Origin of the sequence: Thalassospira indica, assembly GCF_003403095.1 — a bacterium.
Taxonomy (GTDB): domain Bacteria; phylum Pseudomonadota; class Alphaproteobacteria; order Rhodospirillales; family Thalassospiraceae; genus Thalassospira; species Thalassospira indica.
Genome location: NZ_CP031555.1, coordinates 2,801,102 through 2,858,772, shown reverse-complemented (window position 1 = coordinate 2,858,772; position 57,671 = coordinate 2,801,102). Strand labels below are relative to the sequence as shown.

Here is a 57,671-nt window from a genome sequence, read left to right as displayed (position 1 = left end):
TACGGCGACCAAGCGCGGGGCGATCAACGCCTTGCCGACGGAAAAAGAAGTCGAAGAGTTTCTTTCGAACCGATAAGATCACAGGCGTAAATGAAAAATCACGCGGCGGCCATAATCTTGCCGCCGCGTGCTGCAAACTGTCCCACACATGGTTTGAAACGCGTGTTAGCCTGTTGGCAACAGCACCGTATTGTTACGAATAAATTTGAATGGGCCGAGGGTGGTATGTCTGCTGATAAAATGACCGCAAGCTGGGATAAACTCGATCAACTGGGCGCGGAAGTTTCCGAAAAGCTCAATCTGCGTCAGGCTTTTGCCAACGATCCTGCGCGCTTTGAACGATACAGTGCGGCCCTCAATGACCTGTTTGTTGATTATTCCAAAAACCTGATCACCGACGATGTGATGGCGGCCCTGGTTGAGCTTGCCAAGGCGGCCAACGTTGAAGGCTGGCGCGACCGGATGTTTAATGGTGATCGGATCAATGTCACCGAAAACCGCGCAGTCCTGCATACGGCGCTGCGCAATCTTGATGGTGGCCCGGTCGAGGTTGACGGCGAAGACGTCATGCCGGCGGTCAAGGAGGTCCTTGGCCGTTTGAAGGACTTCGCGGCACGCGTGCATTCCGGTGAATGGAAGGGCCATACCGGCAAGAAAATCACCGATGTGGTCAATATCGGTATTGGCGGCTCCGACCTTGGCCCGGTCATGGTCAACGAGGCGCTGCGGCCATATCACATCGATGGCATTCGCTGCCATTTCGTGTCCAACGTCGATGGCGCGCATATTGTCGATACGCTGAAATTCCTTGATGCGGAAACGACGCTTTTCATAATCGCGTCCAAGACCTTCACGACGGACGAAACACTGACCAACGCCTATTCGGCGCGTGATTGGCTTGTCGGGATGCTGAAAGACGAAGCCGCCGTCGCCAAGCATTTCGTTGCGGTTTCAACCGCGCTTGATAAGGTCGCGGCATTTGGCATTGATACCGACAATGCATTCGGTTTCTGGGATTGGGTTGGCGGACGTTACAGCCTGTGGTCGGCAATCGGTCTGCCGATCATTCTGGCCGTCGGGTATGACAAGTTCGAAGAACTTCTGCGCGGTGCGCAGGCAATGGACAACCATTTCAAAACAGCCCCGATTGAAACCAACATTCCCATGATCCTTGGTATGATCGGGGTGTGGTATCGCAATGTGCTGGGGGCATCGAGCCAAGCCATCCTGCCTTATGATCAGCACCTGTCACGCCTGCCGGCCTATCTGCAGCAGGCCGATATGGAAAGTAACGGCAAATCAGTCACCCGCGATGGCAAACCGATTGCCTATGAAACTGGCCCGATCATCTGGGGTGAGCCGGGGACAAACGGCCAGCATGCGTTTTATCAACTGATCCATCAGGGTACCGAACTGATCCCGGTTGATTTCATCGTGGCGGCCAATGCGCTGCATCCGTTGGCGAACCATCATGACAAGCTGGTGTCGAACTGCCTTGCACAGGCCGAGGCATTGATGCGCGGCAAGACCGAGGCCGAAGTCCGTGAAGAGCTTTCTGGCAGTGACCTGTCACCGGCCGAGATTGATGTGCTGGCACCGCAAAAGGTGTTTGATGGCAACAAGCCCAGCACCATGATCCTCTATAAGCAACTTGATCCCTTCACCCTTGGCCGACTGGTCGCGATGTATGAACACAAAATCTTTGTTCAGGGCATCATCTGGAACGTCAATTCCTATGATCAGTGGGGCGTTGAGCTTGGCAAGCAGCTTGCCAAGGAACTGCTTCCGATGGTTGAGGGCAAGGAAGATGCCGGATCGCGTGATGCATCGACCGCCGGTCTGATCAAGCGCCTGCATGCCTTGCGTGGCGCATAAGCTGGATTAGTCGTCCTGATCATCGGCGACGATGCGCAATCGATAATGACCCGAAGGGCGGTTTTGGCCATGGCTGATGCCGCCCTTTTCAAATGTCAGGCCGCCCTTTTCAAATGTCAGTTTGCGCTCGGCACACAGTTGTTCTGCCACCTGATGCACGCGCGGAATCAAATCCCGCCAGTAGGAGCCAAAGGTTTTGGCAACTTCGGACGGGCAGATCGTTTTGTCCGGCCCGCGCTCTGTTGCCAGATCAATCACGCGCTGGCGCAGGATGGCATAGGTTGGCTGATCTTCGTCTTTTTGGTCAAACATCATGATAATTGGTCCTGCATGTCGGTTTTTGCAGGTTGTTTTCGCTGGCGTCGGCACCGGTCAGAGCAATATTGAACCTCCTCCCAGCAATCCTTCCATTTGCGCCGCCAGTTAAACGGGCGGGCGCATGTCACGCAGGTTTTCTGCGGCAGGTCTGATTTGCTGTGACTATGTCCATTGGCATTTTGCGGCATGATACTGTGTTCGGATGACGTTTACCGATTATCCGATCAGGGCTTCGACCATGGCATGTGCAGCGGACCGGCCACTGCGCCAGGCCGCCTCGACCCGTGCGCCAAGGCACCAGTCGCCTGCGGCAATCACCCGGCCGTTCATGCCGTTAAGGTGACTTTTGCCAAGTGGCAATTCAGTCCGCGCATAACGCCAACGATGGGCCTGCACCGAATGAAGTTCCGGCAGTTTCACACCACTGACATCACGAAGGGCGGCCAGCAGCTTTTCAATCACGCGGTCCTTGTCTTCTTCAAGGTGCTGACGTGACCATTCCGGGCTGGCGTGCAGGACCCACGGATCGGGTGTGCGACGGTGGAACATGTCATTGTTCTGGCTGCTGCGTGCGGCCCAGCTGATTTCGGGGCTGGGATGCAGCATCGCGTCAAAGCCGGTCGGAAGCGGCGTTTCAAACGCCGCCATCACCGCCCAGCACGGCGCCATGACAACCTCGTCAATCGGGGAATAGCGCGGGGCAAGCGGACGCAAAAGTTCGGCGGTTTGCGGGGCAGGGGCGGTCACGATCACGCCATCAAACGGGCCGAACCTGCCATCGAGATCATCATGCAGCATAAAACTGCGCGGACCAGTCGGTTCGATCCCGACGATGCGATGCTGTTTCTGGATCGGGAAAGTATCGATCAATGGGCCGATCAGTTTGTTCATCTGCGGCGCACCCTGATACCAGGACTCTTCTGCCAGATTGCCGAGATGGCGTGCGATCGGTGACAATGCCACGCCCGATTGGGTCGGGGCCGGAGTCCCGCGATGCAGGTTCGGCGACCAGTTCTGTGCGGCGTTAAATTCTTTGGCTTCTTGCAGGAAGGCATTAAATCCGGGATCGCGGGCTGTCACGTATTGCGCCCCGTGATTAAAATGGCCGAAATCGGTACGCCGAGATGCCAAACGTCCGCCAAGCCCACGGCTTTTTTCAAACACGGTTACATTCATGCCAATGCGATGAAGGGTGCTGGCCGCCTTAAGGCCCGCCATTCCTGCACCAATGATCGCAATATTCAGGTTTGACATCTGCGGCATGTGTGGCTCCTGTCTGGGTCCCGGGGCACGTCCCGAAGGCGTAAATTTATTGATGGTTTCAATACGAAACGACATCGTGATTGGAGCAGTGCGTTTGCGAAGAAATTTATGAAACTGTCATGGCCGGGTCATGAAGCCGTTACAACAAACACGCAGTCTGCCAGACTTGTTTAAGGTTATTCCAAGGGGAAAACATGCGTTCTTCATTGATGGCGACAGCCGCTGTTTCACTGCTTTTGACTGCCTGTGCGGGCACGACACCCAATCACACCATGATGGCTGGTGATGTCATCAATGCAGGTGCACATCCGATCACGATTGTGCCGATGGGCGAATACCGTACCGGCATGCTCGATGAAAGTGCGGCCGAAATCCCGGCCTTCGACCCGGTTACAAAACGCGTCTTTGTCGTAAACGGTGCCGACAAGGTGATCGACATTCTTGATATGTCCAATCCGTCCGAACTTGGCAAAATCGGTTCGATCGACCTGTCCATATGGGGCAAGGGTGCCAACAGTGTTGCCGTGATGAATGGTGTTGTCGCGGTTGCCGTTGAAAACGAAGACAAACAGTCACCGGGTCAGGCTGTTTTCTTTGATACCGAAGGCACCTTTATCTCGGCTGTGACTGTCGGTGCGCTGCCCGACATGATCAAGTTTTCCCCGGATGGCAAATATGTTTTGGTCGCCAACGAGGGCGAACCCAATGATGCCTTCACCATTGATCCGGAAGGCAGTGTTTCGATCATCTCCATGGCCGGTGGTGTAGAAAACCTGTCGGCAGGCGATGTTAGCACGGTTGATTTCAACTTCCTGAATGATGGCAAGCTGCCCTATGGCATGCGGACATCAAACCCGGGTAAATCAAGCGTCGCGCAGGATGTTGAACCGGAATATATCGCCGTCTCCAAGGACAGCAAAACCGCCTATGTATCCCTGCAGGAAAACAATGCTGTCGCGATCATTGATATCGAAACCGCAACCGTTAAACGCGTTGCTGGTCTTGGTTTCAAGGATTATTCGGTTCACGCCTTTGATGCCAGCGACAAGGACGGCAAGATCAATATCCGCACCTGGCCAGTGATGGGCATGTACATGCCTGACACCATTGATGTGATCCATATCGATGGCAAGGACTGGGTACTGATCGCCAACGAGGGTGATTCACGTGATTATGACGGCTATAGCGAGGAAACCCGCGTTGGCAAACTGACCCTTGATCCGGGTGTGTTCCCGACGGCAAGCACTCTGCAAAAGGACGAAAATCTTGGGCGTTTGAAAACCACAACCGCACAGGGCGATATCGACTTTGATGGCGATGTTGATGTGATCTACAGCTATGGTGCACGGTCGTTCTCGGTGCTTGATGCCGCTGGCGAGATGGTTTTTGACAGCGGCGATGCGTTTGAACAGATTTTGGCGGCACGCTATCCGAATGTGTTCAACTCGTCGGATACGGAAAACGGCAGCCGTGACAACCGTTCCGATGACAAAGGACCGGAACCCGAGGGAATTGCCAGTGGCTATGTCAACGGCACGCCCTATGCCTTTATCGGGCTGGAACGTCAGGGTGGCTTCATGGTCTATAATCTGACCAACCCGACCAATCCGCAGTTCGTGACATATCACAGTGATCGCCGTTTCTCGGGCAATCCGGAAAACGATACGGCCGGTGAACTGGCCCCGGAAGGCTTGCAGTTTGTCGCTGCCAAGGACAGCCCAACCGGCAACGCAATGCTGGTGGTGGCATCGGAAGTATCTGGTAGCACCAAGGTTTATGACTTGAAGTAACCCGATTACAGCCCTGATTACTGGATATGGGGAAGCCGGGCATTGCCCGGCTTTTTCCTTTTTAAACGCCAGATGGAAAACGGTTCAAGCCGGTGACGATATCGACTAAACTCCCGCCGCGGTCGGGGACATGGCCGATGAATATCAGGGGAGTTCGGGACACTGACGACGCGACGTGAACCACATATTCTGGTCGTTGATGATGACCAGGAAATCCAGAAGCTTTTGAAGAAGTTCCTGTTGCAACACGGTTTTCGCATTACCACCGTGTCCGACGGCAATGAAATGCATCGTGCACTGCGCGACTGGAAAATCGATCTGGTGATTCTTGATATCATGTTGCCGGGTGAGGACGGCTTTGCGCTGTGCCGGGATGTTCGACGGACCTCCAAGGTGCCGATTGTCATGCTGACCGCGGTGGGCGAGGATACCGACCGTATTCTTGGCCTTGAACTTGGTGCCGATGATTACCTGACCAAGCCGTTTAACCCGCGTGAATTGCTGGCCCGCATCCGTGCTGTGTTCCGGCGCTTTGAAACGGGTGCGGTTGGGCCGTCTGATAACGAAGTCGCCCCGGCGCACAAGATCATTTTCGGCGAATGGACGCTTGATATCGGGTCACGTGAATTGCGCGACGCCGATAACGTTGCCGTGCATCTGTCGACGGGCGAGTTTTCGTTGCTTCTGGCACTGGTCAAGAACAACAAGCGGGCGCTGTCGCGTGAACAGCTTGTCGATATTGTGCGCGGGCAAAGCTCGCTTCCGTTTGATCGCAGCATCGATATCCAGATCAGCCGCCTGCGCCGCAAAATCGAAAAAGACGCCAAGAACCCGAAACTGATCAAGACAGTGCGCGGCATCGGCTATCAGTTCTGCGCCGACACCCAAACGATTTAGGCCGACCCATGGCCGATATGTTCGCAAAATTCAGCAACTATATGCGCCGCTACAAGCCGCGCACGCTGGGCGGGCGTATCTTTCTTCTGATGATGCTGGGCGGACTGATCATTGCAGCCCTCAGTGCCATGGCGTCCTATTACGTGATCGAGCGGGACGAACGCATTGGCCGGGCCTATACGCTGGGCTTTACCATTCGCGAACTGGTACGGATCGCCGAAAACCCCGAATTTGAAGAAAACATCATCGATATCGCTGCGCGCGATGGCATGACAATGCGCATCCTGCCATCCGATGATGTCGGGACCTTGTTGTTGTTTTCCAGACCCGCGCAGCATATCGCCATGCCGGTCCGACTGGCCAATACCGGCTGGCCGACCTCGGTCAAGGTGCATTTCGAACGTGGTCGTTTGAGTGCCGAACAGCGCGCCACCATCGAGGCCACCGAAAATCCCAGCCTGTTCTTTGCCGAACTGTCGCGTGAAATCGCGCGTCTGGGGCTTGAGGCGCAGGTGGAAATCATGATGCCGTCGGGCAAGCGCATTCTGGTGCACCATAACGAACTGTGGGCGAACTATTCATCGCCGTCGCTGGTTTTTCTGATGTTCCTGATGGGGGTGGCCGCGGTTCTTGTCGTGTTTGCCGGGCTTGCCGATTTGTTGGCAGGGCCGTTCAAGCGCCTGACGCGTGCGATCATTGATCACGCCGATGATGTCAGCGGCCCACCGGTCGAGGAACGCGGACCGACCGAGGCCCGGTCAATGGCCGCGGCCTATAACGATTTGCGCGAACGTATTTCACGGATGCTGGGGGACCGCACCCGGATGCTGGCCGCGATTTCGCACGATTTGCGCACACCCAGCACGCGGTTAAGACTACGCGCCGAGTTCATTGAAAATGATGAGCTGCGCGAAACCGTTTTGCGTGATCTTGATGAAATGGACAGTCTTCTCAATGACGCGCTTGATTTCCTTGGTGACTGGATCGCCAAGGAAGAAGAACGCACGGTTGACTTCATTTCCGTGCTTGAGGCCATCTGTGACGATTACGCTGATCTTGGCCGCCCGGTGAGTTTTGCCGGGCCACAGCCGTTGCAGTTCAGTTCGGTCCATACGGTGTTCGGCGGCAATGATGATGCCCATTCCTTTGAGGGCAAACGCAGCATCCGGTTATCCTGCCGTCCGGGCACGTTGAAGCGTGCCTTCACCAACCTGATTGAAAATGCCCTGAAATACGGCCATCGCGCCAATGTCAGTTTGGAAGCCACGGCAGATACCGTGCTGGTCACCATCCGTGACGAAGGGCCCGGTATCCCGGTCGAACATCAGGATAAGGTGTTCCTGCCGTTTTATCGTGTCGAAGGATCTAGGGCGCGCAGCACCGGGGGCAGTGGCCTTGGGCTTTCGATCGTTAAAACCGTGATTGATGCCCATGACGGATGCATCGAGTTGCGCAATATGCCGGGAAAAGGTCTGGAAGTTATCGTGTCCCTGCCGCGCAGGGTTTAGGCAGGTGCCGCACAGGGCAGGGCCCAAAAAGAAGAATGGCGGGTGGCCCCCAGAACCACCCGCCAATCAGATCAGATCCGCAACTCGGTATCCGGGTCAAACAGACTGATCTGAGACATGTCGGCCGAGAACGTCATGCTCTCGCCTGGTTTCGGTTGACGGTCCGGACGGACGCGCGCCACGATTTCCTTACCGGCGATTTCGATCACGGTCATCGTGTCGGCACCGGTCGGTTCGATCACTTCGACCTTGCTGTCGAAATTGACATATTGGCTGCCCGGTTCGTCCGACCCGGTACGTTTGTGGGTCAGGGCTTCCGGGCGAATGCCAAACACGACATCCTTGCCGATATAACCACGATAGCTTTCCGGCGCCTCAAACAGCGGCAGGACGATCGGGTTGCCGTTACGCGGGATGGTAATTGCAAGCTTGCCGTTTTCTTCGCTCAGCGTCGCATCAATGAAGTTCATCGACGGCGATCCGATGAAGCCTGCCACAAACATGTTGTTGGGGCGTTCATAGATGTTTTGTGGCGTATCGAACTGCTGCAGGATCCCATCCTTCATCACCGCGATGCGAGACGCCAGCGTCATGGCTTCGATCTGGTCATGGGTGACATAAACGATGGTCGAGCCAAGACGCTGATGCAGCTTCTTGATTTCGGTCCGCATGTCGACACGCAGTTTCGCATCAAGGTTTGAAAGCGGTTCGTCAAACAGGAAGATATCCGGATCACGGACAAGCGCGCGGCCCATGGCAACACGTTGACGCTGACCACCCGAAAGCTGGGACGGTTTACGATCCAGAAGCGGCTCAATCTGAAGCAGCTTTGCAACATCGGCAACGGCCTTGTCGCGTTCCTGATTGGAAACGCCACGGATTTCGAGGCCAAAGGTGATGTTCTTGCGCACCGTCATGTTCGGGTAAAGCGCATAGGACTGGAACACCATGGCGATGTTACGGTCTTTGGGATGCACGTCGTTGATAACGCGATCCCCGATGCGGATTTCCCCGTCGGTGGCTGTTTCCAGACCTGCAATCAGGTTCAGAAGGGTCGATTTGCCGCAACCGGACGGACCGACAAGGACGAGAAACTCGCCATCGTCAATCGCCAGATTGATTTCCTTGAGAACTTCGACAGGGCCAAAAGCCTTGCGAACTTTATCGAGGGTGAGTGATGCCATTTGCTTATCCCTTCACCGAGCCGGCGGTCAGGCCGCGGACGAAGTATTTGCCAGCGAGAACATAAACCAGCAACGTCGGAAGGCCGGTCAGCAGGGCTGCTGCCATATCAACGTTATACTGTTTCACGCCGGTCGTGGTGTTGACGATATTGTTGAGTGCGACGGTCATCGGTGCGTTTGCGCCAGAGGCAAACGACGCACCGAACAGGAAGTCATTCCAGATCTGGGTAAACTGCCAGATGACCGAAACCACGATAATCGGGGTCGAGATCGGCAGAATAATGCGCCAGAAAATGGTGAAGAACCCGGCACCGTCAATGGTGGCTGCCTTGACCAGTTCGTCCGGGATCGAAACGTAGTAGTTCCGGAAGAACAGGGTGGTGAAGCACAGGCCATAAACGACGTGGACCATAACAAGGCCTGCGGTCGAGCTGGCAAGACCAAGCTTGCCAAGAACCTGCGACATCGGCAGCAGAACGACCTGGAACGGAATGAAGCAACCAAACAGCAGCAGGGCAAAGACGATGTTCGCCCCCTTGAACCGCCACTTGGTCAGCGCATAGCCGTTGATCGCACCAAGGAAGGTCGAAATCAGAACGGCGGGGATCGCCATTTTGACCGAGTTCCAGAAATAGATTTTGATCCCGGTGCATTCGACACCAACGCAGGCTTCGTTCCATGCATAGTTCCATGCATCAAACGTCACCACGCGCGGCAGCGAAATCAGCGACCCTTCACGAATTTCGTCAAGTGATTTCAACGAGGTCGAAATCATGACGATCAGCGGGAAAAGGTAATAGGCCGCAAACAGGATCAGAATAAGATACAGCAACCCGCGCAGAACGGTATGTTTCCAGCCTGCATCGTGGCTATAGGTCTGAATATCAGCCATTTTTCTTGCCTCCGCGCAGTTCGGAATACAGATACGGCACAATGATCGCCATAACGGTCGCCAGCATCATCATCGCACTGGCGGCACCAACACCAAGCTGGTTACGCTGGAAGGCCATCGTGTACATGAAGGTTGCCGGAAGATCGGATGAATAGCCCGGGCCACCACCGGTAAGCGCAATGACAAGGTCAAAGCTTTTGACAGCAAGGTGGGCCAGAACGACGATCGCACTCAGGAAAACCGGGCGGATCGACGGAATGATGATGCCAAAGTAGATCCGGGGCAGGCTGGCACCGTCCATATAGGCTGCGCGAATGATGTCCTGATCGACGCCGCGCAATGCCGCAAGGAACATTGCCATGACAAAGCCCGATGCCTGCCAGACTGCTGCGATCACAACCGTGTAGATCGCCATGTCCGAATTGACCAGCCAGTCGAACTTGAAGCTCGTCCAGCCGAGGTCATGCATCATGCTTTCAAGGCCAAGGCCCGGATTAAGAAGCCATTTCCAGACAGTACCCGTCACGATGAAGGACAGGGCCATCGGATAAAGGAAGATCGTACGAAGCGCACCTTCGGCGCGAATACGCTGATCAAGAAGAACTGCCAGAAGGCACCCGATGATCAGGCTGGTCACAATAAACAGACCGCCAAAGATCAGCAGGTTTTCAATGGCAACATGCCAGCGTTCCATCTGCCACAGACGTTCATATTGCCGAAGCCCTGCCCAATCCCAGACGGGAAGCATGCGCGACTTGGAAAACGCCATATAGCCGGTCCACAGGATGAACCCGTAGACAAAAAACAGGGACGCAGCAAAGGACGGTGCAACAACGATCTTGGACAGATGACGCTGGATGCTGGCCGTCAGGTTGCTTTCGGTGCTTTGAGAAGCCCCCATAACCTTTGCCTCAAAAGTTAAATGAGTGGGAAACAGGCCCCGGAAATTCCGGGGCCTGCAAATTGCTCATATCTCAGATTGTACTGATCAGATGAGATTAGTCTTTGGCCAGTTCAACTGCTTCGACCAGACGCGAGACGGCTTCGTCAGACGACATGTCGGAGTTGAAATGTGCGGTCACGACGTCAACGATCGCACCTGCAAGGTGGCCACGCAGTGCCATGCCATGTGCCATGGACGGAAGGAAGCCACCGGCTTCCTGTGCAGCCTGGAGATCAGCTTCGGACTTCTTGGCGCAATCGTCGAACTTATCAAGCGAAACGCCTGAACGTGCCGGGATCGAACCTTTGAGAAGGTTGAAGGTTTCCTGGAACTTCTCGCCAACAATCAGTTCGGCAAGCAGTTTCTGGCCTTCGACCTTGTCGTCGCCAGAAACGTTGAACATGGCAAAGCTGTCAACGTTGAACAGATAGCCGTTTTCAGACGGGGTTGCTGCGCAGATGAAGTCTTTGCCCGGTACTTTGCCAGCAGCAAGGAATTCGCCTTTTGCCCAGTCACCCATGATCTGCATGGCAGCTTCGCCATTCATGACCATTGCGGTTGCAAGGTTCCAGTCACGCCCCGGGAAGTCGGCATCGACATAACCACGGATTTTGCGCATCTGGTCAAACACCGCTTTCATGGTGTCGGAGTTCAGTGCGTCTTCGTCGAGATCAACCAGAGCACTCTGGAAGAATTCCGGGCCGCCAAGGCCAAGAACGACGGTTTCGAAGACGGTTGCGTCCTGCCACGGCTGACCACCATGGGCAACCGGCGTGATGCCAGCAGCCTGAAGTTTGTCAGCAAGGGCGTTGAATTCGTCCCAGGTGGTCGGTGCGGAATCGGCACCAACTTTTGCCAGAAGGGTCGGGTTTGCCCAGATCCAGTCAACGCGGTGAACGTTTACCGGAACAGCAACATAGTCGCCTTTGTATTTCATAACGTCCTGGATCGCAGCCGGGATCACGTCATCCCAACCTTCAGCAGCGGCAACGTCATTGAGATCAGCAAGGGCTCCCTGTTCGGCCCATTCCTGAATTGCCGGACCTTTAAGCTGAACAGCAGCCGGTGCATCACCCGACAGAACGCGCGAACGCAGAACGGTCATGGCTGCATCGCCAGCACCACCAGCGACCGGGCTATCAACCCAGGTACCGCCATTGGCTTCGAAATCTTCTTTAAGGGATGCGACAGCTTTTGCTTCGCCGCCCGAAGTCCACCAGTGCAGAACTTCAGCGGTCGGCTCGGCATGAGCAAAGCTTGCGGTCGCGAGTGCAGAAAACGCCACACCAGTGGCGAGTATGGTTTTGCGCAGATACATCTAGGTTTCCTCCCTGGCTTTTAACCATTTGCAGCGACAACATGCTGCGAGAAGGGACACAATGCATCCACAAAACTGTAACAGGGCGTTTCCAGATTGCGAACTGAAACACTCTGTTACAAAATTGGCAATATACTTAGCTAATATATTGCAGGGCAGCAAAAACAATTAGGGCGTTTGTCGGCATTAAAGCTGTGACGCACCGGAATAAGTGCATTGAATTTGGTCGTGATTATCATGTGATAACAGGGGAATAGAGGACGGCCATGTGGAATAGTGTACCTGTTATCGACTGGATTGCCAAAGAAGGTCGTCTGATCGAGGATGCAAATGCGTTCCTTGACCAACTGATGACACGGATCAACGCCCAAGGATTTCATATCGCACGCATGTGCTGCTCGATGGAGACACTGCATCCGCAAGTCGCCGTCTGATCGTTTCCTTGGGATCGCGAACACGGGGCCCGTCTGTGGGGGGCGACCCATGGCATTCATGAAAGCGGTTCTTACATCGGAAGTCCGGCCGAAGACGTGAACCTGCATGGGGGCCCGGTGCGCATTCACCTTGCCAGGGTCAATCCGGCCGATCATCACCCGCTTGTCGGCGAGCTGATCGGCATGGGGTTGACCGACTATTATTGTACGCGCATTCGGTTCAGTGGCGGACGCTGGTGCGTTATGACCATCGCAACAGATCAGCCCGACGGTTTTGATGATGACGAAATCGCCTGTTTCGAAGGATTACTGGATCACGTTGGCGGGGTGCTTGAACTGCATGTGACCAAACGGATCGAACATTCGTTGCTTGATACCTATTTGGGCGAACGCACGGGCGCGCGGGTCATGCATGGTCATATTCGTCGCGGCGACGGTGAAACCATTCGTGCTGCCCTTTGGTTCAGTGACGTGCGCGATTTCACGGTGATGACCGAAACCCTGTCGGTCGAACAGCTGCTTGACAGTCTTACTTAATGTCTATTTCGAAACGGTTGAACGTGCCGTGCGCACCCACGGGGGCGAGATTTTGCGTTTTGTCGGCGATGCGATGCTGATTGTCTTTGCCCAGGAAAACAATCAATCGGCCGAAAGTGTCTGTGAAAACGCCATGCGTGCGGCAAAGGCCGCATTGGCCGATCTGGAAAATGTGAACCGGAAACGTTTGGAAGAGGGCTTACCAATCCTTCGCTTTGGCGACGGACTTCATTACGGCGAAGTGGTCTATGGCAATGTCGGCGGCACCCATCGACTGGATTTCACCGTGATGGGCGTGGCGGTAAACCGGACAGCCCGTCTGGAAAGCCTGACCAAACAGATCGGCACACCCTTGTTGATGTCAGATGTTCTGGCAAGCCACATTACCGAGCCGACGGTGTGCTGTGGTGATTTCGCGGTCAAAGGCGTTGCCGCGCCGCTTACCGTCCATGCCCTTCAATCGGCTTTGCCTTTTGCCAAGGTCGCAGAGGGGAACGCCTAGGCAGGGCATGGAGCAGGGTGTTTTGGCCTGAAAATCCGGAGAAAATACTGCGGTGCACCATGTGCGTTCAAGTATATTTCAACTCAAAACATCATACTTAATCGCCGTATCAGTCACGGATTGTTGGTTATGGTTTGTCCATCTGTGTTTATATGTGAATAAACGGCACAGATGATATGCATTTTTTGGTGGTTGAGGATCAAGTGGAATTTCGACATATTGCAACGCGAAGCAAGCTGATGAATGCGCCAGACAGTTGGAGGTCACCTCCAAGGCAGCATTCAAAATTGTAACCCAAGGAGGTTCAACATGTTCCTGTCCAGTATTCTTGTTGCTGTTCGCCGTTGGGCCTATGCACGCTCGGTCGCGAATGAACTTTACGGCCTTGATAAGCGCGATCTTGATGATGTCGGGATTTCCCAGTGGCAGATCAAAGACGTTGCTCGTAAAGCAGCACGTGACGCGATTGCATAACGCTCGCACCATATAGGCACCCGTCAATCGGGATTGCCAATGCTAAAGCCGGACACAAGTCCGGCTTTTTGTGTTTCTGGGCGAGACTCTGGGCCAAACCAATCCGGACAAAGTCACGCAGCGTATGGAAGCAATGTTCTTGTGATCGCGAGTTCCGTTTGCATGCCGCTGTTTTGTTTCCGCATTTTATATAGTCCCTCCAAATTTGATCCAGACGTTGTCGTTGGGTGGTGCTGATGCGCGCACCAATCACAATTGTCTGGTTAAAGCGCGACTTGCGCCTGCATGATCATGCGGCGCTGAATGCGGCAATCGCAGACGGATTTCCTGTTGTGTTGCTTTATGTCGTCGAGCCCGACTATTGGCGGCTGCCAGATACATCGGCACGGCATTGGCAGTTTATCCGCGCGTCGCTTGATGAACTGGCGTCTGATGCCCGCGCGCTCGGTCAATCGCTTACGGTGCGGGTTGGTAACGTTGTTGATGTCTTGGCCGGGCTAGCCGCCAAATTCGATATTCGTGCCATTCATGCACACGAAGAAACCGGTAATCTCTGGACGTTCAAACGTGATCTGGCCGTTTCGGATTGGGCGCGCCGAAATGGCATTGCATTCCACGAACATCGTCAATTTGCCGTCATCCGTGGCAGGCTTGATCGCGATCACTGGCACGAGGCATGGCAAGCGTTTTTTGCCAGCCCACCGACCGGGATGGTGCGGTTTCAAACACCTGCTGTTGATCTTGATCCCGGCACAATTCCCGAAAATCCGGTGGCACATCTTTCCGCAACTTGCAATGACCCGCAGGGTGGTGGACGGCGCGCGGGGATGCGGCTGCTTGACAGTTTCCTTGGCTATCGCGGGCAGCGATATCACCGCGAAATGTCATCGCCCCGAACCGCATTTGAAAGCTGTTCACGGCTAAGCCCGCATATTGCTTATGGCACATTGTCGTTGCGCGAAATCATTCATGCCGTGCGTGAAAGACGGCGCGATATCCATGCCATGCCTGCAACAGATCGGCCCAAAGGATTTCTTTCCGCACTAAAGGTATATGAAAGCCGGCTGCACTGGCATTGTCATTTCGTCCAGAAGCTTGAAACCACACCGGGGATCGAGATTGAAAACCTGCACCCGGCCTATGACGGGTTAAGGCCTGATCATCCCGATGATCAGGGACTTCTGGCGTGGAAAGCAGGCAAAACCGGATTTCCGTTTATTGATGCCTGCATGCGCGCCCTTGATCACACAGGCTGGATCAATTTCAGGATGCGCGCGATGCTTACAGCCTTTGTCAGCTATCAGCTTTGGCAACATTGGCGCGAACCTGCATTGCATCTTGCCCGGCAATTTGTCGATTACGAACCCGGCATTCATTACCCGCAGATCCAGATGCAATCAGGCACGACCGGAATCAACACGCCACGTATCTATAACCCGGTCAAACAATCCAATGATCAGGACCCCGATGGTGCGTTTATCCGCCGTTGGGTGCCGGAACTGCGTGATGTGCCGGACACCTTCATTCACGAACCCTGGCGTCTTGCCCCGATTGAACAGATTGATCTGGGCGTTGAGATCGGAAAACACTATCCAGCCCCGATTGTCGATCACATGGCCGCCGCCCGACATGCGCGTACCAACATCTGGGCCATTCGCAAAAACGATGATTTCCTTGATCAGGCACAGCAAATTGTCGAACAACACGGCAGTCGAACATTTAAACAGAAACGACCACCGGCCGGGCGCGATAAATCCGATCAACAGATCACGTTTGATTTCTAAGCCTCAGAAAAGGCTGCCTTGTTCTGATCCGGTATCAAATTTACCATCATCAAACTTGCCATCATCAAGTTTGCGTAAGAAAGCGTCGGCCTGTGCGATCAGATCGCGCTTTTTGTCGTCCTTCATGCGGGCCCAGTTGCGGTATGGCATGCCAAGGCGCGGATTGTTGCCAAGCTTGTCGGCGTTACGATCCAAAAAATGCCAGTAAAGCGCGTTAAACGGGCAAGCATCCTTGCCGGTATTGTTGCGCGGGTTGTACAGGCAGTCCTTGCAGTAATCCGACATGCGGTCGATATACTTGCCGCTGGCGGCATAGGGCTTTGATGCCATCTTGCCGCCATCGGCATAAAGCGCCATGCCAAAGGTGTTGGGAAGTTCAACCCATTCGAACGCATCGATATAGACCGCCAGATACCAGTCGCAGACTTCTTTGGGATCAAGCCCGGCCAGCAGGGAAAAATTGCCAATCACCATCAAGCGCTGAATGTGATGGGCATAAGCATTTTCAAGCGTTTCCCCAATTGCCTGTTTCAGGCAATTCATTGGCACTTCGCCATCCCAGAAAAATCCGGGCAGGGGGCGTTTGGCATCGAAATGATTGTCGCTGCCGTAATCCGGACCAAGATACCAGTAAAGCCCCCGGACATATTCCCGCCAGCCAAGGATCTGGCGAATAAACCCCTCGACCGCGTTCAGTGGCGCCTTGCCCTCATGATAGGACTTCTCGGCCGCACGGCAGACTTCATCGGGCAATAACAGCCCGGTATTGAGGCATGGACTGATCAGGGAATGATAAAGGGTGGCGCTTTTGACCGTCATCGCATCCTGGTAATCGCCAAACTGCGCCAAGCGATGCTTGATGAAATGATCGAGCGCCTCAAGCGCATCTTTGCGCGTGACCGGCCAACCGAATGACGCAACATCGCCCATCGCATCGGGAAAATCATCGCAAACGCGATCAAGCAAGCCTTGCGTGATCTTGTCGGGCGCAAAGGTCTTTGGTGATGGGGGCGTCACATCATCGGGCAGGCTTTTGCGGTTGTCGTGATCAAAATTCCACTGCCCGCCAACCGGCTTGCCATCGGGTTCCATCAGGATGCCGGTATCGCGCCGCAAACCGCGATAGAAATACTCCATCCTGAGTTCCTTGCGGTCCTTGGCAAAATCCGCAAATGCCGAAAGCGGGGCAAAGAAGCGGTCATCGGCGCGCATTTCAACCGATATATCAAGGTCTTCGGACCATCTATCGATTTCATGTTTGACCCGCCATTCACCGGGCTCGGTGATGATGACTTTTTTGATGCCATGTTCTGAAAGTGCAGCTTTCAGGGCGTCGGTAAAGGACGTTGTCGGGCGTTCCTGATAATCAAAGTACTCAACGTGGAAGCCGCTATCACGCAGTTCGGCTGCGAAATGGCGCATGGCCGACAGGATCATCACGATCTTCTGGCGGTGATGGGGGACATAGGTGGCCTCATGATGCGGCTCTGCCATGACAATCAGATCACGATCCGGATCGGCGTCCTTCAGGCTCGAAAGCGACGGTGTCAGTTGATCGCCAAGGATGAAACGAATGGTTTGAAAGCGAGGCTTCATGTTTTGCTTCAATCAATTGCACGGCAGTTGCGAGTCGTACGAAAACATCCGGGCACAAGATCTTTGCGAAGGGCAATTTCGCCGAACCGATTTTCATTCTCAGGGAAATCCGTGCGAATGATTTTTAGTCATTCACCCCAACTGGCTTATTTCGGAAAAATCGGCTAAATTATTGATAATGGTAATCAAAGGCGCGTTTTTTCCTTGAAACAAGCCGGGTGGATTCCCATTATCTGCATAGCCCAACCATCAGGAGAGCCATGATGAAAGGTGATCCCAAGATCATCACATATCTTAATCGCATTCTGACCAACCAGTTGACTGCGATTAACCAGTATTTCCTGCATGCCAGAATGCTGCGGGACTGGGGCGTGGAAGAAATGGGCGAGTATGAGTACAAGCTCTCGATCAAGGAAATGAAACGCGCTGACGACACGATTGAGCGCATTCTGTTTCTTGAAGGTCTTCCCAACCTCCAGAACCTCAACAAACTGATGATCGGCGAAAATGTCGAAGAAATCATCAGCTGTGACATGAAGTTTGAATTGGCGTCTCTGCCGCTTCTGCGCGAAGCCATCACCGCCTGTGAAAAGGCCGAGGACTTTGTGACGCGCGATCTGCTTGTGAAATTCCTGGAAGAACAGGAAGAGCACGTTGATTGGCTTGAGACCGAAGAATGGCAGCTCGAAAATGTCGGGATTGCAAACTATATCCAGAGCCGTTCAGGCGACGGCGACTAATCAGATCAGGAGTATTACGCCATGAAGGGTAGTAAAAAGGTCCTCGCCGCGCTGAACAAACAGCTCACTGCCGAACTGTCGGCGGCTGACCAGTACAACACACATGCTGAAATGTATGCCGATTGGGGGCTGCATTCGCTCTATGAACGCATGCATCACGAAAAGGATGAGGAACTCGAACACGCAAAGCGTCTGATCGAGCGTATCTTGTTCCTTGAAGGCGTGCCGGACACCGCATCGCGCGAACCGATCAAGATCGGCAAAACCGTGCCCGAGATGATGAAAAACGATCTCGAACACGAATATCACGTGATCAATCTTCTGAAAAAGGCGATCAAGATCGCCGAGGCAGAGGATGATTTCCAGACCCGCCAGATGCTGGTCGCCCTGCTTGATGACAGCGAAGAAGATCACGCCTATTGGCTGGAACAGCAGATCCGCCTGATCGACATGATGGGCCTGCCGAACTACATCCAGTTCCGCGCAGCCGGGGAACCAAGCCCGGAAGGTTGATCATCAACCAGCAAATAATTTTCAGAAGGCCCCGGCAATGTCCGGGGCTTTCTTTTTGGTATCAGAGGCTTAGCCCTGCGTTTTTATATGTCGCTTTTTTATCTTGACCTTCCAGTTGCTGGAAGGTCTATCGTGCCCCATATCTTGTAATAACCCCTTTTTTGAGGTGCGTGATATGGATCGCCGAACAGACGAATATGATACCGCAGCAGGCGGTGGGGCATCCGTGCAGCCGACTGCCAATACCAGCGAAGTGAACCTCGAGATCGAAGGCATGACCTGTGCAAACTGTGCAGGCCGCGTTGAAAAGGCCATTGCTGGTCTCGATGGTGTTTCTGATGTCACCGTGAACTTTGCACTCAACAGCGCAAATGTGCATTTTGACGACAGCAAGCTTGATACATCCAAAATCGCCGAGGCAGTCGCGGATTCAGGCTATAGCGTCGCGACCCAGCAGCTTTCCTTTGATGTCGATGGCATGACATGCGCGAACTGTGCTTTGCGGGTGGAAAAGGCACTTTCGGCCTTGCCGGGCGTCACCGAAGTCAGTGTCAATTTCGCGCTGGAACGTGCCGATATCTCGGCACTGTCGGGCAAGGTCAATGATGCCATCGCGATCAAGGCGATCGAGGATGCCGGCTATCACGCAACGTCACGCAATAAATCCGGATCCGAAGACGGTGACGCAGACGAGGCGGCACGCAACGATAAGAAACAGGACAAATCCCTGATCCTTCTTGCTGTATCGGCATTGCTGACCGCACCACTGGTTTTGCAGATGGTGTGGATGAACCTTGGTGTGTCCTATCATCTGCCGGCATGGGTTGAACTTGTGCTTGCGACCCCGGTTCAGTTCTATATCGGTGCACGCTTCTATCAGGGGGCATATGCAGCCCTGCGCCATCGCAGTGCGAATATGGATGTGCTGGTCGCACTCGGGACATCGGCGGCCTATTTCCTTAGCCTCTATAACATGCTGACCGCCAATGCCGGGCAGACCCATCTTTATTTCGAAGCGTCCGCTGCGATCATTACCCTGATCCTTGCTGGTAAAATCATGGAAGAACGCGCCAAACGCGGGGCATCAGCCGCCATTCGTGAATTGATGGCGCTGCGTCCACGGCGTGCGCGCAAGGTGGTCGCGGGCGAAGGCGAACAGGATGTCGCGATTGAAAGCCTTACGGTTGGCGATATCGTTCGCGTTTTGCCGGGCGAACGTGTGCCGGTCGATGGCAAGGTTCATGCCGGTGAAAGTGAACTGGATGAAAGCCTGATCACCGGGGAAACCCGACCTGTGGCGCGAATCACGGGCGATACTGTTGTTGGTGGCGCTGTGAACGGTACGGGCCGTCTTGATATCGAAGTCAGTGCTGTTGGCGATGATACGACGCTGTCGCGCATCATTCGCTTGGTTGAAAAGGCCCAGACCGGCAAGGCCCCGGTTCAGAAGCTTGTCGACCGGGTATCGGCCGTGTTCGTGCCGATTGTTGTTGTCATTGCACTGCTGACCTTGGCCGCCTGGTTGTTTACCGGCTTTGGCGCAGAGGCATCCATCGTTGCCGCGGTGTCGGTGCTGGTGATTGCATGTCCTTGTGCGCTTGGTCTGGCGACGCCGACTGCGCTGGTGGCTGGTACCGGCAGTGCTGCGCGCAACGGCATTCTGATCCGCAATTTCGAGGCACTTGAACAGGCCCATAATGTCGATACCGTCATCTTTGACAAAACCGGCACCCTGACGGAAGGCACGCCGACCGTGCGCGATATCTGCCCGGTTGAGGGTGTCGACCGTAATGAGTTGCTGCGCCTGACAGCAGCCGTTCAGGCCGCCAGTGAACATCCCCTGGCGCGTGCGGTTGTCTCGATCGCCAAGGATGAAGGTGTATCACTGCCCGATATCGATAACTTCAAGGGCAAAACCGGTGCCGGTGTCATGGCCGATGTTGAAAAGCACAAGATCGCCATTGGCAGCGAAGCCTTGCTGAGTGATCTTGATATCGCAGGTCCGTCGAAAGATCTGGCAAAGGACATCAAGAAACACGAAGGCGAAGGCAGAACCGTTATTCTGGTTGCGATTGATGGCACGTTTGCCGGTTATCTGACCCTTGAGGACCGCATTCGCGAAGGTGCCAAGCAGGCGATTGCGGATCTGAAGGCACGCGGCATTTCATCGATCATGCTGTCGGGTGACAGTCAGGATGTCGCAAGCCACGTGGCACGCGAACTTGGCCTCGAACGCGGCGAAGGCCGTATTCGCCCGCAGGACAAGGCACGTGAAGTCGAAAAACTCCGCAAGGAAGGTCGTCATGTCGCCATGGTTGGTGACGGCATCAATGATGCGCCTGCATTGGCCGCGGCCGATGTCGGTATCGCCATGGGCGGTGGCACCGATGTTGCCATGGAAACGGCTGGCATCACCCTGATGCGGTCTGATCCGGCACTTGTGTCTGCCGCGATTGATATTTCGATCGCCACCCGTCGCAAGATCGCACAGAACCTGTTCTGGGCCTTTGCCTATAACGTGGTCGGTGTTCCGTTGGCAGCATTCGGCGTGCTTAGCCCGGCGATTGCCGGTGCGGCGATGGCGCTCAGCTCCGTCTCGGTTGTCGGCAACTCGCTGACACTGCGGCGCTGGACAGTCCGGAAATAGGAGAGGGCGATGAACATTTCTGACGCCGCGACTGAATGCGGACTTCCGGCGAAAACCATCCGTTATTACGAGGATATCGGTCTGGTTTCGCCGGGGCGTCTGGCCAACGGGTATCGTGATTATGACGAAAACGATCTGCATAAGTTGCGGTTCCTGCAACGTGCCCGCGGCTTGGGATTCTCGGTCGAGGATTGCCGGGTGTTGCTGTCACTTTACGAGGACCGCAACCGTGCCTCTTCCGATGTAAAGGAAATCGCCAAAACCCATCTGGCAGAGATCGAACGCAAGATCGCCGAACTTCAAAGCCTGCGCGATACACTTTCCGACCTTGTGCAGTCCTGTCATGGCGATGATCGTCCGAATTGCCCGATCATCAATGATCTTGCCCGCAAGGCATGATACTGAAACACAATTGAATGAGAGAACGTATTGAAGAATAAAGGTGTTATGGCGCTTGGCGCCCTTGTCGGTGCGGCGATTATGTATGGCATCGTCACATTCTTTGGCCCGGGCGGGATTACGGGTCAGGATGTCTCGTTGCGTCCTGATGATCTGCAACTGGTGGCGCAGGGCAAGAAGATCTATGACGCAAATTGTGCGTCCTGCCATGGTGCCAGACTTGAGGGCGAAGCCAATTGGCGTGAACGCGGTCCTGACGGTTTGCTTCCGGCGCCACCCCACGACGAAACCGGCCATACCTGGCATCACCCCGATCAGGTGTTGTTTGAACTGACCAAATACGGACCGGCGGCGATGGCCGGGGGTGATTATAAATCGGCCATGCAGGGTTATGAGGGCGTGCTGAGCGATGAGGAAATCATTGCCAGCCTGTCTTACATCAAAAGCCGCTGGCCCAAGGACGTCATCGCGCGGCATGACCAGATCAATCAATCTGCGGCCCAATAAGGCCTGAAGATCAAAAGACCCGCCTCGGACATGTCCACGCGGGTCTTTTGCTGTGCGGCGTTAACGATATCATGTTACGGTCGGGGCAGGGTAATGCGCACGGTCGTGCCCTTGCCAAGGTCGCTTTCGATACTAAGCCGACCACCATGCAGTTCGACCAAAAGCTTGGCCAGCGGCAGGCCAAGGCCGGTGCCGACACTTTCCTTCACCCCGGATGGATGAAGCTGCGAGAATCGGGCAAGCGCGCGGGGAATGTCATTCGGGCTCATGCCGACACCATTATCCTCGATCGCAAAACTCACGTCTTCGTCGGTTGTGGTCAGTCCGATGCGGATCTTGCCGTGTTCGGGGGTGAATTTTGCCGCGTTACTCAGGATATTGATCAGAATCTGTTTGAGTTTCAGCTTGTCACACAGCATCGATACCGGCTGATCCGGCAGATCGAATTGCAATTGATGGCTGCGCCGCGAAATATCATCCCCGACAAGCCGTGCGGCATCGCGTATCACAGAACCAAGGTCGGCCTCTTCAAGCTGCAAGGTCATCGAACCGGCCGAGAGCTTTGACACGTCCAAAACATTATTGACCAGTTCAAGCAGATGCTTGCCCGCCTCGTAAACGTCACGGCCACATTCGCGGTACCCTTCGGGCAGATCGCCAAGAACCCCATGCGCAATCAGTTCGGAATTGCCGATAATTGCATTAAGCGGGGTGCGCAGTTCATGGCCCATATTGGCGATAAAGTCGGATTTTGACGCGTTTGCGTCCGACTGATTGCGGTTTTGCTCCATCAGGGTGCGTTCGGCCTGTGCCTGACGGTCATTCTCAAGCAACGTCATCAGCACCGCGGTGCGCGTTTCATTGTTCTGGCAATATTCAAGTGGGGCGATGGAAAGGTCGCAGACGTGGCTTTCCTTGGCCGCACCGACCAGAATGATATCGCCGCGCCAGGTGCGGCCCGAAGAAAACACATCTTCGATGTCGCTCATCAGGCCTTTGGAAATGAAACCGGCCTTGCGGCCCAGCATGCGATCACGCGAAACGCCGATCAAGCGCGCGATGGCTTCGTTACATTGCATGACGATGCCGTTGCGGTCGCATATGACGGCGGCATAGGGCAGGGCGTTCAGAACAACCTGGTCGGCCAATGGCACATTGGTTGAACCAATTGGTGTGTTGCTGGTCATGTCAGCCCGTGATCCCATAATAATCAGGTCGTCCGCTAAAAGCGGTCGATACCCAGCCCCGTCAGAGAGATGTCAGGGGTCTTGTCGCTGATGAGATCGGCGACGGCTTTTGCTGATCCGCAACTCATCGTCCAACCCAACGTCCCATGCCCCGTATTGAGGTATAGATTAGCATACTTCGTATCCCCAAGAACAGGGGCAGAATCCGGCGTTACCGGCCGCAAACCCGACCAGAAATCGATGCTGGAGCGATCACCTGAATTCGGGAATAATTCCAGTGCTTTATCAACGATAAGTTTTTGGCGGCGTGGCGACATCCGCAGGTTATAGCCATCAAGCTCCGCTGTGCCCGCAACTCGAAGGTGTGTTCCAAGTCGCGAATACACCATTTTCATGCTATCATCGATCAGGGCCGTTTCGGGTGCCCCGGAATAGCCGGCGGTATTGATGCTGATCGAATATCCCTTGCACGGATAAATTGGCAATTTGATGCCAAGCGGGGCCAGCATCAGCGGGCTGTAGCTGCCCAGACAGACCAGAAAGGCATCCGCATCGATATCACCCTTGTCAGTTTGAACACAGGTGATCTTGCCCTGATCGTGCACAAGGCCGGTGATGTTGGTATTGAAGTGAAACGCGGCGCCCCTGGAAATGCAATGTTCGCTCAGATGTTCGGTGAATTTGTGCGCATCGCCGCTTTCATCATCTGGCGTAAAGCTGCCGCCAATGATCGGCGCTGTGGCATCGCGCAGGGCCGGTTCGATGGTAAGACATTCCTCGGGCGAGACAAGCCTGCGTTTAAGGCCATATTCCTGCATCTGGGCGGTGGCCTTTTCGACCGCGACCATGTCCTGCTCAGTACGGCAGATATGCAGGATGCCACGTGTGCTGTGATCATATTCAAGATCAAGTTCATCCCGCAGGGCTCGCAGGCAATCGCGACTATAGATCGCAACGCGAAGCGCCTTTTCCAGATTGATTCTGGCCCGCGCATCGGTGCAGTTGCGCAAGAACTGCAGGCCCCAAGAAAACAGCTGCGGGTCAAAGCGCATCCGAAACAGAAGCGGTGCTTCTTCCCGGCCAAGCCAGCCGAGGATTTGTTTGGGGGTGGATGCATTCGCCCAAGGTGTGGCGTGACAGGCAGAAATCTGACCGCCATTGGCAAAGCTTGTTTCCTGCGCACTGGCATGCCGACGCTCAACGACCGTAACCTGATGACCATTTTGCAAAAGATACCAGGCCGCCGTTGTCCCGATGACCCCGGCGCCCATGACGACTACATGCATGCGGGCAAAGCCTTGCTGCGGAAAGTTTCGTTTTGCGGTCTGATGGTCAGCCTTTCTGCCAACTATCCGACATGCGAATTTCGCTGCACTATAGTGGGGTGAAATTTAAATGGCTACAGTCGACTGGACCTGTTTTAAATGCTGTCTTGATGCACAACGCAGACCGGAAGTTCATGACAAGGATGACGGGGTGAAATGTTTGAAATCCTGACAACCGATCAAATGTACGAAGCAGACCGCCGCACAATCGAAGGCGGCATGCCCGGTGATGTTTTGATGCAAAATGCCGGTCGTGCCGTGTTTGAGGAAATCATCCGTCACTGGTCACCGCGTTCTGTATCGGTGTTGTGTGGCCCCGGCAACAACGGTGGCGATGGTTTCGCCATTGCCAAGCTTCTGCGCGATGAAGGCTGGTCGGTGCGTTTGGGGCTGATGGGCGATGTGGCTGACCTAAAAGGGGACGCAGCCTTGCATGCCGCGCGCTGGGAAGGGGCGACCGAACTTCTTTCACCGGCCCTTGTTGTTGGCGCGGATCTGGTGGTTGATTGCATTTTCGGGGCCGGGCTTGCGCGTGCCATCACCGGCGATATCGCCGAACTTGTCACCACAATCAATTCAAGCCCGTGCAGCGTTGTTGCGGTCGATGTGCCATCGGGGGTTGATGGTAATACTGGTATGGTTCTGGGCGTTGCGGTGAAGGCCGACCTGACCGTGACGTTTTGTCGCGCGAAGCCCGGGCATTATCTTTTGCCGGGGCGTTTGATGTGCGGTGAACTGGCCGTGCGCGATATCGGCATAACCGATCAGACGGTGATTGATATTGCGCCAGCCTGCTGGCGCAACGATCCGGTTTTATGGCGGGCCGGCATCCATTGGCCGGGGCTTGAAGGCCACAAATACCATCGCGGGCATCTTCTGGCCTTGGGCGGCGCTACCATGACCGGGGCAACCCGCCTTGTGGCACGCGCCGCACGCCGATCCGGTGTGGGGCTTCTGACCATCGTGGCAGATGCGCAAGCATTGCCGATCTACGCATCGGATGCGCCGGGCAACATGACCGCCCCTATGTCTGCGTTCGATGCGCTTGTGAATGACTGTCGTCATAATGCCTTTGTTATTGGGCCGGGATTTGGGGTTGGTGATGATACGCGTGCCCTTGTCCTGAAACTTTTGCATCTGTGTCGGGCGACGGTGCTTGATGCCGACGCACTCACAAGCTTTGCCGAAGATCCGTCTACCTTGTGCTTTGCCGTACAAGGCCCGACCGTCCTGACCCCGCATGAGGGCGAATTTGCCCGCCTGTTTCCCGATATCACCGGCGACAAGCTGTGTCGGGCACGTGCAGCGGCCAAACGCTGCAGCGCCACTGTCCTGATCAAGGGGGCTGATACGGTGATTGCCGCCCCCGACGGGCGGGCCGCCATCAGTGCGGTGGATGTGCCTTGGCTGGCAACCGCCGGATCGGGCGACGTGTTGGCCGGGATCATTGGTGGTTTGATGGCGCAAGGCATGGACAGTTTTGACGCCGCCTGCATGGGGGGATGGCTTCATGCACGAAGCGGGGCGGATATCGGCCCGGGACTGATTGCCGAAGACATCCCGGAACATCTTCCGGCTGTCTTGCGCGAACTGTGGCTGGCGTCACGCAAGAAGGCATGACGTGAACTAAGGTGAACAAGAAGTCGCCGCAGCCGCTGGCACTTGCGGTATAATCACCCGATATAAAAACGGTATGGCGTGACGGGATAGAACATCACGCATTGAGGAAACGATTTGAAGTTCTTCTGATATCGGAGTGGGAAACAGGCATGTCTCAGACGTTTCTCGACAGAACCCTTGATAATCTTCGTGGCGCCTGGCGCGAACTGCGCGATAGCCCGGTGGTGCGTGGTCTTGGTTTTGATGAAAGCCAAACCCGCCAGGACCGTTGGCGTGAACAAATCGCCGATTGTCTGGCAAGGCGCGGTGGGGCGGTATCGGCCCGTGCGCGCGCAGCCGCCCTTGGACATGATTTCTTGCGCCTTGATGATGCGGGGAAACGTGAATTCTTGCATCTTCTGGTCAATGAATTCGGGGTGGATCGCGACCGGGTTGCGGCTGTCATGGCCGATTGGACGGCGGCTGATGATCTGGCCGAACAGGCATTGCTTGAAACTGAACTGCGTGCCGCACTGGTGCCGCCATTTCGTTTGATCCTCAAGGAATTCAATTCATTACCACAAGGTGTGAAGTTCCTGGTTGATCTGCGCGCCGACCTTTTGCGTTGGCGCAAGGAGGCCCCGGGGCTGGCCATTCTGGAACGCGATCTCAAGACACTGCTGGCAAGCTGGTTTGATATCGGCTTTCTCGAACTCCAACGCATCACATGGAATTCACCGGCCGCACTGCTTGAAAAACTGATCGCCTATGAAGCCGTTCACGCCATTCAAAGCTGGGATGATCTTAAACGGCGACTGGCGTCAGACCGGCGGTGTTTTGCCTTCTTTCATCCCGGGATGCCCGATGAGCCGCTTATTTTCGTGGAAGTCGCCCTTGTGAACGGGATTGCCGGCAACGTCGATGAGCTGATCGAAAGCAAGGATGACGATTTGGGCGGCACGGAAAAGGCGCCCAAAAGCGAAACGAAGCCCGACACGGCGATCTTCTATTCTATTTCAAACGCGCAGGCCGGATTGGCGGGAATCAGCTTTGGCGACTTCCTGATCAAACGTGTGGTCGCCCAATTGCAACGCGATCTGCCGCATCTCAAACAGTTTTCTACCCTGTCGCCGATACCGGCACTGCGCAGCTGGATGGACCGGCAGCTTGATACCATGGCCAAGGGTGAGGAAACCGGCCTGCCCAAGGCGATTGAGGCCGCTTTGACCGATTGCGATGACTTGCTGGGACCAAAACCACCGGCCACCAGCCCGGACGGGGTTTCGGAGCGCACGCGGGCAAATATCGAGTACCTGACGGCATGGTATCTTTTGAATGCCAAGCGTCCCGGCATGGATACCGCCTATGACCCGGTCGCGCATTTTCATCTGAGCAACGGTGCACGGGTTGAACGGCTGAACTGGAACGGCAATGCCAAGGAAAATGGCTGGAACCAGTCATTCGGGATGATGGTGAACTATCTCTATGACCTTTCGACCATCGAAAAAAATCACGAAAGTTACGTCGGGCAGGGCAAAATTGCGGTTTCCAGTGCCGTAAAACGTCATTTCCGCTAGGGTTGCGTTACCTGAAATCGGCTGATTGCCCCCGATTTAGGCCCTGTTTGATGGATATTTTCGACAAGATTGCGTTTGTCGAAAAGGCGATGCTTGCATGAGGGGATCGAAGTTTGTATTAAGGCGCACTCATTCCGGTGTGACCGGAGTGATTTCTATGCTTGTGTGCGGGTGTGGCGGAACTGGTAGACGCGCTGGATTTAGGTTCCAGTGGAGCAATCCGTGGGGGTTCGAGTCCCTTCACCCGTACCATGAGCAGGCTGAAAATTTGACCGGGTACCATATTCGTTTAGTCGTATTGACTTTCTGACGTCCGGACTGCGTCGCGTAACGGACATTATTCGAACCAAGCAAAAGAGTTATCTATGCAGGTTACTGAAACCAAAAACGAAGGCCTGGCGCGCGAGTTCAAAGTCGTCGTGCCCGCCGCACATATCGAAGAAAAAGTCGTCGCCAAACTTGACGAGATCAAGGATCAGGTTCGCCTGCCGGGCTTCCGTCCGGGCAAGATTCCGGCGAAACTCCTGCGTCAGCGTTATGGCCAGGCCGTCATGGGCGAAGTCCTTGAAGCCGCTGTCAACGAAAACACCGGCAAGGTTCTGAACGACAATGACCTGCGCCCGGCTGTTCAGCCGAAAATCGAAGTCACCAAATTCGATGAAGGCGGCGATCTGGAATTCGACATCGCAGTCGAAATCATCCCTGCCATCGAAGCAATGGACTTCAAAAAGCTGAAGCTGACCCGTGAAGTTGTTGAACTTGACGACAGCAAGGTGAACGAAACCCTCGAGCGCATCGCATCCGCACAGGGTACGACTGCACCGCTCGCACGTAAGCGCAAGTCCAAGGCCGGTGACGTTGTTGTCATCGACTTCCTGGGCAAAATCGACGGTGAAGCGTTCGAAGGCGGCAAAGCCGAAGATTACGAACTCGAACTCGGTTCTGGTTCCTTCATCGAAGGTTTCGAAGATCAGCTGACCGGTGTGAACGCTGGTGACGAAGTCGTCGTCAAAGTGAAATTCCCGGAAGCTTACGGTGCTGCTGAACTCGCAGGCAAAGACGCTGAGTTCGACGTAACCGTTAAGGAAATCAAGGAAAAGAAACCGGCTGAGCTGGATGATGAACTGGCCAAGAAACTCGGTCAGGACAGCCTTGAGTCCCTTAAAGAAGCGATCCGCAAGGACTTTGGCCGCGAATACGAATCGGTTTCCCGTCAGAAAATGAAGCGTCAGCTTCTTGACGCGCTGGCTGAAAACCACAGCTTCGAACTGCCGAAGTCGCTCGTTGAAAACGAACTCGAAGGCATCATCGGCCAGATCAAACAGGCCCGTGAAGCTGGACAGGAAGACGACGAGACCAAAGGCAAGTCCGAAGAAGAGCTGACCGAAGAGTTCCGCGAAATCGCAGAACGTCGCGTTCTTCTGGGCCTTCTGCTTGCAGAAGTCGGCCGTGAGAATGAGATCCAGGTCACTCAGGAAGACGTCAACAAGGTCCTCGTTGCCGAAGCCCAGAAGTATCCGGGGCAGGAACAGCAGGTTATCGAATTCTATAAAAATAACCCGCAGGCCTTGCAGGCGCTTCAGGGCCCTGTATATGAAGACAAGGTCGTTGATTACATCGTCGAACTCGCCAAGGTAGAAGAAAAAACCGTTTCGGTTGAAGACCTTCTGAAGCCGGAAGAGGAAGACGAAGCTCCGAAGAAGAAATCGGCTGCTAAAAAAGCACCGGCGAAAAAGGACGCAGAGAAAAAGGCTCCGGCTAAAAAAGCCCCGGCCAAGAAAGCTGCAGCCAAAAAGCCGGCCGCTAAAAAAGCTGCTGACAAATCCGAAGACAAGTAATCCGGCCGGACACGGTTTAGGATCATGCAGGGAGATTGCAGTTGATGATTGAAGAACGGATGAATTCGCTTGTACCGATGGTCGTTGAACAGACCAGCCGTGGCGAGCGTGCCTATGACATCTTTTCGCGCCTTCTTAAGGAGCGCATCGTTTTCATCAACGGTCAGGTCCATGACGGCATGTCGTCACTGATCTGTGCGCAGTTGCTGCATCTCGAATCGGAAAATCCGGATAAGGATATCTCGCTTTACATCAACTCACCGGGCGGTGTTGTGACCTCGGGTCTCGCCATCTATGACACCATGCAGTACATCCGTTGCGATGTCTCCACGGTGTGCATGGGGCAGGCGGCATCCATGGGCTCGCTGCTTCTGATGGCCGGTGCAAAAGGCAAGCGTTACTGCCTGCCCAATGCACGCGTCATGATCCACCAGCCGTCTGGCGGCTTCCAGGGTCAGGCATCGGACATCGAAATTCATGCCCGTGAAATTCTGGCTCTGCGTCAGCGTCTTAACGAGATCTATGTCGAACATACCGGCCGTGATCTCAAGACCATCGAAGACGCAATGGAACGTGATAACTTCCTCACCCCTGATCAGGCCAAGGAATTTGGTCTGATCGACGAGGTTGTTACATCGCGTCCGAAGCCGGAAAGCGATGAAAAGAAAGACTGATCACTCAGGTGTGATTGGTGGAAACGCCCCGGTGATCGGCCGGGGCGTTTTTTTTATGTCTTGCCTCATGGCAGTTTTAAGTCATAGACAAGAGTATGTGCAGGCTTGGGCGTTATTGTTCGGAACTTGCTGGCCGCCCGAACGTTTGGGTGATTAATGCAAGGGGTTTCGCAACCAAGATAGCGAACCCATATCAAACATGACGCCATAAAGCCGAAAAGCGCAGATTAAACGTTGAGATCGGTATCGTTTACCGGCTAACATGGCGATAAAAGATAACGTCAAACGTAATTGGGGTTTGTATGAGCAAATCGAATAGCGGGGACTCCAAGAACACTCTGTACTGTTCTTTCTGTGGAAAGAGCCAGCACGAGGTTCGCAAGCTCATCGCCGGTCCAACCGTGTTCATCTGTGATGAATGCGTAGAGCTTTGCATGGACATCATCCGCGAAGAGCACAAAACACATCTCGTCAAATCGGCAGACGGGGTGCCTTCTCCGCAAGAGATTTGCAAGGTCCTTGATGACTATGTCATCGGTCAGGGCCATGCGAAGAAAGTTCTCTCGGTCGCGGTTCACAACCATTACAAGCGCCTGCACCATTCCAGCAAGAATGAAGACATCGAGCTGGCAAAATCGAACATCATGCTTGTTGGTCCGACCGGTTGCGGTAAAACGCTTCTGGCCCAGACCCTGGCACGTATTCTTGATGTGCCGTTCACCATGGCAGATGCCACCACCCTGACCGAAGCCGGTTATGTGGGTGAGGATGTCGAAAACATCATTCTTAAGCTGCTGCAGGCTGCTGACTACAATGTCGAGCGGGCCCAGCGCGGCATCGTCTATATCGACGAAGTCGACAAGATTTCGCGCAAGTCCGACAACCCATCCATCACCCGTGACGTCTCGGGCGAGGGCGTGCAGCAGGCATTGCTCAAGATCATGGAAGGCACTGTTGCTTCCGTTCCGCCGCAGGGTGGCCGGAAACATCCGCAACAGGAATTCCTGCAGGTCGATACTACCAATATCCTGTTCATCGTTGGCGGCGCGTTCGCTGGCCTGGACAAGGTGATTTCCCAGCGTGGCAGGGGTAGCGCAATCGGCTTTGGTGCCGATGTCCGTGGCCCTGATGAACGCCGTGCTGGTGATGTTCTGCGCGAAGTCGAGCCGGAAGATCTGCTGAAGTTCGGTCTTATCCCGGAGTTCATTGGTCGTCTGCCGGTTCTGGCGACGCTCGAAGACCTCGACAACGAAGCTCTGGTCCAGATTTTGACCGAGCCGAAAAACGCACTGATCAAGCAGTATCAGCGCCTGTTCGATATGGAAGACGTGAAACTCACCTTCCAGACGGATGCGCTCAAGGCGATTGCCGACAAGGCAATTGAACGCAAGACCGGTGCGCGTGGTTTGCGCTCGATCATGGAAGGCATCCTGCTTGAAACCATGTTCGATCTGCCGACCATGGAAAGTGTCGAGGAAATCGTCATCAACGCTGACGTCGTTAATGGGAAGGCAAAGCCGTTGCTGATCCATGCAGAACGTCGTGAAGGTGTTGAAAATACTGCCTGAACGTAATTCCCGCACCGGCAACTATTGCGGTGCGGGAAATCCGGATTATCTAACGATTATCTAAAACATGTTCGCGTTGCTGGCGGGGCCTATGGCAGGACCGCACAGCAGCGTTACGGCTCAGAGTAGGGAAAGAACATAATGGTCGAATTGGCGCGTGGCGAAATATACCCGGTGCTGCCGTTGCGTGACATTGTCGTGTTCCCGCACATGATTGTTCCGCTGTTTGTCGGACGTGAAAAATCGGTGCGTGCACTCGAAGATGTGATGCGCGAAGACAAGCAGATCCTGCTTGTCACCCAGAAAGACGCCGGTCTTGATGACCCGGCTGTCGAAGATCTCTATGAAATTGGTACTGTCGCAACTGTCTTGCAGCTTCTCAAGCTGCCGGATGGAACCGTCAAGGTATTGGTTGAAGGCGGGAAACGTGCCGAAATTACCGGCTACGTTGATAATCCGGAATTCTTCCAGGCCTATGGTTCGGTGCGTGAAGACAGTGACGAGGATGACAGCGAACTCGAAGCGCTGGCCCGTTCTGTCGTCACCCAGTTCGAACAGTACATCAAGCTGAATAAGAAAATTCCGCCTGAAGTTCTGGTGTCGGTCAATCAGATCGAAGAACCGGCCAAGCTTGCCGACACGGTGGCATCCCACCTGTCGCTGAAGATTTCCGAAAAGCAGGAATTGCTGGAAACCAAGCTGGTTGGTGATCGTCTGGAACGTATTTTCGGCTTCATGGAATCCGAAATTGGCGTGTTGCAGGTTGAAAAGAAAATTCGCAACCGCGTCAAACGCCAGATGGAGAAAACCCAGCGCGAGTACTATCTGAATGAACAGCTCAAAGCCATTCAGAAGGAACTGGGCGAGGGCGAAGACGGCAAGGATGAAGCTTCTGAAATCGAAGAGAAGCTGAACAAGGCCAAAATGCCCAAGGAAGCCAAGGAAAAGGCACAGGCAGAACTCAAGAAACTGCGCAATATGAGCCCGATGTCGGCAGAAGCCACCGTGGTGCGCAACTATCTTGACTGGATGGTGTCCATTCCGTGGAACAAGCGTTCGCGTGTTTCCCATGACCTGAAAAAGGCCAAGAAGGTGCTCGACAAGGAGCATTACGGTCTGGAAAAGGTCAAGGAACGCATCCTTGAATATCTTGCGGTTCAGGCGCGCACCAAAAAGGTCAAAGGTCCGATCCTTTGCCTCGTTGGTCCTCCCGGTGTTGGTAAAACCTCGCTTGGCAAATCAATGGCCAATGCGACCGGGCGTAGCTTTGTGCGCATGTCACTCGGTGGGGTTCGCGATGAATCCGAAATCCGCGGTCACCGCCGGACCTATATCGGGTCCATGCCGGGCAAGATTGTCCAGGGCATGAAAAAGGCGAAATATTCCAACCCGCTGTTTCTTCTCGACGAGATTGAAAAGATGGGTTCGGACTTCCGCGGTGATCCGGCCTCGGCCCTGCTTGAGGTATTGGATCCTGAACAGAACTCGACCTTTAACGATCACTATCTCGAAGTCGATTACGATCTTTCGGATGTGATGTTTGTCACCACGGCCAACTCGCTTCGCATGCAGCAGCCGCTGCTTGACCGTATGGAAATCATCCGGATTTCCGGTTACACCGAAGACGAGAAAGTCGAGATTGCCAAACGTCACCTTATTCCCAAGCAGGTCAAGGATAACGGCCTGAAAAAAGGGGAATGGAGCATCTCGGACGAGGCACTTCGTGATCTGATCCGTTATTACACCCGCGAAGCAGGTGTGCGTAACCTTGAACGCGAACTGGCCAAGCTGGCCCGTAAGGCGACCAAGCGTATCATGCTTGAAAACCTGAAAACGGTTCGTGTTACCCCGCGCACACTTGGTAAATATGCCGGTATCCGCAAGTTCCGCTTCGGCGAGACCGAGGGTGAAGATCAGGTCGGTGTTGTCACCGGTCTTGCCTATACCGAGTTCGGTGGCGATTTGCTTCAGATCGAATCTGTTACCGTGCCGGGCAAGGGCAACATGAAAACCACCGGTAAACTCGGTGAAGTCATGACGGAATCGATCCAGGCGGCGACCTCGTTTGTCCGTTCGCGTGCGGTTGATTTCGGGATCAAGCCAACCTTGTTCCAGAAACGTGACATCCACGTTCACGTGCCAGAAGGTGCCACCCCCAAAGACGGCCCGTCGGCCGGCGTTGGTATGGTGACCTCGGTTGTTTCGGTTCTGACCGGCAACCCTGTGCGCAAGGACGTTGCGATGACCGGCGAAGTTACGCTGCGTGGCCGTGTGCTTGCGATTGGCGGTTTGAAAGAAAAGCTCTTGGCTGCGTTGCGCGGCGGGGTGAAAACCGTTCTGATCCCGCAGGAAAACGAAAAGGATCTCGAAGAGATTCCGGACAATGTCAAACGCGGCATGGAAATCATTCCGGTGTCGCATGTTGACGAAGTTCTGAGCCACGCCTTGGTCAATCCGCTTGTCCCGATCGAGTGGGAAGAAGAGGTTGATGACGTTGCTGTCAAATCCAAGGACGGCGAAGAATCGGAAATCGGCGGTGTGACGACTCACTAAGGATCGTCAGAACGCGCAGAAAACAAGGGGGCCGACACTGTCGGCCCCCTTTTTCTGTGGATAACTTTGCCCAAGAATCGGCACAGGAACATGTCGGGATTGGTGTAAAGCGCAAAAAATCGAAAAAAACGTCAAAAACCGCAGAAAACTGCGTCTCTCGCATTGACGAGCTGTTGGCGACCTGCTTACACTGCCCATGCAACAGGTTTGGGGCAAACCAAATTTCCTCATAACTCCGAACGTCCAAACAAGGGGGCCAGGAAGTGAATAAAAACGATCTCGTTGGAAGTGTAGCTGCTAAAGCTGATCTGTCCAAAGCTGACGCTGCAAAAGCGGTTGATGCTGTTTTCGATTCCATCACCGATTCTCTGAAATCCGGCGACGAAGTTCGTCTGGTTGGTTTCGGTACCTTCGCTGTCGCTGCTCGCGCTGCTTCAAAAGGTCGCAACCCGCGCACCGGTGAAGAAATCGACATCCCGGCATCGAAACAGCCGAAGTTCAAGGCTGGTAAAGGCCTTAAGGACGCCGTCAACTAAGTTTGACGATGTTCAGCTAAAAAATGCCGGTGACTTGCGTCACCGGCATTGCTTTTTGGAAAATCCATGCTATGTTCCGCTCCGCTTCGGGGCCATGGACCCCAAGACGACGGGTGATTAGCTCAGCTGGTTAGAGCATCTCGTTTACACCGAGAGGGTCGGGAGTTCGAATCTCTCATCACCCACCATGATAAAGGCAGCCCTAAAGGCTGCCTTTTTTGTTTTCCCGATCTTTGCGAATCATCCTGCCCATGTCTGGCATTTGGGACCCGCTTCAGGCTTGTGTCATGTGCCTGAAAATACGGGGAAATCAGGCCATTTTGGCAGGCTTGGGTTGAGCATTTGCCAAAGATAATCCGCCCTGAAATAGAAGTTACATTTTTATGCAAAACTGGCATTGCTTTTTGGGGAAAGCATGGTAAGTTCCGCCCGCTTCCGCAGAACAGCGCGGTTTGCAAAAGGGTGATTAGCTCAGCTGGTTAGAGCATCTCGTTTACACCGAGAGGGTCGGGAGTTCGAATCTCTCATCACCCACCATGATAAAGGCAGCCCTAAAGGCTGCCTTTTTTCGTTTCTGGATTTTGCGTATCCCGACGCCTTGTAAGCAGTTGCTTTGCTTCCCCATATCGTCCTTCGGACAGGGGCTTGTATAAGTTGACGCTTGGTCGGCAGACAGGCACTGTTGATGCCATGGTCAAGAGAATCGGAACCTTCAAGATGAACAGTAATCCGGCCCGCCATCTGTCTGGCCCTGAGAGTATCAGCCGTGTCGCAATGCCAACGCGTTTCGCGCGTCAAACATGGTCGATATGCCGACAGGTTCTGATCGTTCTGTGCCTGCCGGTAATGCTTGCCAGCTGCTATCTGCCCGAGGCCTTTACGATTGATCTGTCCATGGAGCGTAATGGCGATTACCGACTGAGCTACCGCGGTTTGCTGGTGCAGCCAAACATTACCCAAGGCCTTCTGGATAAAAGCCTGGATGCGGAGGGTGAAAAGGAAAAGGTCGCCAAGGTTCTGGCAGATCTCAAGCGCGATTCGGCTGTAAGACAGCTGACCTATACCGGGCGCGGTGTGTTTAACATGGTCTATGAGAAGCGCGGCAACATCATGCGCGAAAAAAGCTTCGTCTTTGTCCGTCGGCAATCGCGCATACTGGAAATGTTCTTTAATTCAGAGCGAAACACCGTCGAAATTCGGGGTGGCTTTGTCCCGGATCAGTATCAGGACCGCCTGACTGCACTGGGCTACCAGATGACCGGCAAGATCGAGGTTCGCACGACCGCAGGGGTGCGGAGCCACAACGCGGCAGAATTCCGTGAAATCAACGGTCAGAACCGCCTGCGCTGGGAAATTCAGTCGATCTCTGATCCGGTACCTAACGTCATTCTGGGCTAGGGCAGGGTAGTTTGGCTTAGCTTGGGATATTCCCCCATCTGATCGCGCCTGACGAACGAAAAAAGGGACAGCATTGGCTGTCCCTTTGGTGTTTGTGCAGTTGCGGTATTTTGGTGGGGGCTAGAAGACCATTTCGTCTTCGGCACCGCCTTCGGAAATGACGATCTGGCCCTGTGCGGCCAGTTCCTTGGCCAGCTGGACGATCATCATCTGCGACTCTTCGACGTCTGACAGACGAACCGGGCCCAGCGCGTCCATATCTTCCTTCATCATCTTGCCGGCACGTTCGGACATGTTCTTGAAGAACAAGTCGCGCATCTGATCGGTCGACCCTTTCAGCGCCAGGGCAAGCTTGTCCTTTTCGACCTGACGCAGCAGCGTCTGAACGCCGTTGTTGTCAAGCCGCGCAAGGTCTTCGAAGGTGAACATAAGCGCCTTGATCTTCTCGGCCGAATCACGGTTGCGTTCTTCAAGCGCAGTAAGGAATCTGTCCTGACTTTGGCGGTCCAGGCTGTTGAAAATATCCGCCATCAGTTCGTGGTTGTCACCGCGCGAACCGCGCGCAAGGTTCGACATGAACTCGGTGCGCAGCGTCTTTTCAATGTTATCGAGAACTTCTTTCTGAACTGCTTCCATGCGCAACATACGCATGATGACTTCCATCGAGAAGTTTTCCGGCAAAAGCGACAGAACCGACGCAGAATGTGCGGGTTTGAGTTTGGACAGAACTACACCGACGGTCTGCGGATATTCGTTTTTCAGGTAGTTCGCCAGAACCGCTTCGTTCACGTTGTTCAGCTTGTCCCACATGGTACGACCCGCAGGACCGCGGATCTCTTCCATGATGCCGTTCACGCGGTCTTCGGGCAGTACCTTGGAAAGCAGCCGTTCGGTGGTATCAAACGAACCGACCAGTGACCCGGTTGAAGAAAGCTGGTCAGCGAATTCGACGAAAAGGCGCTCAACGATATTAGAGTTGATCGTACCGAGGCTCGACATGGTTTGGGAAATCTCTTTGATTTCCTCGTCATCCATCATGCTGAACATCTTGGTTGCGTGCTCTTCCCCAAGAGCAAGCATGAGAATCGCTGCCTTTTCAGGTCCGGCCAGTGATCTGTATTCTTCTTTTACGCGCCCCACGGGTGGTCTTCTCCGTCGTAATGACTCTGTTCGGGGTGGAACCTGACGCCCGAACCTGCCTCTATCGCACCGTAAGATAGGGGTTATTTGTCAACAATTCTATAAAAGCCGACACCCCTTTGCAAAGCCCCATCGGTATAAAGCGCCCTAAATGTACAAAATTGATTAATGCCGTACAATTTCGGGGCCAAATTACCCCGCAAAGGGTGATGTTTGCAGGCGCAATTGTCGAATGGGTTGAAATCGTTGCTAGCTGCTTGACTTGGTTTGGGGGGTGGTCTAACAAAGGCGCGCCGATTGATGGTCATTTTGCGGGCGTAGCTCAGTTGGTTAGAGCGCCGGCCTGTCACGCCGGAGGCCGCGAGTTCAAGTCTCGTCGCTCGCGCCATGATCCATCATCTGTTGTCTTTTTTAGGGCGAATTGTCTTTTCCGCGGTCGCCTTTTCTTGTGTTGCTAATGCTGCTTCGCACGATTGGGTCTTGATCATCTCGACGTCCAGCCCGATATCGGACGATAGTAAACGGTAAAAAGATTAGAAAGTTTCCGGTCTTAGAGCATGTTCAACGTGCTTGGGGACTGGAACTTGTGCGGTGCATACGTTATGGTGCGCCGTAATTGGCCAGGTGGGGACCTGGTCGGGTCAAAAGGCCTGTTCTTGAGAGGTCAGAGAGATGCAAGAGCTTCTTTCGGAATATCTTCCGATCCTGGTGTTCATCGGGATCGCCGTCGGTCTTTCGGCGGTAATCGTCATCGCGTCGCTGGTTCTTGCCAAGCAGGCACCGGATGTTGAGAAACTGTCCGCATACGAATGCGGGTTTGCGCCGTTCGAAGACGCGCGCATCAAGTTCGACGTTCGGTTCTATCTGGTCGCAATCTTGTTCATTATTTTCGACCTCGAAGTCGCCTTCCTGTTCCCGTGGGCTGTAACCCTCGGTGATATCGGAACATTCGGCTTTGTATCGATGGTGATCTTCCTGGCTGTTTTGACGGTCGGCTTTATCTACGAATGGAAGAAGGGAGCTTTGGAATGGGAGTGAGCACCAACTCAGGCGCACCCCTGGCACCCGGTTCGGATCAGGATGCAATGCTTAAGGGCGTGTTTGACGAGATGAACGACAAGGGCTTTGTCCTTGCCAATCTCGATAAACTCGCAAGCTGGGCAAGCACCGGTTCCTTGTGGCCGATGACTTTCGGTCTGGCCTGCTGTGCTGTTGAGATGATGCATTCGGCGGCGTCGCGTTATGACCTTGACCGTTATGGTCTGGTTTTCCGCCCAAGCCCGCGTCAGTCGGACGTGATGATCGTTGCTGGTACCCTGACCAACAAAATGGCCCCGGCACTGCGTAAGGTCTATGACCAGATGGCAGAGCCGCGCTGGGTTATTTCGATGGGCTCGTGCGCCAATGGCGGCGGTTACTATCACTATTCTTATTCGGTGGTGCGCGGTTGTGATCGCGTTGTGCCAGTGGACGTATACGTTCCCGGGTGCCCGCCGACAGCCGAAGCGCTGATTTATGGCGTGATGCAGCTGCAAAAGAAAATCCGCCGTACCGGTGTCCTGACACGCTGATCCGTAATAGGGGGCTTGCATGAGCGAACTGCTCAGCGATAACAGCGCTGCTTTGAAAGATCTGAAAGATCTGGTGGCGTCACAGCTGGCCAACGAAATTCTCGAAAGCGAGATTCGTTACGGCGAGCTGACCATCGTCGCCAAGCGCGATGATATCCTTAAAGTTCTGACCTTCCTTCGGGATGATACCGGCTGCTTGTTCAAGCAGCTGATTGATGTTTGTGGTGCAGACTACCCGGAACGTATTGAGCGTTTCGACGTCGTTTATCACCTGCTGTCTCTCAAGCATAACCTGCGCATTCGTGTGAAGGTCCGTACTGACGAAGACACCCCGGTACCAAGCTGTGTTTCGCTGTTCAGCGCCGCCGACTGGTTCGAGCGCGAAGCGTGGGACATGTACGGTATTTTCTTCGCCGGTCATCCGGATCCCCGCCGTATTCTGACCGATTACGGTTTTGAAGGTCATCCGCTGCGCAAGGACTTCCCGCTGACCGGGTATGTCGAAGTGCGTTATGACGACGAACAGAAGCGTGTTGTCTACGAGCCGGTCAAACTGGTTCAGGATTTCCGTAATTTCGATTTCGAAAGCCCATGGGAAGGCATCCAGCATGTTCTTCCGGGTGATGAAAAGGCGGAGGGCAACGCCTGATGTCCGAACAAAAAATCAAAAACATGACCATGAACTTCGGCCCGCAGCACCCTGCGGCGCACGGCGTTCTGCGTTTGGTTCTGGAAATGGACGGCGAAGTCGTCGAACGTTCCGACCCGCATATTGGTCTTTTGCACCGTGGTACGGAAAAGCTGATCGAATATAAGACCTATATTCAGGCAACTCCGTATTTCGACCGTCTCGACTATGTCGCACCGATGAACCAGGAACATGCATATTGCCTGGCCATCGAAAAGCTGATGGGCGTCGAAGTGCCCAAGCGTGCGCAGTATATCCGTGTTCTTTATGCGGAAATCGGTCGTATCCTGAACCACATTCTGAACCTGACCGCGTTCGCACTGGACGTTGGTGCGATGACCCCGCTTCTGTGGGGCTTTGAAGAACGTGAAAAGCTCATGGAATTCTATGAGCGCGCCTGTGGCGCCCGTCTTCACGCCAACTACTTCCGTCCGGGTGGCGTTGCTGCTGATCTTCCGGCAGGCTTGCTTGATGATATCGACGCATGGGCAGACCAGTACGAAATCTTTATGAAAGACTTCGACCGCGTTCTGACCGGCAACCGTATCTTCAAACAGCGTACGGTCGATATCGGTATCGTCAGTGCCGAGGAGGCCCTTGATTGGGGCTTCACCGGTCCGAACATCCGTGCATCGGGTCTGGCGTGGGATCTGCGTAAATCGCAGCCCTATGACTCGTACGAAGAATTCGACTTCGACATTCCTGTCGGCAAGAATGGCGATTGCTATGACCGCTTCCTTGTCCGTTTCGAGGAAATGTGGCAGTCGCTGAAAATCATCAAGCAGGCCATCAAAAATATGCCGGATGGCCCTGTCATTGTTGAAAACAACAAAGTGGCACCGCCGTCGCGCGCCGAAATGAAGCGTTCGATGGAAGCCCTTATTCACCACTTCAAACTCTTCACCGAAGGTTTCCACGTACCGGCCGGCGAATGCTATGCCGCGGTCGAGGCACCGAAAGGCGAGTTTGGTGTGTATCTTGTTTCGGATGGCTCGAACCGTCCGTATCGCTGCAAAATCCGCGCCCCGGGGTTCCCGCACCTCCAAGGCATCGACTTCATGTCAAAAGGCCACATGCTGGCCGACGTCGTTGCCAATATCGGGTCGCTAGATATCGTGTTCGGTGAGATTGACCGATGAGCCATTTGAGAAGACCAGCTCCGAAAGAGCTTCAGCCGACCAGCTTTGCTTTCACGCCTGAAAATCAGGAAAAAGCAAAGAAGATCATCGCCAAGTATCCGGAAGGCCGCCAGCAGAGCGCGGTCATGCCGCTGCTTGATCTGGCACAGCGTCAGACCGAAGGTAACTGGGTTCCGACCGTCGCAATGGATTACATTGCCGACATGCTCGAAATGCCGGCCATTCGCGTCTACGAGGTCGCAACCTTCTATACGATGTATAACCTTGCCCCGGTGGGTAAGAACTTCATCCAGGTTTGCACCACCACGCCGTGCTGGCTTCGCGGTTCTGCCGACGTTGTCGATACCTGCAAAAAGGAACTCGGCATCGGCGTTGGTGAAACCACCGAAGACGGTCAGTTCACCATGATCGAAGTCGAATGCCTTGGGGCGTGTGTCAACGCACCGATGATGCAGATCAACGACGATTATTACGAAGACCTGACGCCGGAAACGACCAAGGCCATCCTCGATGCCCTCAAAAAGGGCGAGAAGCCGAAAGCCGGTCCGCAGAGCGGCCGCAAAGGGTGCGAGCCGATCGATGGTCCGAAGGTTCTGAAGGCATTCTGTGGCTGCGGCGCAGCCCCGCAGGATGCTGATGCTAGCGAAGGGGACGCCTGATATGCTGCAGGATAAGGATCGTATCTTTACCAACCTGTATGGTTTCCAGGATTTCGGCCTTAAAGGCGCGCAGTCCCGTGGCAACTGGGATGGTACCAAGGCATTGATCGAAAAAGGCCGCGACTGGATCATCGACGAGATGAAAGCATCCGGTATGCGTGGTCGTGGGGGCGCTGGCTTCCCGACCGGCCTGAAATGGTCCTTCATGCCCAAGGAATCTGATGGTCGTCCGAGCTACCTGGTTGTGAACGCCGACGAAGGTGAACCCGGTACCTGTAAAGACCGCGAAATCATGCGCAATGATCCGCACACCCTGGTCGAAGGTTGCCTTCTGGCCAGCTTCGCGATGAATGCGCATGCGGCCTATATCTATATTCGTGGTGAGTTCTATCACGAGGCATCCAACCTGCAGCGCGCGATTGACGAGGCATACGAAGCCGGTCTGATCGGTAAAAACGCCTGTGGTTCTGGTTGGGACTTCGACCTTTACCTGCATCTCGGTGCCGGTGCTTACATCTGTGGCGAAGAAACCGCCCTGATCGAGAGCCTTGAAGGTAAAAAAGGCCAGCCGCGCCTGAAACCGCCGTTCCCGGCGAACGCAGGCCTTTATGGTTGCCCGACCACGGTCAACAACGTCGAATCAATTGCTGCTGTTCCGACCATTCTGCGTCGTGGCGGTTCGTGGTTCGCCGGTTTTGGCCGTGAAAACAACCACGGCACCAAGCTGTTTGCCATTTCCGGTCACGTCGAAAAGCCGTGCACTGTCGAAGAAGCCATGAGCATTCCGCTCAAGGAACTGATCGAAAAGCACTGCGGCGGCGTTCGTGGCGGCTGGGACAACCTTCTTGCGGTTATTCCGGGCGGTTCATCTGTTCCGCTGATGCCAAAAGACGTCTGTGATGACGTGCTGATGGACTTTGATGGCCTGCGTGAAGTCGGCTCCGGTCTTGGGACCGCTGCTGTCATCGTCATGGACAAGTCGACCGACATTGTCTACGCGATCGCGCGTCTGTCGGAATTCTACAAGCATGAAAGCTGTGGTCAGTGCACGCCGTGCCGTGAAGGTACCGGCTGGATGATGCGCATGATGACGCGCATGGTTCGCGGCGAAGCCACGCTCGATGAGATTGATCTGTTGTGGGATGTGACCAAACAGGTCGAAGGCCACACCATTTGTGCGCTTGGCGATGCTGCTGCATGGCCGATTCAGGGCCTTATCCGTCACTTCCGTCCCGAAATGGAACGTCGGATCAAGGAATATCGCGCACGGATCGCGGCCTGAGAGAGGCCTGTTGAGAGGGATTGAGACATGCCGAAACTAACAGTTGACGGTATTGAAGTTGAAGTAGAAGTCGGGGCGACAGTCCTTCAGGCCTGTGAAGAGGCCGGTAAGGAAATCCCGCGTTTCTGCTATCACGAACGCCTGTCAATCGCCGGCAACTGCCGTATGTGTTTGGTGGAAATGGAACGTGCGCCGAAACCGGTCGCATCCTGCGCCATGCCTGCGGCAGATGGAATGGTGATCAAAACCGATTCCGACCTTGTGAAAAAGGCACGCAACGGCGTGATGGAATTCCTGCTGATCAACCATCCGCTGGATTGCCCGATTTGTGACCAGGGTGGTGAATGTGATCTTCAGGACCAGGCAATGGCCTATGGTTTTGACTCTTCACGTTACGCCGAGAAAAAACGTGCGGTAAAGGACAAGGAACTGGGCCCGATCGTCAAAACGATCATGACCCGTTGCATCCACTGCACCCGTTGCGTTCGCTTCTCCGAGGAAGTCGCCGGTGTCGGCACCATGGGTGCTGTTTACCGTGGCGAGGACACCGAAGTCGGACCGTATATCGAAGCCTCCATCAACTCCGAGCTTTCAGGCAACCTGGTTGACCTGTGCCCAGTCGGTGCTCTGACTTCCAAGCCGTATGCGTTTACCGCGCGTCCGTGGGAGCTCAAGAAAACCGATAGCGTCGATGTCATGGACGCTGTTGGCTCGAACATTCGTATCGATGCCCGTACCGGCGAAGTGATGCGTGTTCTGCCGCGCACCAACGAAGACATCAACGAAGAATGGATTTCGGACAAAACCCGTTACGCCATTGATGGCCTGAAACGTCAGCGCCTTGACCGTCCGTATGTTCGCAAGGATGGCAAGCTGCAGCCGGCAAGCTGGGACGAAGCATTTGCTGCGATCAAGGCAAAGGTTTCTGGTCTGGACGGCAAGAAAATTGCCGCCCTTGCGGGTGACACGGTCGATTGTGAAACGATGACCGCGCTGAAAGACCTGATGGATAAGCTTGGTTCGCCGAACCTTGATTGCCGTCAGGACGGCTCGAAGATTGGTGGCCCGCGTGCCTCCTATATCTTCAACAGCACGATTGCCGGTATTGACGAGGCAGATGCCTGCCTGATCGTTGGTGCCAATGTCCGTGCCGAAGCACCGATCATCAATTCGCGTCTGCGCAAACGCTGGCGCACGACCGCTGGCGATTTCAAAGTCGGCATCATTGGTGAAAAGTGGGATCCGACCTACAAGAACGATTATCTTGGTGCGGGTCCGGAAACCCTCCAGGAAATCCTGGATGGCAAGAACGAGTTCGCCAAGGTTCTCAAGGCTTCTGAAAAGCCGATGATCATTGTCGGTATGGGCGCGCTTAACCGTGAAGACGGTGACGCGGTTCTTGCTGCCACCCGCGCCATTGCCGAGAAATACGGCATGGTTTCCGGTGAGTGGAACGGCTTTAACGTTCTGCACACCGCGGCATCGCGTGTCGGCGGTCTTGATCTTGGCTTCGTGCCGGGTGAGGGCGGCCTGGCAACCAATGACATTCTCGATGGTGCCGCCAAAGGCGATATCGAGGTTGTCTATCTTCTGGGTGCTGACGAAGTCGACATGAGCAAACTGGAAAAGGCATTTGTCATTTACCAGGGTGCAATGGGTGATGCCGGTGCGCAGGCAGCCGACGTGATCCTGCCGGGGGCTGCTTACACCGAAAAGAATGGCACCTATGTCAACACCGAAGGCCGCGCCCAGCAGGGCTGGCGTGCGATCTTCCCGGTTGGTGACGCGCGTGAGGACTGGGCGATTGTCCGTGCACTTTCCGGTGCGCTGGATCTGACCCTGCCATACAACAATATCGATGCCGTTCGCTCGCGTATGGTGGAACTCAGCCCGACCTTTGCGTCGCTGAATGTTCCGACCAAGGCAGAATGGACCGATTTCGGTGTGTCAGGTGACATGAAGTCTGATGGCTTTGTATCGCCGGTTCGCAATTTCTATATGACCGACCCGATCAGCCGTGCTTCGGTGACGATGGCCAAATGTACTGAGGCCTTTGTCAAGGATGCGGCTGCCGAGAAGGTTGCCTGAGTAAGGGGAGCGACGATCTGATCGTCGCTCATCCCGCAAGGGGGTGTCCCAATTTTGGGACGAAACGCAAAAGATACGGTTTGACCGATGGAACTTCTTTGGGACGGATATATTGAACCGCTCGTCTGGATCGTCGCCAAAATTCTGGCGATTGTTCTGCCGTTGCTGGGTGCTGTCGCCTATCTGACCTACGCCGAGCGTAAGGTCATCGGTGCTATTCAGCTCCGTAAGGGCCCGAACGTTGTGGGGCCGTTTGGCCTTCTGCAGCCGCTTGCCGATGGTTTGAAGCTGTTTCTGAAAGAAACAATCATTCCGAGCAGCGCGAACAAGGGCGTGTTCATCATCGCCCCGATGCTGACCTTTATTCTGGCAATCATTGCCTGGGCGGTTATTCCGTTCGACGAGGGCATGGTTCTGGCCGATCTGAATGTCGGTATTCTTTACATCTTCGCGATTTCTTCGCTGGGTGTTTACGGTATCGTGATGGCCGGTTGGGCATCGAACTCCAAATACGCCTTCCTTGGTGCGCTGCGTTCCGGCGCCCAGATGGTTTCGTACGAGATTTCGATTGGCCTGATCATCATCTCGGTTCTGCTGACGACCGGTTCGCTGAACCTCAGCGACATTGTCCGCGGGCAGGTCGGTGGTATCTGGGAGTGGAACTTCGTTTATCACTTCCCGATGTTCATCGTCTTCATCGTATCCATTCTGGCAGAAACCAACCGCGCACCGTTTGACCTTCCCGAAGCGGAAGCCGAACTGGTCTCGGGTTATAACGTCGACTATTCGGCGATGACCTTTGCGCTGTTCTTCCTGGGTGAATACGCGAACATGATCCTAATGAGTGGCCTGTGCGCCATTCTGTTCCTGGGTGGCTGGAGCGCGCCGTTGCCGTTCCTCGAATTCATCCCGGGCGCAATCTGGTTCATCATCAAGATCTGCTTCGTTCTGTTCATCTTCCTGTGGGTCCGTGCAACCTTCCCGCGTTACCGTTATGACCAACTGATGCGTCTGGGCTGGAAAATCTTCCTGCCACTGTCCTTCGCATGGGTCATGCTGGTTGCCACGTTCCTCGTTGTTTTTGACAAGGTCCCGGCCTGATCGCCGCGCATCGGAAAGAGAGAGGTAAACGATGTCATTTATTGATCGGACGGCCCGGAGCTTCCTGCTCGCGGAACTCGTTTCGGGAATGGCGCTCACCTTGAAATACATGTTCAAGCCCAAGGTGACGATCAACTACCCGTATGAAAAAGGTCCGCTGAGCCCGCGTTTCCGTGGCGAACACGCACTGCGCCGTTACCCGAACGGCGAAGAGCGTTGCATCGCCTGCAAACTTTGCGAAGCCATTTGCCCGGCACAGGCCATCACCATTGAGGTCGAACCGCGCAATGACGGTTCGCGTCGTACCACGCGTTACGACATTGATATGACGAAATGCATTTACTGTGGCTTCTGCGAGGAAGCCTGCCCGGTGGATGCCATCGTCGAAGGTCCGAACTTCGAGTTCGCAACCGAAAACCGCGAGGAGCTGTTCTATGACAAGGACAAGCTGCTGGCAAACGGCGAGCGTTGGGAAGCCGAGCTTGCTGCACGATTGGAGGCAGACGCACCTTATCGGTAAGTGTCGCGTCTGATCGTTAGAAAGAGAGTTCATGGGCCGTTGTAAGCCATTGGGGCAACAACGGTTCGCCAAGGGGGTACCTTATGGTCGTACAGGCTTTGGCTTTTTACCTGTTTGCTACCGTCGCGGTTTTGTCCGCGACTGCGGTTGTGACCGTTCGCAACCCGGTGCATTCGGTACTGTTGCTGATCTTGACATTCTTTAACGCAGCCGGACTTTTCGTCCTGCTGGGTGCCGAGTTTCTCGCCATGCTGCTTGTCGTCGTCTATGTCGGCGCGGTTGCAGTCCTGTTCCTGTTCGTCGTCATGATGCTCGACATTAACTTTGTCGAAATGCGTCAGGGCTTTTTGAACTACCTGCCGATCGGTGTTCTGATCGCGGTTGTTCTGTTTGTCGAACTGGCATTGGTTGGCGTTGGCTGGACCCTAACCGACGAGGCGGTCGCGGTTCTCGCGCAGCCGACACCGGCAGGTCTGACCAACGTCGAGGCACTCGGTCAACTGATCTACACCGATTACGCATACATCTTCCAGGCGGCTGGTCTGGTTCTGCTTGTTGCGATGATTGGCGCAATTGTCCTGACACTGCGTCACCGTGAAGGTGTCCGTCGTCAGAAAATCTCCGAGCAGGTCAAGCGTACCCGCGCTGATACGCTTGAAGTCAAAAAAGTTCCGGTCGGAAGGGGGATCTGATGGAAATCGGTCTTGCACATTATCTGACCGTCGCGGCGATCCTTTTCACACTCGGGATCTTCGGCATCTTCATGAACCGCAAGAACGTCATCATCATCATGATGTCGATCGAGCTGATGCTGCTGGCGGTCAATATCAATCTGGTCGCGTTCTCGTCGTTCCTCGGCGACCTCGTCGGACAGGTATTTACCATCTTCGTTCTGACGGTTGCTGCGGCTGAAGCGGCAATTGGTCTGGCGATCCTGGTCGTCTATTTCCGTAACCGCGGCACCATCGCGGTTGAAGACATCAACATGATGAAGGGGTAAGGCAGATATGTATCCGTTGATTGTATTCCTGCCCCTGATCGCGGCAATCCTTGCCGGGGCCATCACGCTGGTCGGCGCCATGTCGACCGCAAAGGATGCCCCGCATGACAGCCATGGTCATCACCATCATGGTGTGTCCGCGTCTGATCGTCTGGCACAGCTCGTCACCGTCGCCGGTGTTGTGATTGCCTTTGTGATTTCGATCTTTGCCTTTGTCGATGTTGCCCTGGGTGGCAACCCGGTTGTGATTGAACTGTTTACCTGGATTTCCTCGGGCAGCTTCGATGCGTCCTGGTCGCTGCGTATTGATACGCTGACCTGTGTGATGCTGATTGTTGTCACCGGCGTGTCCTCGATGGTTCACATCTATTCCATCGGCTATATGTCGCATGACCCGGACAAGCCGCGCTTCATGGCGTATCTCAGCCTGTTCACCTTTGCGATGCTGATGCTGATTACCGCCGACAACTTGATCCAGCTGTTCTTCGGCTGGGAAGGCGTTGGTCTGGCGTCTTACCTTCTGATCGGCTTCTGGTATTCCAAACCGTCGGCATCGGCTGCTGCGATGAAAGCCTTCATCGTCAACCGTGTCGGTGACTTCGGCTTTGCCCTTGGTATCTTTGCGGTTTATGTCCTGTTCGACAGCGTTCAGTTCGACGTCATCTTTGGCAATGCCGAAGAAGTCGCGGGCACAACCCTGATGTTCCTGGGCCATGAATTCTCCGCACTCGAGATTACCTGCTTCCTGCTGTTCATCGGTGCGATGGGTAAATCGGCACAGCTTGGTCTGCACACCTGGCTTCCGGACGCAATGGAAGGCCCGACCCCGGTTTCCGCGCTTATTCACGCGGCAACCATGGTGACGGCCGGTGTGTTCATGGTCGCGCGTCTGTCGCCGATCTTTGAATATGCTGAAACCACCCTGATGATCGTGACCATCGTTGGTGCGTCGACTGCGTTCTTCGCAGCCACCATCGGCTGTGTTCAGAACGACATCAAGCGCGTCATTGCCTATTCGACCTGTTCGCAGCTGGGCTATATGTTTTTTGCCTGCGGCGTGTCGGCTTATTCGGCGGGTGTCTTCCACCTGATGACACACGGCTTCTTCAAGGCGCTTCTGTTCCTTGGTGCCGGTTCTGTCATCCATGCCATGTCCGATGAACAGGACATGCGCAAGATGGGCGGCATTGCCAAAATGGTTCCGCTGACCTTTGCTGTGATGGTGATTGGGACGCTTGCGATTACCGGTGTTCCGGGCTTTGCGGGTTACTATTCCAAGGACCTTATCCTTGAAAGCGCCTATGGGGCACATACCGGCGTTGGCCTGTATGCGTTCTGGGCGGGTATCCTTGCGGCTCTGATGACCTCGTTCTATAGCTGGCGTCTGATCTTCCTGACCTTCTTTGGCGCACCGCGCGCTGATGAACGCACCATGGCGCACGTGCATGAAAGCCCGGCGATCATGACCGGTCCGCTCCTGTTCCTGACCGTCGGTGCTGTCTTTGCCGGCTGGTTCGCCAAGGACTGGTTCGGTGGCGGCGACTTTGAAGAAATGCTGACCTTCTGGAATGGCGCACTCTTCATGGCCGAAGGTCACAACGCTCTGGAAAATGCACACCATGTTCCGGGTTGGGTGAAATGGGCACCGTTTGTTGCCATGATCACCGGTCTGTCGCTTGCGATTGTCATGTACAAGCTCGTGCCGTCGCTTCCGCGCACGCTGGCCAACACCTTCAACGGTGTTTACCGCTTCGCGCTGAACAAATGGTACTTCGACGAACTCTATGACAAGATTTTCGTCAAGCCCGCCTTTGCTTTGGGCTATGGCTTCTGGAAATCAGGGGATGGTGCCATCATTGATGGTTGCGGTCCGGATGGTGTTGCTGCTGCTTGCCGTAACATCGCACGTCGCGTCAGCGCCATTCAGAGTGGTTTCGTCTATCACTATGCATTTGCGATGCTGATCGGCATTGCAGCGCTGGTCTCCTACACAATTTGGAAGATGGGTTAACGGGCGATGAGTGATTGGCCAATTCTTTCGATCGTCACTTTCCTGCCACTGGTCGGTGCAGCCCTGCTGCTGCTGATCAATGGTGAAGAGGCGACTGTTGCCCGCAATTCCCGTTGGGTTGCGCTTTGGACCTCGGGGTTCACGTTCCTCGTATCCTTGATGCTGTGGGTGAACTTCGATGCAACGACCGCAGATTTCCAGTTCGTCGAACAGGCGGACTGGATGCCGGGTCTGAACATTTCCTATCACATGGGCGTTGACGGTATTTCCGTTCTCTTCGTCCTGCTTGCGACCTTCCTCACACCGATTTGTATCCTGTCGGCATGGGAAGCCATCCAGAAGCGCGTGAAGGAATACATGATCGCCTTCCTCGTTCTTGAAACGATGATGGTCGGTATGTTCAGTGCCCTTGACGGTCTGCTGTTCTATCTGTTCTTCGAAGGCGTCCTGATCCCGATGTTCATCATCATCGGCGTCTGGGGTGGTCAGCGTCGCGTCTATGCGGCATTCAAGCTGTTCCTTTATACCCTTCTTGGTTCGGTCCTGATGCTGGTGGCACTGCTTGCGATGTATTTCGAAGCGGGCACCACCGATATCCCGACCCTGATGGAATACGGCTTCGATTATAATATGCAGCTCTGGCTGTGGCTGGCCTTCTTTGCATCGTTCGCCGTCAAGGTGCCGATGTGGCCGGTCCATACCTGGCTGCCTGATGCCCACGTTGAGGCACCGACGGCTGGTTCTGTGATCCTGGCTGGCGTGCTGTTGAAAATGGGTGGTTACGGTTTCCTGCGTTTCTCGCTGCCGATGATGCCGCTGGCATCTGAAACCTTCGCACCGCTCGTCTTCACGCTGTCGATTGTTGCAATCATCTATACGTCGCTGGTCGCCCTTGCGCAGCAGGACATGAAAAAGCTGATTGCATATTCGTCGGTCGCCCATATGGGGATTGTTACCATCGGTGCATTCACCTTTAACCAGCATGGTATCGAAGGTTCGATCTTCCAGATGCTCAGCCACGGTGTGGTTTCCGGTGCACTCTTCCTGTGTGTCGGTGTGGTCTATGACCGTATCCATACCCGTGAAATCGACGCCTATGGTGGTCTTGTCCACCGTATGCCGAGCTACGCACTGATCTTCATGTTCTTCACCATGGCATCGGTTGGTCTGCCGGGGACGGGTGGGTTCGTTGGCGAAATCCTCGCACTTCTCGGTGCGTTCGAAGCCAACACCTGGGTCGCCTTCTTTGCGGCAACCGGTCTGATCCTTGGTGCGGCCTATGCGCTGTATCTCTATCGCCGGATTATTTTCGGGGCACTCACCAAAGAGAACCTGAAAACCATCCTCGATCTGAGCCCGCGTGAATGGATTATCTTTGCACCGCTGGTGATCATCGTTCTGTGGATGGGGGTCTATCCGGTCTCCTTCCTCGACATCATGCATGTCTCGGTTGAGAACCTCGTCAACCAGGTCGAAACGGCCCAGGCTGCAGCGGCACAAGCCGCCCAGCTGGCTGCGAATTGAGGGGAATGAACATGGGAGTTTCTATGCTCAACCTCGGGGCCGCGCTGCCCGAAATGTTTATGGCAGTTTCTGCCTTGGCGCTGTTGATGCTTGGGGTTTTCGCCGGCAAGGACAAATCCTTCCGCACCGTATCCTGGCTGGCAGTTGCCGCCCAGGTCATTACCATTGCACTGGTGGTGATGGGTGATGGTGGTTCGGCATTCTTTGGTCAGTTCAGCGCTGATCCGTTTGCCAAGTTCTGCAAGGTTCTGATCCTGATCGGTTCTGCAACCGGTATCATTATGGCCATGAACTTTGCCGAGCGTGAAAACATGGCACGCTTCGAGTTCCCGATCCTGATCTCTCTTGCCACCCTTGGCATGATGGCGATGGTATCGGCAACCGATATGCTGTCGCTGTATCTTGGCCTCGAACTGCAGTCACTTGCGCTTTATGTTGTTGCGGCAATCCGCCGTGACACCGTGCGTTCGACGGAATCGGGTCTGAAATACTTCATCCTCGGTTCGATCGCCTCGGGTATCCTGCTGTATGGCATGTCAATGGTCTATGGCTTCACCGGCACCACGAACTTCACTGTTCTTGGCAATACGCTTGTCGGTGGTGAACTGCCGCTGGGTGCGCTGGTTGGTCTGGCCTTCATCTTTGCCGGTCTGTGCTTCAAGGTTTCCGCTGTTCCGTTCCACATGTGGACCCCGGACGTTTATGAAGGTGCGCCGACCCCGGTCACGTCCTTCTTTGCGGTTGCCCCGAAGATTGCCGGCCTGGCGCTGTTCATCCGCGTTGCCGTTGGTCCGTTTGGCGGTGCTGTTGAAGACTGGCAGCAGATCATTGTCCTGATCTCCATCCTGTCGATGGCGGTTGGTTCGTTTGCTGCACTCCGTCAGGAAAACATCAAACGTCTGATGGCCTATTCGTCCATCGGTCACGTTGGTTTCGCACTTGTCGGTCTGGCCGCAGGCACGCAGGAAGGTGTCACCGGTGTTCTGGTTTATCTGGGTATTTACCTTGTCATGAACCTTGGCACCTTTGCCGTCATCCTGTGCATGCGTCGTAACGACCGCATGAACGAGGAAATCACCGATCTCGCCGGTCTTGCGAAAACCAAGCCGCTGATGGCTGCGATCACTGCGATCTTCATGTTCTCGATGGCAGGTATCCCGCCGCTGGCTGGCTTCTTTGGCAAGTTCTATGTCTTCAAGGCAGCCGTCGATTCCGGTCTTGTGACGCTTGCAGTAATTGGCCTCGTGACCTCGGTCGTCAGTGCCTATTACTACCTGCGTATCATCAAGGTCATGTATTTCGACGAGCCGGTCGAAGGCTTTGATCGCAATGGTACCGAGATGAATGTCATCATGGCGGTTGCCACGATCATCATCCTGGCCTTCGTCTTCTTCCCGAACCCGCTGATGGATAGTGCAGCTGTTGCCGCGGCATCGCTGTTTGGGATGTAAGAATGGCATTGCGAACGATCCGTCTTCCCGAAGGTTTCACCCTTCACGAACTGGAAGCGGTCGACAGCACGAATGAAGAGGCCAAGCGCCTCGCAGACAAGGGCGCCCAAAGTGGCGCCCTTGTTATAGCCAGAACCCAGACTTCCGGACGTGGCCGCCGTGGCCGTGCCTGGTCGTCACCGGTGGGTAATCTGTATTCGTCGCTGTTGCTGCGTCCGACCTGTTCACTGGCCGAAGCCGCCCGTCTGACCTTCCTGATTGCTGTTGCCATGGCCGAGGCGGTTGAAACCGTCACCGGCGGCATGGTCCGCCCGGATTGCAAATGGCCCAATGACCTGATGGTCAATGATCGCAAGATTTGCGGTATCCTGCTTGAAAGTGCCTCCAATCAGGGGGCCGCAACCGATTACCTTGTGATCGGGGCAGGGGTGAATGTCGCCTTTTTCCCCGACGATGCCGAACGCCCGGCAACCTCATTGGCGGCGTCGGGCTCCCCGGTTTCGGTTACGGATCTGGTAACGACCTATGTGGCGCGTGTTGCGCACTGGTTGCCGATCTGGGAACAGGATGGTTTTGCACCGATCCGCGAAGCCTGGCTGGCGCGCGGATATGGCATTGGCAAACCGGTTGTTGCCCGTTTGACCGAACGCGAACTTCAGGGAACTTTCGTCGGGCTTGATGAGGGTGGCGAACTTATCCTAAGAGAAGACAGCGGTTTTGAGCACCGCATCGGGGCTGGCGAAGTGTTCTTTGCCGCCTGATATCACCAAATAGCTTGCTTTGTAGCGGAGGCTTGTAAGCATCATGTTGCTTGCGATTGACGCCGGGAACACCAACATCGTCTTTGCGGTTTTTGATGGCGATACCATCAAGGGCCAGTGGCGCTGTTCCACCACCACCGAACGCACCGCGGACGAGTTGGGCGTGTGGTTGCACCATCTTTTCACGCTGTCTGGCGTGCCCAAGGATGCGATTACGGGGGCGATTATTGCCACCGTGGTTCCGGCTGCTGAATTCAGCCTCAAGACCCTGTGTCGCCGCTATTTCAATGTTGAACCGATGGTTGTCGGCGATCCTGCGGTCAATCTTGATATGAAAATCATCATGGACCGACCGAGCGAGGTGGGCGCTGACCGTCTTGTCAACGCGATTGCTGCCCATGAACTGTTTGGCGGGCCGCTGGTGGTGCTTGATTTCGGGACGGCCACGACCTTTGACGTTGTCGATGGCAATGGTGATTACCTTGGCGGTGTGATTGCGCCGGGTGTTAACCTGTCGATCAAGGCCCTGCATATGGCGGCTGCCCAGTTGCCGATGGTCGCGATTGAAGCCCCGCGCAGTGTGGTGGGCAAGAACACGGTCGAAGCCATGCAGTCGGGGGTCTACTGGGGCTATGTCTCGATGATCGAAGGGTTGCTTGCGCGTATTCGCCAACAGCAAAATGTCGACCAGATGAAAGTCGTGGCAACCGGTGGGCTTGCGCCGCTCTTTACCAAGGCGGTTGATGAAATTGAATATCTGCACGGTGATCTGACGATGCTGGGTTTGTTGATGATCTATCGTCGCAACAGCCAGCAGACCGAACGGCCTACAGGATAAAGACTTGCGTGACGCAAGGGGAACGATTATCCCGCATGTAATTGATGCGCCGAAAACAAAGGATATAGCTTCCGTGGATTTGTATTTGCCAAAAGATGACGTTTTGTTCGTGCCGCTCGGAGGTTCCGGCGAAATTGGCATGAACCTGAACCTTTATGGCTATGACGATCAATGGTTGATGGTCGATATGGGGGTTTCGTTCGGCGAGGAAGGCCTGCCGGGCGTCGATGTGGTCATGCCCGACCCGACCTTTATCGAGGAACGCAAGGACAAGCTGCTTGGCTTGGTCCTGACCCACGCGCACGAAGATCACCTGGGCGCGGTGCCATATCTGTGGCCGCGCTTGAAATGCCCGATTTACGCCACCCCGTTTGCCGCCGAATTTCTTAAGGCCAAGCTGTCCGAAACCGATTTTGCCGACCAGGTGCCGATCCATGTGATCGAACTGGGCGGGCGGTTCCAGCTTGGTTGCTTTGATATCGAATTCGTCACCATGACGCACTCGATCCTGGAGCCCAACGCCCTTGCCATCCGCACGCCTAAAGGCCTGATTGTCCATACCGGCGACTGGAAGTTCGATCCCGATCCCCAGATTGGCGAGGCATCGGATGTCAAAAAGCTCGAAGCACTGGGCGACGAAGGCGTCATGGCGCTGGTGTGTGATTCGACCAATGTGTTCTCAGAGGGCAAAACAGGCTCCGAAGGCGACGTTGCCAAGAACCTGTCCAAACTGTTCGCCGAACATCCGCAGGGGCGCATTGCCGTTGCCTGCTTTGCCACCAACGTTGCCCGTGTGCAGTCGGTGATCGAAGCCGCCCACGAAAACGGCCGCTGTGTCGGGCTTGCCGGCCGGTCGCTTAACCGCGTAACAGAGGCCGCGCGCGAAGTGGGCTATCTTAAAGGCTATCCGAACCTTCTGACCGACGAAGATGCGATGGAAGTGCCCAAGGATCAGGTGCTTTTGCTGTGCACCGGGTCACAGGGCGAACCACGTGCTGCATTGTCGCGCATTGCCAAGGGCGATCATCCCACCGTTCAACTCGATCCGGGCGATACGGTTGTGTTCTCGGCGCGTGAAATTCCGGGCAATGAAAAGTCGATCGGCTATATCCAGAACCTGCTGATCCGCCGTGGCGTCAAAGTCATCACCGCGCGTGATGAACCGATCCACGTATCGGGCCATCCTGGCCGTGAAGACCTGACGCGAATGTATCAGCTGACCCGCCCGAAAATCCTGGTGCCCGTGCATGGCGAAACCCGCCATCTGTGCGAACAGGCCGCCCTTGGTGCGGAATGCCAGATCCCCGAACAGGTCATCCCGCATGACGGCACGGTTATTCGGCTGGCGCCCGGCGATGCCCACGTCATTGGCGTGGCAGAGGCCGGCGTTCTCGCCCTTGATGGCGGCCGGTTGCTTAAACGCGATGCCGATACCTTCCGTAACCGCAATCGCATCGTCTGGAACGGCGTGATGTTTGTGACCGTGGTGCTCAACCAGTTTGGCGAAATGGTCAAAGAACCGATGATCACAGCCCCCAGCTTGTTTGACGAGCCCGGCGAAGAAACCCGTCTGGATCAATTTGCAGCTGAAATCGGCAATCGCATTGATCAGCTTAATGACGAAGAAGTCATGGACGATGCCACGGTGATCCTTGCTGTCCGTCAGGCTTTGCGCCGTCCGGTGCGTCAACGTATGGGCAAACGCCCGTTGATTGAAGTGCATCTGGCGCGCGTGAAAGAGCAGGGATGATCCGCCAAGTAACGGGCATTCGACCAAAAGCGCAGTTGTCTCTGAACGCGCAGCTATCCTAGATTGGCGTCAATCGGGCAGACTGAAGACGTTAGGAGAACACCATGATTGGACGGCTGAACCACGTTGCGATTGCTGTGCCGGACCTTGAGGCCGGGATTGCGCAATATCGCGATGTTCTGGGCGCAAAGGTCTCGGAGCCGCAAGACGAACCCGATCACGGCGTGACGGTTGTGTTCGTCGAACTGCCCAATACCAAGATCGAACTGCTCTATCCGTTGGGGGACAACTCCCCGATCAAGGGTTTCCTTGAAAAGAACGCGTCGGGCGGCATTCATCATGTCTGCTACGAGGTCGATGATATTCTGGCTGCGCGCGACAAGCTGCAGGCAAGTGGTGCACGTGTTCTGGGTGATGGTGAACCCAAGATCGGTGCCCATGGCAAGCCGGTTCTGTTTTTGCATCCCAAGGACTTTAACGGAACCCTGGTCGAACTCGAACAGGTTTGATTAAACGCAAAACGCTTTAGCCCCTCACGAGATCCGCCTCACAACGTCCGGCCTTGCAAAACAGGTCGGGCGTTTCTATCGTCTTTTAAACATTCAGATGCTGCATCCAACCTGAAGGCACCCCCTATGAACTGGTTTTCCGGACTTCTTGTTTACATCGTTATCTGGTGGCTGGTTCTGTTCATGGTGCTGCCGGTCGGCGTGAAGCGGGTCGAAAATGTTGAACCGGGCCATGACAGTGGCGCACCGGAAAAACCGCATATGTGGAAAAAGATCCTCGCCACCAGTCTGATTTCGGCAATCCTGTGGGTGGTCGCATTGTTTGTCATCACCAGCGGCATGATCGAAGTTCGACCGCCGCAATAAGGCGCTTCACCCAATCCGGAAACATAAAACCCCGCAACATTTTGTGCGGGGTTTTGTCGTTTGGTGCGTCGTGAGCCCTGCAGAAAAATCATGGCTTGGCGCGTCGATTGGGGCAGGGGCAAAAAAAAAGCAAGATCACAAGGATCTTGCTAAGACGCTATTTTTATAGCTGTTTTCCCGTAATCTTTTTATACTTCCTCCTAAGACCTGGGCTTATGCACAGGTTTTATTTCGACGTCGCGCCTGCTTCTTGTATGCTTATTGGGAACAAAGCCTCCCGCAATATTATGAGCGGCTGCGATACGCCTACCGCAACGATCTTGCGCCGTTAGCGGACGACTAAAAAGCCACATGTTTCGTTTTTATGCAAGATGTTTTGACCAAACTTCACAAATGAATCGTTGCTGCACTGCACACAGATAGGACGAAACTAAATCATGCCCCAGTTTTCATTGGTCCAATCTATCTCAAAAGCCGGATTTGGTCATAAAATCAGACTATTGGCGCCTGTGACCGCAGTGATGCTGATGGTGTCCCCACTCATCACGGCCAAGGCGCAGGACGAATCCCCATTCCCCTCTGCAACAGAACAAACGGATGGCGGTGCTGCGGATGATGCTGCAGCAACAAGTGAGGCACCGGCACCAACGATCATCGTCACGCGCTCTGCCTGCAAGGAATTGGTCACGCATGTGCCCGACGACGATGTGGCGTACAAACCGGGTGTTGATGTGCGCGGCAATGTGGTTGCCCCGGCCGATTTGAATGGGGGCAGCAACATCTTGAAGTCGCTGCCCAAGGAAATCGAATTCCCGGTCACCATCGACTTCTTTAAATATTCCGGGATCACCGTGCCGGACGGGGTCAGCGGCGAACAGAATATCGGCAGGATCACCT

Annotated in this window: 54 protein-coding genes and 4 tRNA genes (2 of these 58 running past the window's edge); 47 read left to right on the top strand and 11 right to left on the bottom strand. The window is 54.8% G+C overall.

The window, feature by feature from the left end:
- Together DY252_RS13540 and pgi are read left to right on the top strand one after the other, a co-directional pair.
- Window positions 1-76 carry the end of a PfkB family carbohydrate kinase gene (locus DY252_RS13540; RefSeq protein WP_064790452.1) on the top strand. It extends 884 nt beyond the left edge of the window, so only the last 76 of its 960 coding nucleotides appear in the window; the start codon falls outside the window, past its left edge; its stop codon occupies window positions 74-76.
- Window positions 77-225: 149 nt separating this feature from the next.
- Complete coding sequence (gene pgi / locus DY252_RS13535; RefSeq protein ID WP_064790487.1) at window positions 226-1,875, top strand: glucose-6-phosphate isomerase; 1,650 nt, start codon at window positions 226-228, stop codon at window positions 1,873-1,875.
- Window positions 1,876-1,881: 6 nt separating this feature from the next.
- Here pgi and DY252_RS13530 read toward each other — a convergent pair whose 3' ends face one another.
- From DY252_RS13530 to DY252_RS13520, 3 genes are read right to left on the bottom strand one after another with little or no spacing between them, the layout of a single operon-like run.
- Window positions 1,882-2,190, bottom strand: a complete 309-nt coding sequence (locus DY252_RS13530; RefSeq protein ID WP_064790451.1) for a DUF3253 domain-containing protein — start codon at window positions 2,188-2,190, stop codon at window positions 1,882-1,884.
- The gene (locus DY252_RS13525) at window positions 2,187-2,381 is read right to left on the bottom strand and encodes a DUF2256 domain-containing protein (protein ID WP_082923606.1); all 195 of its coding nucleotides are present in this window, start codon (window positions 2,379-2,381) and stop codon (window positions 2,187-2,189) included. The genes DY252_RS13530 and DY252_RS13525 overlap by 4 nt, the downstream gene beginning before the upstream one ends.
- A gap of 28 nt (window positions 2,382-2,409) precedes the next feature.
- The gene (locus DY252_RS13520) at window positions 2,410-3,456 is read right to left on the bottom strand and encodes an NAD(P)/FAD-dependent oxidoreductase (RefSeq protein WP_064790450.1); all 1,047 of its coding nucleotides are present in this window, start codon (window positions 3,454-3,456) and stop codon (window positions 2,410-2,412) included.
- Window positions 3,457-3,650: 194 nt separating this feature from the next.
- Here DY252_RS13520 and DY252_RS13515 point away from each other — a divergent pair, with 194 nt between their 5' ends.
- The 3 genes from DY252_RS13515 (at window position 3,651) to DY252_RS13505 (ending at window position 7,651) form a co-directional block, all read left to right on the top strand.
- On the top strand, window positions 3,651-5,246 hold the full coding sequence (locus DY252_RS13515; RefSeq protein ID WP_129542730.1) for a choice-of-anchor I family protein: 1,596 nt from the start codon (window positions 3,651-3,653) through the stop codon (window positions 5,244-5,246).
- A gap of 162 nt (window positions 5,247-5,408) precedes the next feature.
- On the top strand, window positions 5,409-6,143 hold the full coding sequence (locus tag DY252_RS13510) for a response regulator (protein ID WP_063086944.1): 735 nt from the start codon (window positions 5,409-5,411) through the stop codon (window positions 6,141-6,143).
- Window positions 6,144-6,151: 8 nt separating this feature from the next.
- Window positions 6,152-7,651: an ATP-binding protein gene (locus tag DY252_RS13505; protein WP_064790449.1), complete on the top strand. Its 1,500-nt coding sequence runs from the start codon at window positions 6,152-6,154 to the stop codon at window positions 7,649-7,651.
- A gap of 71 nt (window positions 7,652-7,722) precedes the next feature.
- Here DY252_RS13505 and DY252_RS13500 read toward each other — a convergent pair whose 3' ends face one another.
- From DY252_RS13500 to DY252_RS13485, 4 genes are all read right to left on the bottom strand, one after another.
- Window positions 7,723-8,835, bottom strand: a complete 1,113-nt coding sequence (locus tag DY252_RS13500; RefSeq protein ID WP_064790448.1) for an ABC transporter ATP-binding protein — start codon at window positions 8,833-8,835, stop codon at window positions 7,723-7,725.
- 4 nt (window positions 8,836-8,839) lie between these two features.
- Window positions 8,840-9,727: a carbohydrate ABC transporter permease gene (locus DY252_RS13495; protein WP_064790447.1), complete on the bottom strand. Its 888-nt coding sequence runs from the start codon at window positions 9,725-9,727 to the stop codon at window positions 8,840-8,842.
- The gene (locus DY252_RS13490) at window positions 9,720-10,628 is read right to left on the bottom strand and encodes a carbohydrate ABC transporter permease (RefSeq protein ID WP_064790446.1); all 909 of its coding nucleotides are present in this window, start codon (window positions 10,626-10,628) and stop codon (window positions 9,720-9,722) included. Before DY252_RS13490 ends, DY252_RS13495 begins: the two co-directional genes overlap by 8 nt.
- Before the next feature lie 97 nt (window positions 10,629-10,725).
- The gene (locus tag DY252_RS13485; RefSeq protein WP_064790445.1) at window positions 10,726-11,988 is read right to left on the bottom strand and encodes an ABC transporter substrate-binding protein; all 1,263 of its coding nucleotides are present in this window, start codon (window positions 11,986-11,988) and stop codon (window positions 10,726-10,728) included.
- 266 nt (window positions 11,989-12,254) lie between these two features.
- Between DY252_RS13485 and DY252_RS22175 the strand changes: the two genes are divergently transcribed.
- The 5 genes from DY252_RS22175 (at window position 12,255) to DY252_RS13465 (ending at window position 15,719) form a co-directional block, all read left to right on the top strand.
- Complete coding sequence (locus DY252_RS22175) at window positions 12,255-12,422, top strand: hypothetical protein (RefSeq protein ID WP_156518952.1); 168 nt, start codon at window positions 12,255-12,257, stop codon at window positions 12,420-12,422.
- Between the two features lie 96 nt (window positions 12,423-12,518).
- On the top strand, window positions 12,519-12,959 hold the full coding sequence (locus DY252_RS13480) for a hypothetical protein (RefSeq protein WP_064790444.1): 441 nt from the start codon (window positions 12,519-12,521) through the stop codon (window positions 12,957-12,959).
- The gene (locus DY252_RS13475; protein WP_064790443.1) at window positions 12,943-13,461 is read left to right on the top strand and encodes an adenylate/guanylate cyclase domain-containing protein; all 519 of its coding nucleotides are present in this window, start codon (window positions 12,943-12,945) and stop codon (window positions 13,459-13,461) included. Before DY252_RS13480 ends, DY252_RS13475 begins: the two co-directional genes overlap by 17 nt.
- Window positions 13,462-13,770: 309 nt before the next feature.
- Window positions 13,771-13,935, top strand: a complete 165-nt coding sequence (locus DY252_RS13470) for a DUF1127 domain-containing protein (RefSeq protein WP_008891829.1) — start codon at window positions 13,771-13,773, stop codon at window positions 13,933-13,935.
- Between the two features lie 236 nt (window positions 13,936-14,171).
- Entirely contained in the window at window positions 14,172-15,719 is a 1,548-nt protein-coding gene (locus DY252_RS13465) for an FAD-binding domain-containing protein (protein WP_064790485.1), read from the top strand.
- Window positions 15,720-15,722: 3 nt separating this feature from the next.
- On the opposite strand, the gene DY252_RS13460 is transcribed toward DY252_RS13465, so the two are convergent.
- Complete coding sequence (locus DY252_RS13460; RefSeq protein ID WP_064790442.1) at window positions 15,723-17,315, bottom strand: cryptochrome/photolyase family protein; 1,593 nt, start codon at window positions 17,313-17,315, stop codon at window positions 15,723-15,725.
- Window positions 17,316-17,578: 263 nt separating this feature from the next.
- On the opposite strand from DY252_RS13460, the gene bfr (DY252_RS13455) reads away from it, so the two are divergent.
- The 5 genes from bfr (DY252_RS13455) (at window position 17,579) to DY252_RS13435 (ending at window position 22,121) form a co-directional block, all read left to right on the top strand.
- Entirely contained in the window at window positions 17,579-18,055 is a 477-nt protein-coding gene (gene bfr, locus DY252_RS13455; RefSeq protein WP_008891826.1) for a bacterioferritin, read from the top strand.
- 21 nt (window positions 18,056-18,076) lie between these two features.
- Window positions 18,077-18,568 carry a bacterioferritin gene (gene bfr, locus DY252_RS13450; RefSeq protein ID WP_008891825.1) on the top strand — a complete coding sequence of 164 codons (492 nt, stop codon included), beginning with the start codon at window positions 18,077-18,079 and terminating at the stop codon, window positions 18,566-18,568.
- Between the two features lie 175 nt (window positions 18,569-18,743).
- The gene (locus tag DY252_RS13445) at window positions 18,744-21,215 is read left to right on the top strand and encodes a heavy metal translocating P-type ATPase (protein ID WP_082923605.1); all 2,472 of its coding nucleotides are present in this window, start codon (window positions 18,744-18,746) and stop codon (window positions 21,213-21,215) included.
- A 9-nt stretch (window positions 21,216-21,224) separates the two neighbouring features.
- A complete protein-coding gene (cueR, locus tag DY252_RS13440) occupies window positions 21,225-21,614 on the top strand; it encodes a Cu(I)-responsive transcriptional regulator (RefSeq protein ID WP_008891823.1) in 390 nt (129 codons plus the stop codon).
- Between the two features lie 30 nt (window positions 21,615-21,644).
- The gene (locus DY252_RS13435; protein ID WP_231959813.1) at window positions 21,645-22,121 is read left to right on the top strand and encodes a c-type cytochrome; all 477 of its coding nucleotides are present in this window, start codon (window positions 21,645-21,647) and stop codon (window positions 22,119-22,121) included.
- 74 nt (window positions 22,122-22,195) lie between these two features.
- Here DY252_RS13435 and DY252_RS13430 read toward each other — a convergent pair whose 3' ends face one another.
- Both DY252_RS13430 and DY252_RS13425 read right to left on the bottom strand, forming a co-directional pair.
- Window positions 22,196-23,308 carry a PAS domain-containing sensor histidine kinase gene (locus DY252_RS13430; RefSeq protein ID WP_064790440.1) on the bottom strand — a complete coding sequence of 371 codons (1,113 nt, stop codon included), beginning with the start codon at window positions 23,306-23,308 and terminating at the stop codon, window positions 22,196-22,198.
- A gap of 35 nt (window positions 23,309-23,343) precedes the next feature.
- Window positions 23,344-24,594 carry a D-amino acid dehydrogenase gene (locus DY252_RS13425; protein WP_064790439.1) on the bottom strand — a complete coding sequence of 417 codons (1,251 nt, stop codon included), beginning with the start codon at window positions 24,592-24,594 and terminating at the stop codon, window positions 23,344-23,346.
- A 195-nt stretch (window positions 24,595-24,789) separates the two neighbouring features.
- Between DY252_RS13425 and DY252_RS13420 the strand changes: the two genes are divergently transcribed.
- From DY252_RS13420 to DY252_RS13370, 11 genes are all read left to right on the top strand, one after another.
- Window positions 24,790-26,253: a bifunctional ADP-dependent NAD(P)H-hydrate dehydratase/NAD(P)H-hydrate epimerase gene (locus DY252_RS13420; protein WP_064790438.1), complete on the top strand. Its 1,464-nt coding sequence runs from the start codon at window positions 24,790-24,792 to the stop codon at window positions 26,251-26,253.
- 149 nt (window positions 26,254-26,402) lie between these two features.
- Window positions 26,403-27,809, top strand: a complete 1,407-nt coding sequence (locus DY252_RS13415; RefSeq protein ID WP_064790437.1) for a malonyl-CoA decarboxylase — start codon at window positions 26,403-26,405, stop codon at window positions 27,807-27,809.
- Between the two features lie 167 nt (window positions 27,810-27,976).
- A tRNA-Leu gene (locus DY252_RS13410) sits at window positions 27,977-28,061 on the top strand.
- A 113-nt stretch (window positions 28,062-28,174) separates the two neighbouring features.
- On the top strand, window positions 28,175-29,647 hold the full coding sequence (tig, locus tag DY252_RS13405) for a trigger factor (protein WP_008891817.1): 1,473 nt from the start codon (window positions 28,175-28,177) through the stop codon (window positions 29,645-29,647).
- 44 nt (window positions 29,648-29,691) lie between these two features.
- Window positions 29,692-30,321 (top strand): ATP-dependent Clp endopeptidase proteolytic subunit ClpP, encoded by a 630-nt coding sequence (gene clpP / locus DY252_RS13400; RefSeq protein ID WP_008891816.1) that lies wholly within the window; start codon window positions 29,692-29,694, stop codon window positions 30,319-30,321.
- A gap of 302 nt (window positions 30,322-30,623) precedes the next feature.
- Complete coding sequence (clpX, locus tag DY252_RS13395) at window positions 30,624-31,889, top strand: ATP-dependent Clp protease ATP-binding subunit ClpX (RefSeq protein ID WP_008891815.1); 1,266 nt, start codon at window positions 30,624-30,626, stop codon at window positions 31,887-31,889.
- A gap of 141 nt (window positions 31,890-32,030) precedes the next feature.
- A complete protein-coding gene (gene lon, locus DY252_RS13390) occupies window positions 32,031-34,442 on the top strand; it encodes an endopeptidase La (RefSeq protein ID WP_064790436.1) in 2,412 nt (803 codons plus the stop codon).
- 263 nt (window positions 34,443-34,705) lie between these two features.
- Entirely contained in the window at window positions 34,706-34,978 is a 273-nt protein-coding gene (locus tag DY252_RS13385) for an HU family DNA-binding protein (protein WP_008891813.1), read from the top strand.
- 111 nt (window positions 34,979-35,089) lie between these two features.
- Window positions 35,090-35,166 (top strand) — tRNA-Val (locus DY252_RS13380).
- A gap of 272 nt (window positions 35,167-35,438) precedes the next feature.
- Window positions 35,439-35,515: transfer RNA gene (locus DY252_RS13375), tRNA-Val, on the top strand.
- Window positions 35,516-35,695: 180 nt separating this feature from the next.
- Window positions 35,696-36,376: a hypothetical protein gene (locus DY252_RS13370; RefSeq protein ID WP_231959724.1), complete on the top strand. Its 681-nt coding sequence runs from the start codon at window positions 35,696-35,698 to the stop codon at window positions 36,374-36,376.
- Between the two features lie 120 nt (window positions 36,377-36,496).
- Here the strand turns inward: DY252_RS13370 and fliG are convergent, their stop codons facing one another.
- A complete protein-coding gene (fliG, locus tag DY252_RS13365) occupies window positions 36,497-37,516 on the bottom strand; it encodes a flagellar motor switch protein FliG (RefSeq protein ID WP_008891232.1) in 1,020 nt (339 codons plus the stop codon).
- A gap of 311 nt (window positions 37,517-37,827) precedes the next feature.
- On the opposite strand from fliG, the gene DY252_RS13360 reads away from it, so the two are divergent.
- From DY252_RS13360 to DY252_RS13260, 21 genes are all read left to right on the top strand, one after another.
- A tRNA-Asp gene (locus tag DY252_RS13360) sits at window positions 37,828-37,904 on the top strand.
- Window positions 37,905-38,188: 284 nt separating this feature from the next.
- Window positions 38,189-38,554 (top strand): NADH-quinone oxidoreductase subunit A, encoded by a 366-nt coding sequence (locus DY252_RS13355; RefSeq protein WP_008891231.1) that lies wholly within the window; start codon window positions 38,189-38,191, stop codon window positions 38,552-38,554.
- The gene (locus DY252_RS13350) at window positions 38,545-39,087 is read left to right on the top strand and encodes a NuoB/complex I 20 kDa subunit family protein (protein WP_040823994.1); all 543 of its coding nucleotides are present in this window, start codon (window positions 38,545-38,547) and stop codon (window positions 39,085-39,087) included. The genes DY252_RS13355 and DY252_RS13350 overlap by 10 nt, the downstream gene beginning before the upstream one ends.
- Before the next feature lie 19 nt (window positions 39,088-39,106).
- On the top strand, window positions 39,107-39,736 hold the full coding sequence (locus DY252_RS13345) for an NADH-quinone oxidoreductase subunit C (protein WP_008891229.1): 630 nt from the start codon (window positions 39,107-39,109) through the stop codon (window positions 39,734-39,736).
- The gene (locus tag DY252_RS13340; protein WP_064781505.1) at window positions 39,736-40,914 is read left to right on the top strand and encodes an NADH-quinone oxidoreductase subunit D; all 1,179 of its coding nucleotides are present in this window, start codon (window positions 39,736-39,738) and stop codon (window positions 40,912-40,914) included. Before DY252_RS13345 ends, DY252_RS13340 begins: the two co-directional genes overlap by 1 nt.
- On the top strand, window positions 40,911-41,573 hold the full coding sequence (gene nuoE, locus DY252_RS13335; protein WP_063089383.1) for an NADH-quinone oxidoreductase subunit NuoE: 663 nt from the start codon (window positions 40,911-40,913) through the stop codon (window positions 41,571-41,573). Before DY252_RS13340 ends, nuoE begins: the two co-directional genes overlap by 4 nt.
- Window position 41,574: 1 nt before the next feature.
- Window positions 41,575-42,855, top strand: coding sequence for an NADH-quinone oxidoreductase subunit NuoF (gene nuoF, locus DY252_RS13330; RefSeq protein ID WP_008891226.1), 1,281 nt, complete (start codon window positions 41,575-41,577; stop codon window positions 42,853-42,855).
- A 27-nt stretch (window positions 42,856-42,882) separates the two neighbouring features.
- Window positions 42,883-44,943: an NADH-quinone oxidoreductase subunit NuoG gene (gene nuoG / locus DY252_RS13325; protein WP_064789088.1), complete on the top strand. Its 2,061-nt coding sequence runs from the start codon at window positions 42,883-42,885 to the stop codon at window positions 44,941-44,943.
- 87 nt (window positions 44,944-45,030) lie between these two features.
- Window positions 45,031-46,044 (top strand): NADH-quinone oxidoreductase subunit NuoH, encoded by a 1,014-nt coding sequence (gene nuoH, locus DY252_RS13320; protein ID WP_008891224.1) that lies wholly within the window; start codon window positions 45,031-45,033, stop codon window positions 46,042-46,044.
- Window positions 46,045-46,075: 31 nt separating this feature from the next.
- Window positions 46,076-46,564, top strand: a complete 489-nt coding sequence (gene nuoI, locus DY252_RS13315; RefSeq protein WP_008891223.1) for an NADH-quinone oxidoreductase subunit NuoI — start codon at window positions 46,076-46,078, stop codon at window positions 46,562-46,564.
- A gap of 83 nt (window positions 46,565-46,647) precedes the next feature.
- A complete protein-coding gene (locus tag DY252_RS13310) occupies window positions 46,648-47,256 on the top strand; it encodes an NADH-quinone oxidoreductase subunit J (protein WP_064789089.1) in 609 nt (202 codons plus the stop codon).
- Window positions 47,256-47,564: an NADH-quinone oxidoreductase subunit NuoK gene (gene nuoK / locus DY252_RS13305; RefSeq protein WP_007089416.1), complete on the top strand. Its 309-nt coding sequence runs from the start codon at window positions 47,256-47,258 to the stop codon at window positions 47,562-47,564. Before DY252_RS13310 ends, nuoK begins: the two co-directional genes overlap by 1 nt.
- A 7-nt stretch (window positions 47,565-47,571) precedes the next feature.
- On the top strand, window positions 47,572-49,575 hold the full coding sequence (nuoL, locus tag DY252_RS13300) for an NADH-quinone oxidoreductase subunit L (RefSeq protein ID WP_064781502.1): 2,004 nt from the start codon (window positions 47,572-47,574) through the stop codon (window positions 49,573-49,575).
- 6 nt (window positions 49,576-49,581) lie between these two features.
- Window positions 49,582-51,099 carry an NADH-quinone oxidoreductase subunit M gene (locus DY252_RS13295; protein ID WP_008891220.1) on the top strand — a complete coding sequence of 506 codons (1,518 nt, stop codon included), beginning with the start codon at window positions 49,582-49,584 and terminating at the stop codon, window positions 51,097-51,099.
- 11 nt (window positions 51,100-51,110) lie between these two features.
- Entirely contained in the window at window positions 51,111-52,550 is a 1,440-nt protein-coding gene (gene nuoN / locus DY252_RS13290; protein ID WP_231959725.1) for an NADH-quinone oxidoreductase subunit NuoN, read from the top strand.
- Window positions 52,551-52,552: 2 nt separating this feature from the next.
- Entirely contained in the window at window positions 52,553-53,311 is a 759-nt protein-coding gene (locus DY252_RS13285) for a biotin--[acetyl-CoA-carboxylase] ligase (protein WP_064789091.1), read from the top strand.
- Window positions 53,312-53,354: 43 nt separating this feature from the next.
- Window positions 53,355-54,149: a type III pantothenate kinase gene (locus DY252_RS13280; protein WP_008891217.1), complete on the top strand. Its 795-nt coding sequence runs from the start codon at window positions 53,355-53,357 to the stop codon at window positions 54,147-54,149.
- A 73-nt stretch (window positions 54,150-54,222) separates the two neighbouring features.
- Window positions 54,223-55,899 (top strand): ribonuclease J, encoded by a 1,677-nt coding sequence (locus DY252_RS13275; protein WP_174713880.1) that lies wholly within the window; start codon window positions 54,223-54,225, stop codon window positions 55,897-55,899.
- Between the two features lie 104 nt (window positions 55,900-56,003).
- Window positions 56,004-56,408, top strand: a complete 405-nt coding sequence (gene mce / locus DY252_RS13270; protein ID WP_008891215.1) for a methylmalonyl-CoA epimerase — start codon at window positions 56,004-56,006, stop codon at window positions 56,406-56,408.
- A gap of 126 nt (window positions 56,409-56,534) precedes the next feature.
- Window positions 56,535-56,774 (top strand): DUF1467 family protein, encoded by a 240-nt coding sequence (locus tag DY252_RS13265; RefSeq protein WP_064789092.1) that lies wholly within the window; start codon window positions 56,535-56,537, stop codon window positions 56,772-56,774.
- A 527-nt stretch (window positions 56,775-57,301) separates the two neighbouring features.
- A protein-coding gene (locus DY252_RS13260) for a hypothetical protein (RefSeq protein WP_231959726.1) crosses the window boundary here: on the top strand, window positions 57,302-57,671 show its 5' portion. The gene runs 98 nt beyond the window's last position; only the first 370 of its 468 coding nucleotides appear in the window; it begins with the start codon at window positions 57,302-57,304; the stop codon falls past the right edge of the window.

Excerpts from the sequence above, each read along its gene's own strand:
- DY252_RS13490 (WP_064790446.1), bottom strand. The coding sequence starts at position 10,628 with ATGGGGGCTTCTCAAAGCACCGAAAGCAACCTGACGGCCAGCATCCAG.
- nuoI (WP_008891223.1), top strand. The coding sequence starts at position 46,076 with ATGTCATTTATTGATCGGACGGCCCGGAGCTTCCTGCTCGCGGAACTC.
- DY252_RS13495 (WP_064790447.1), bottom strand. The coding sequence starts at position 9,727 with ATGGCTGATATTCAGACCTATAGCCACGATGCAGGCTGGAAACATACC.
- DY252_RS13500 (WP_064790448.1), bottom strand. The coding sequence starts at position 8,835 with ATGGCATCACTCACCCTCGATAAAGTTCGCAAGGCTTTTGGCCCTGTC.
- mce (WP_008891215.1), top strand. The coding sequence starts at position 56,004 with ATGATTGGACGGCTGAACCACGTTGCGATTGCTGTGCCGGACCTTGAG.
- DY252_RS13505 (WP_064790449.1), top strand. The coding sequence starts at position 6,152 with ATGGCCGATATGTTCGCAAAATTCAGCAACTATATGCGCCGCTACAAG.
- nuoK (WP_007089416.1), top strand. The coding sequence starts at position 47,256 with ATGGAAATCGGTCTTGCACATTATCTGACCGTCGCGGCGATCCTTTTC.
- DY252_RS13470 (WP_008891829.1), top strand. The coding sequence starts at position 13,771 with ATGTTCCTGTCCAGTATTCTTGTTGCTGTTCGCCGTTGGGCCTATGCA.
- cueR (WP_008891823.1), top strand. The coding sequence starts at position 21,225 with ATGAACATTTCTGACGCCGCGACTGAATGCGGACTTCCGGCGAAAACC.
- DY252_RS13350 (WP_040823994.1), top strand. The coding sequence starts at position 38,545 with ATGGGAGTGAGCACCAACTCAGGCGCACCCCTGGCACCCGGTTCGGAT.
- lon (WP_064790436.1), top strand. The coding sequence starts at position 32,031 with ATGGTCGAATTGGCGCGTGGCGAAATATACCCGGTGCTGCCGTTGCGT.
- DY252_RS13280 (WP_008891217.1), top strand. The coding sequence starts at position 53,355 with ATGTTGCTTGCGATTGACGCCGGGAACACCAACATCGTCTTTGCGGTT.
- DY252_RS13530 (WP_064790451.1), bottom strand. The coding sequence starts at position 2,190 with ATGATGTTTGACCAAAAAGACGAAGATCAGCCAACCTATGCCATCCTG.
- DY252_RS13310 (WP_064789089.1), top strand. The coding sequence starts at position 46,648 with ATGGTCGTACAGGCTTTGGCTTTTTACCTGTTTGCTACCGTCGCGGTT.
- nuoF (WP_008891226.1), top strand. The coding sequence starts at position 41,575 with ATGCTGCAGGATAAGGATCGTATCTTTACCAACCTGTATGGTTTCCAG.
- nuoG (WP_064789088.1), top strand. The coding sequence starts at position 42,883 with ATGCCGAAACTAACAGTTGACGGTATTGAAGTTGAAGTAGAAGTCGGG.
- pgi (WP_064790487.1), top strand. The coding sequence starts at position 226 with ATGTCTGCTGATAAAATGACCGCAAGCTGGGATAAACTCGATCAACTG.
- DY252_RS13340 (WP_064781505.1), top strand. The coding sequence starts at position 39,736 with ATGTCCGAACAAAAAATCAAAAACATGACCATGAACTTCGGCCCGCAG.
- DY252_RS13445 (WP_082923605.1), top strand. The coding sequence starts at position 18,744 with ATGGATCGCCGAACAGACGAATATGATACCGCAGCAGGCGGTGGGGCA.
- DY252_RS13355 (WP_008891231.1), top strand. The coding sequence starts at position 38,189 with ATGCAAGAGCTTCTTTCGGAATATCTTCCGATCCTGGTGTTCATCGGG.
- DY252_RS13415 (WP_064790437.1), top strand. The coding sequence starts at position 26,403 with ATGTCTCAGACGTTTCTCGACAGAACCCTTGATAATCTTCGTGGCGCC.
- clpX (WP_008891815.1), top strand. The coding sequence starts at position 30,624 with ATGAGCAAATCGAATAGCGGGGACTCCAAGAACACTCTGTACTGTTCT.
- DY252_RS13485 (WP_064790445.1), bottom strand. The coding sequence starts at position 11,988 with ATGTATCTGCGCAAAACCATACTCGCCACTGGTGTGGCGTTTTCTGCA.
- nuoN (WP_231959725.1), top strand. The coding sequence starts at position 51,111 with ATGGGAGTTTCTATGCTCAACCTCGGGGCCGCGCTGCCCGAAATGTTT.
- DY252_RS13520 (WP_064790450.1), bottom strand. The coding sequence starts at position 3,456 with ATGCCGCAGATGTCAAACCTGAATATTGCGATCATTGGTGCAGGAATG.
- DY252_RS13525 (WP_082923606.1), bottom strand. The coding sequence starts at position 2,381 with ATGCCGCAAAATGCCAATGGACATAGTCACAGCAAATCAGACCTGCCG.
- tig (WP_008891817.1), top strand. The coding sequence starts at position 28,175 with ATGCAGGTTACTGAAACCAAAAACGAAGGCCTGGCGCGCGAGTTCAAA.
- DY252_RS13420 (WP_064790438.1), top strand. The coding sequence starts at position 24,790 with ATGTTTGAAATCCTGACAACCGATCAAATGTACGAAGCAGACCGCCGC.
- nuoE (WP_063089383.1), top strand. The coding sequence starts at position 40,911 with ATGAGCCATTTGAGAAGACCAGCTCCGAAAGAGCTTCAGCCGACCAGC.
- DY252_RS13460 (WP_064790442.1), bottom strand. The coding sequence starts at position 17,315 with ATGAAGCCTCGCTTTCAAACCATTCGTTTCATCCTTGGCGATCAACTG.
- clpP (WP_008891816.1), top strand. The coding sequence starts at position 29,692 with ATGATTGAAGAACGGATGAATTCGCTTGTACCGATGGTCGTTGAACAG.
- DY252_RS13345 (WP_008891229.1), top strand. The coding sequence starts at position 39,107 with ATGAGCGAACTGCTCAGCGATAACAGCGCTGCTTTGAAAGATCTGAAA.
- bfr (WP_008891825.1), top strand. The coding sequence starts at position 18,077 with ATGAAGGGTAGTAAAAAGGTCCTCGCCGCGCTGAACAAACAGCTCACT.
- bfr (WP_008891826.1), top strand. The coding sequence starts at position 17,579 with ATGAAAGGTGATCCCAAGATCATCACATATCTTAATCGCATTCTGACC.
- DY252_RS13370 (WP_231959724.1), top strand. The coding sequence starts at position 35,696 with ATGAACAGTAATCCGGCCCGCCATCTGTCTGGCCCTGAGAGTATCAGC.
- nuoH (WP_008891224.1), top strand. The coding sequence starts at position 45,031 with ATGGAACTTCTTTGGGACGGATATATTGAACCGCTCGTCTGGATCGTC.
- DY252_RS13285 (WP_064789091.1), top strand. The coding sequence starts at position 52,553 with ATGGCATTGCGAACGATCCGTCTTCCCGAAGGTTTCACCCTTCACGAA.
- DY252_RS13465 (WP_064790485.1), top strand. The coding sequence starts at position 14,172 with ATGCGCGCACCAATCACAATTGTCTGGTTAAAGCGCGACTTGCGCCTG.
- DY252_RS22175 (WP_156518952.1), top strand. The coding sequence starts at position 12,255 with ATGTGGAATAGTGTACCTGTTATCGACTGGATTGCCAAAGAAGGTCGT.
- nuoL (WP_064781502.1), top strand. The coding sequence starts at position 47,572 with ATGTATCCGTTGATTGTATTCCTGCCCCTGATCGCGGCAATCCTTGCC.
- DY252_RS13295 (WP_008891220.1), top strand. The coding sequence starts at position 49,582 with ATGAGTGATTGGCCAATTCTTTCGATCGTCACTTTCCTGCCACTGGTC.
- DY252_RS13430 (WP_064790440.1), bottom strand. The coding sequence starts at position 23,308 with ATGACCAGCAACACACCAATTGGTTCAACCAATGTGCCATTGGCCGAC.
- DY252_RS13265 (WP_064789092.1), top strand. The coding sequence starts at position 56,535 with ATGAACTGGTTTTCCGGACTTCTTGTTTACATCGTTATCTGGTGGCTG.
- DY252_RS13425 (WP_064790439.1), bottom strand. The coding sequence starts at position 24,594 with ATGCATGTAGTCGTCATGGGCGCCGGGGTCATCGGGACAACGGCGGCC.
- DY252_RS13515 (WP_129542730.1), top strand. The coding sequence starts at position 3,651 with ATGCGTTCTTCATTGATGGCGACAGCCGCTGTTTCACTGCTTTTGACT.